The 57,671-nt window shown below is 69.1% G+C and carries 41 protein-coding genes and 3 pseudogenes (2 of these 44 only partly in view); 23 read left to right on the plus strand and 21 right to left on the minus strand.

Translation table 11 applies throughout. The features are described from left to right. A protein-coding gene (locus IPG50_08280) for a protein kinase (protein MBK6692188.1) crosses the window boundary here: on the minus strand, positions 1-1,057 show its 5' portion. 410 nt of this gene lie to the left of the window's left edge; the window shows 1,057 of its 1,467 coding nt (coding positions 1-1,057); it begins with the start codon at positions 1,055-1,057; its stop codon lies beyond the left edge, outside the window. A 79-nt stretch (positions 1,058-1,136) separates the two neighbouring features. Here IPG50_08280 and IPG50_08285 point away from each other — a divergent pair, with 79 nt between their 5' ends. From IPG50_08285 to IPG50_08300, 4 genes are all read left to right on the plus strand, one after another. Beyond that, the gene (locus tag IPG50_08285; protein MBK6692189.1) at positions 1,137-2,078 is read left to right on the plus strand and encodes a hypothetical protein; all 942 of its coding nucleotides are present in this window, start codon (positions 1,137-1,139) and stop codon (positions 2,076-2,078) included. Then, positions 2,075-2,782, plus strand: coding sequence for a hypothetical protein (locus IPG50_08290; GenBank protein ID MBK6692190.1), 708 nt, complete (start codon positions 2,075-2,077; stop codon positions 2,780-2,782). The genes IPG50_08285 and IPG50_08290 overlap by 4 nt, the downstream gene beginning before the upstream one ends. A 192-nt stretch (positions 2,783-2,974) precedes the next feature. Next, entirely contained in the window at positions 2,975-4,615 is a 1,641-nt protein-coding gene (locus IPG50_08295) for a DUF1592 domain-containing protein (protein ID MBK6692191.1), read from the plus strand. Between the two features lie 13 nt (positions 4,616-4,628). After that, positions 4,629-5,975 carry a DUF1552 domain-containing protein gene (locus IPG50_08300; protein MBK6692192.1) on the plus strand — a complete coding sequence of 449 codons (1,347 nt, stop codon included), beginning with the start codon at positions 4,629-4,631 and terminating at the stop codon, positions 5,973-5,975. 55 nt (positions 5,976-6,030) lie between these two features. Here IPG50_08300 and IPG50_08305 read toward each other — a convergent pair whose 3' ends face one another. Continuing rightward, the gene (locus IPG50_08305) at positions 6,031-7,425 is read right to left on the minus strand and encodes a sel1 repeat family protein (GenBank protein MBK6692193.1); all 1,395 of its coding nucleotides are present in this window, start codon (positions 7,423-7,425) and stop codon (positions 6,031-6,033) included. A gap of 39 nt (positions 7,426-7,464) precedes the next feature. Continuing rightward, positions 7,465-7,779, minus strand: coding sequence for a hypothetical protein (locus IPG50_08310; GenBank protein ID MBK6692194.1), 315 nt, complete (start codon positions 7,777-7,779; stop codon positions 7,465-7,467). Between the two features lie 257 nt (positions 7,780-8,036). On the opposite strand from IPG50_08310, the gene IPG50_08315 reads away from it, so the two are divergent. The 6 genes from IPG50_08315 (at position 8,037) to IPG50_08340 (ending at position 17,090) form a co-directional block, all read left to right on the plus strand. Then, entirely contained in the window at positions 8,037-8,735 is a 699-nt protein-coding gene (locus IPG50_08315) for a TetR/AcrR family transcriptional regulator (GenBank protein ID MBK6692195.1), read from the plus strand. Between the two features lie 38 nt (positions 8,736-8,773). Continuing rightward, positions 8,774-10,081 (plus strand): TolC family protein, encoded by a 1,308-nt coding sequence (locus IPG50_08320; GenBank protein MBK6692196.1) that lies wholly within the window; start codon positions 8,774-8,776, stop codon positions 10,079-10,081. Beyond that, positions 10,078-11,166: an efflux RND transporter periplasmic adaptor subunit gene (locus IPG50_08325; protein MBK6692197.1), complete on the plus strand. Its 1,089-nt coding sequence runs from the start codon at positions 10,078-10,080 to the stop codon at positions 11,164-11,166. Before IPG50_08320 ends, IPG50_08325 begins: the two co-directional genes overlap by 4 nt. Before the next feature lie 53 nt (positions 11,167-11,219). Continuing rightward, positions 11,220-14,369, plus strand: coding sequence for an efflux RND transporter permease subunit (locus IPG50_08330; protein MBK6692198.1), 3,150 nt, complete (start codon positions 11,220-11,222; stop codon positions 14,367-14,369). A gap of 68 nt (positions 14,370-14,437) precedes the next feature. Next, positions 14,438-16,030 carry a hypothetical protein gene (locus tag IPG50_08335; GenBank protein MBK6692199.1) on the plus strand — a complete coding sequence of 531 codons (1,593 nt, stop codon included), beginning with the start codon at positions 14,438-14,440 and terminating at the stop codon, positions 16,028-16,030. Positions 16,031-16,130: 100 nt separating this feature from the next. After that, positions 16,131-17,090, plus strand: coding sequence for a LamG domain-containing protein (locus IPG50_08340; protein MBK6692200.1), 960 nt, complete (start codon positions 16,131-16,133; stop codon positions 17,088-17,090). Between the two features lie 50 nt (positions 17,091-17,140). Here IPG50_08340 and IPG50_08345 read toward each other — a convergent pair whose 3' ends face one another. Continuing rightward, positions 17,141-17,833 carry a hypothetical protein gene (locus tag IPG50_08345; protein MBK6692201.1) on the minus strand — a complete coding sequence of 231 codons (693 nt, stop codon included), beginning with the start codon at positions 17,831-17,833 and terminating at the stop codon, positions 17,141-17,143. A 192-nt stretch (positions 17,834-18,025) separates the two neighbouring features. Between IPG50_08345 and IPG50_08350 the strand changes: the two genes are divergently transcribed. After that, positions 18,026-18,532, plus strand: a complete 507-nt coding sequence (locus IPG50_08350) for a hypothetical protein (protein ID MBK6692202.1) — start codon at positions 18,026-18,028, stop codon at positions 18,530-18,532. 66 nt (positions 18,533-18,598) lie between these two features. Next, a complete protein-coding gene (locus tag IPG50_08355) occupies positions 18,599-19,195 on the plus strand; it encodes a hypothetical protein (GenBank protein ID MBK6692203.1) in 597 nt (198 codons plus the stop codon). 45 nt (positions 19,196-19,240) lie between these two features. Here the strand turns inward: IPG50_08355 and IPG50_08360 are convergent, their stop codons facing one another. The 5 genes from IPG50_08360 to IPG50_08380 all read right to left on the minus strand — a co-directional run bounded on the left by IPG50_08360 (position 19,241) and on the right by IPG50_08380 (position 26,930). Further along, complete coding sequence (locus IPG50_08360) at positions 19,241-21,496, minus strand: TonB-dependent receptor (GenBank protein ID MBK6692204.1); 2,256 nt, start codon at positions 21,494-21,496, stop codon at positions 19,241-19,243. 59 nt (positions 21,497-21,555) lie between these two features. Continuing rightward, positions 21,556-23,019, minus strand: a complete 1,464-nt coding sequence (locus IPG50_08365) for an HTTM domain-containing protein (protein ID MBK6692205.1) — start codon at positions 23,017-23,019, stop codon at positions 21,556-21,558. Between the two features lie 21 nt (positions 23,020-23,040). After that, entirely contained in the window at positions 23,041-24,327 is a 1,287-nt protein-coding gene (locus IPG50_08370; GenBank protein ID MBK6692206.1) for an imelysin family protein, read from the minus strand. Continuing rightward, entirely contained in the window at positions 24,327-25,889 is a 1,563-nt protein-coding gene (locus IPG50_08375) for a hypothetical protein (GenBank protein MBK6692207.1), read from the minus strand. The genes IPG50_08370 and IPG50_08375 overlap by 1 nt, the downstream gene beginning before the upstream one ends. A gap of 81 nt (positions 25,890-25,970) precedes the next feature. Beyond that, positions 25,971-26,930, minus strand: a complete 960-nt coding sequence (locus tag IPG50_08380; protein MBK6692208.1) for a hypothetical protein — start codon at positions 26,928-26,930, stop codon at positions 25,971-25,973. Between the two features lie 529 nt (positions 26,931-27,459). On the opposite strand from IPG50_08380, the gene IPG50_08385 reads away from it, so the two are divergent. Then, the gene (locus IPG50_08385) at positions 27,460-27,900 is read left to right on the plus strand and encodes a hypothetical protein (protein MBK6692209.1); all 441 of its coding nucleotides are present in this window, start codon (positions 27,460-27,462) and stop codon (positions 27,898-27,900) included. Positions 27,901-28,102: 202 nt separating this feature from the next. On the opposite strand, the gene IPG50_08390 is transcribed toward IPG50_08385, so the two are convergent. The 7 genes from IPG50_08390 to IPG50_08420 form a co-directional block, all read right to left on the minus strand. Further along, the gene (locus tag IPG50_08390) at positions 28,103-29,068 is read right to left on the minus strand and encodes a hypothetical protein (protein MBK6692210.1); all 966 of its coding nucleotides are present in this window, start codon (positions 29,066-29,068) and stop codon (positions 28,103-28,105) included. 31 nt (positions 29,069-29,099) lie between these two features. Then, on the minus strand, positions 29,100-31,850 hold the full coding sequence (locus IPG50_08395) for a DUF4339 domain-containing protein (protein MBK6692211.1): 2,751 nt from the start codon (positions 31,848-31,850) through the stop codon (positions 29,100-29,102). Positions 31,851-31,880: 30 nt separating this feature from the next. Further along, positions 31,881-32,549 carry a ComF family protein gene (locus IPG50_08400; protein ID MBK6692212.1) on the minus strand — a complete coding sequence of 223 codons (669 nt, stop codon included), beginning with the start codon at positions 32,547-32,549 and terminating at the stop codon, positions 31,881-31,883. A 60-nt stretch (positions 32,550-32,609) separates the two neighbouring features. After that, positions 32,610-33,212, minus strand: a complete 603-nt coding sequence (locus IPG50_08405) for a GNAT family N-acetyltransferase (protein ID MBK6692213.1) — start codon at positions 33,210-33,212, stop codon at positions 32,610-32,612. Between the two features lie 77 nt (positions 33,213-33,289). Then, positions 33,290-35,551, minus strand: coding sequence for a primosomal protein N' (priA, locus tag IPG50_08410; GenBank protein ID MBK6692214.1), 2,262 nt, complete (start codon positions 35,549-35,551; stop codon positions 33,290-33,292). A 3-nt stretch (positions 35,552-35,554) separates the two neighbouring features. Continuing rightward, positions 35,555-36,913: a serine/threonine protein kinase gene (locus IPG50_08415; protein MBK6692215.1), complete on the minus strand. Its 1,359-nt coding sequence runs from the start codon at positions 36,911-36,913 to the stop codon at positions 35,555-35,557. 33 nt (positions 36,914-36,946) lie between these two features. Beyond that, positions 36,947-37,426 (minus strand): hypothetical protein, encoded by a 480-nt coding sequence (locus IPG50_08420; GenBank protein ID MBK6692216.1) that lies wholly within the window; start codon positions 37,424-37,426, stop codon positions 36,947-36,949. Positions 37,427-37,548: 122 nt separating this feature from the next. Here IPG50_08420 and IPG50_08425 point away from each other — a divergent pair, with 122 nt between their 5' ends. The 4 genes and pseudogenes from IPG50_08425 to IPG50_08440 all read left to right on the plus strand — a co-directional run bounded on the left by IPG50_08425 (position 37,549) and on the right by IPG50_08440 (position 40,337). Further along, positions 37,549-38,997, plus strand: a complete 1,449-nt coding sequence (locus IPG50_08425; protein ID MBK6692217.1) for an AarF/ABC1/UbiB kinase family protein — start codon at positions 37,549-37,551, stop codon at positions 38,995-38,997. A gap of 65 nt (positions 38,998-39,062) precedes the next feature. Then, positions 39,063-39,308 (plus strand): hypothetical protein, encoded by a 246-nt coding sequence (locus tag IPG50_08430; protein ID MBK6692218.1) that lies wholly within the window; start codon positions 39,063-39,065, stop codon positions 39,306-39,308. Continuing rightward, on the plus strand, positions 39,292-39,702 hold the full coding sequence (locus tag IPG50_08435) for a type II toxin-antitoxin system PemK/MazF family toxin (protein ID MBK6692219.1): 411 nt from the start codon (positions 39,292-39,294) through the stop codon (positions 39,700-39,702). The genes IPG50_08430 and IPG50_08435 overlap by 17 nt, the downstream gene beginning before the upstream one ends. Before the next feature lie 181 nt (positions 39,703-39,883). Further along, positions 39,884-40,337 (plus strand): annotated as a pseudogene (locus tag IPG50_08440) (PaaI family thioesterase). 71 nt (positions 40,338-40,408) lie between these two features. Here the strand turns inward: IPG50_08440 and IPG50_08445 are convergent. Then, positions 40,409-42,166, minus strand: coding sequence for a serine/threonine protein kinase (locus IPG50_08445; GenBank protein ID MBK6692220.1), 1,758 nt, complete (start codon positions 42,164-42,166; stop codon positions 40,409-40,411). Between the two features lie 217 nt (positions 42,167-42,383). Beyond that, the gene (locus IPG50_08450; GenBank protein MBK6692221.1) at positions 42,384-44,324 is read right to left on the minus strand and encodes a hypothetical protein; all 1,941 of its coding nucleotides are present in this window, start codon (positions 44,322-44,324) and stop codon (positions 42,384-42,386) included. 49 nt (positions 44,325-44,373) lie between these two features. On the opposite strand from IPG50_08450, the gene IPG50_08455 reads away from it, so the two are divergent. The 6 genes and pseudogenes from IPG50_08455 to IPG50_08480 all read left to right on the plus strand — a co-directional run bounded on the left by IPG50_08455 (position 44,374) and on the right by IPG50_08480 (position 56,057). Then, positions 44,374-45,621 carry a site-specific DNA-methyltransferase gene (locus IPG50_08455; GenBank protein MBK6692222.1) on the plus strand — a complete coding sequence of 416 codons (1,248 nt, stop codon included), beginning with the start codon at positions 44,374-44,376 and terminating at the stop codon, positions 45,619-45,621. Continuing rightward, positions 45,614-47,827, plus strand: a complete 2,214-nt coding sequence (locus IPG50_08460) for a transglycosylase SLT domain-containing protein (GenBank protein ID MBK6692223.1) — start codon at positions 45,614-45,616, stop codon at positions 47,825-47,827. The genes IPG50_08455 and IPG50_08460 overlap by 8 nt, the downstream gene beginning before the upstream one ends. Before the next feature lie 70 nt (positions 47,828-47,897). Then, the gene (locus tag IPG50_08465; GenBank protein MBK6692224.1) at positions 47,898-49,202 is read left to right on the plus strand and encodes an HlyC/CorC family transporter; all 1,305 of its coding nucleotides are present in this window, start codon (positions 47,898-47,900) and stop codon (positions 49,200-49,202) included. 137 nt (positions 49,203-49,339) lie between these two features. Beyond that, the gene (locus IPG50_08470) at positions 49,340-51,670 is read left to right on the plus strand and encodes an MMPL family transporter (protein MBK6692225.1); all 2,331 of its coding nucleotides are present in this window, start codon (positions 49,340-49,342) and stop codon (positions 51,668-51,670) included. Between the two features lie 92 nt (positions 51,671-51,762). Then, positions 51,763-55,411, plus strand: a pseudogene (gene mfd / locus IPG50_08475) (transcription-repair coupling factor). Positions 55,412-55,430: 19 nt separating this feature from the next. Then, positions 55,431-56,057 carry a hypothetical protein gene (locus IPG50_08480; protein ID MBK6692226.1) on the plus strand — a complete coding sequence of 209 codons (627 nt, stop codon included), beginning with the start codon at positions 55,431-55,433 and terminating at the stop codon, positions 56,055-56,057. 8 nt (positions 56,058-56,065) lie between these two features. On the opposite strand, the gene IPG50_08485 is transcribed toward IPG50_08480, so the two are convergent. From IPG50_08485 to IPG50_08495, 3 genes and pseudogenes are all read right to left on the minus strand, one after another. Further along, positions 56,066-56,455, minus strand: a complete 390-nt coding sequence (locus tag IPG50_08485) for a hypothetical protein (GenBank protein ID MBK6692227.1) — start codon at positions 56,453-56,455, stop codon at positions 56,066-56,068. Next, on the minus strand, positions 56,452-56,853 hold the full coding sequence (locus tag IPG50_08490) for a hypothetical protein (GenBank protein MBK6692228.1): 402 nt from the start codon (positions 56,851-56,853) through the stop codon (positions 56,452-56,454). The genes IPG50_08485 and IPG50_08490 overlap by 4 nt, the downstream gene beginning before the upstream one ends. Positions 56,854-57,644: 791 nt before the next feature. Beyond that, a pseudogene (locus IPG50_08495) lies at positions 57,645-57,671 on the minus strand (serine/threonine protein kinase) (it continues 885 nt past the right edge of the window).

Consider the following 57,671-nt stretch of genomic DNA (forward strand, 5'->3'; position numbering starts at 1 on the left):
GGCTCCCGGTGCCAACGTCGAACGGTTCGGTGGCCGAGTAGGCGGGAATGGGCGCGACGATCGACTCGAGCGCATCCTGCGGGAGCTCCACCGGGCACGACGCGCTCTCGACATCGCGCAACATCGCCGCGCGACGCGAGAGCTCGGCGGCCCCCACGACTTGAACGAATGAGCCCACGATGCGCGGCGGCGCCACTGGCCCCGCGGCTTCGAGCGCCGCTTCCATCTCGGCGGCGGTCGCGTAGCGTTGCGCCGGATCGCGCGCGAGCGCCTTCAGCACCACCGCGTCGAGCGCTGGCGAAACGGCGGGCGCGAGATCGCTCGGTGGCGGGACCGTTCGCTCCATGACCTGACGAACGATGTCCGCCGGTGAGTCGCCGGCGAAGAGTCGCTTGCGCGTCAGCGCCTCCCAGAGGACCGCACCAGCGGCGAAGACGTCCGTGCGGCGGTCGATGGGTTCGCCGGAGACCTGCTCCGGCGACATGTACGGGAGCTTGCCCTTGACGTGACCGGTCTCCGTCGTGGCGCCATAGCCGACAGCCTTCGCGACACCGAAGTCGATCACGCGCGCGACGCCATCGATGCCGACGAGAACGTTGTGCGGGGACATGTCACGATGAACGATGCCGAGCGGTACCCCATGATCGGAACAGGCCTCGTGGGCGGCATGCAAACCGCGGAGGACGCCCATGGCGATCGCGACCGCAACGGCGACTGACAAGGGTTCGCTCGAGGCACGGACGAGATAGGCGAGCGAGAGACCCTCCACGTATTCCATAACGAGGCAGAGCTCGTTGCCAGAGCGAATGACGTCCAGCGTGGGAACAACGTTGGGGTGGCGAATGCGCGAACAAAGGCGCGCCTCGTCGATGAAGCTCGCGGCGAACTCTGGATCCTCCAGCAGGTGCGCGTGGAGTCGCTTGACGGCAACGACACGCGCGAAGCCCGCCTCGCCCTCGAGACGGCCTAAATGCACGCTGGCCATGCCGCCACGGCCAAAGGCCTGGTGAACCGCGTAGCGGCCTACGCGAAGCAACGGCAACGCCCCCTCACCCATGGCCGCTTGACAGGGTATCATCGCCCCGATGGGCGGCGGGCGATCGCGTGGCTTTGTCGGTTTTGCCCTGGCTACGGCGGTGCTTGCGCTCGTTCCCCGCGCGGCCCGCGCCACCGACGACAAGCGCGCACAGACGCTCTTCGACGAGGGCCTCAGCGCCATGGAGGCCGGCCGCTTCGAGCAAGGGTGCCCCGCGCTAGAGGAAAGCGTGCGCCTCTCGCCGTTGCCGGGGGCGCTCTTCACACTGGCGGAGTGCGAGGTTCGCTGGGGTCGCTTCGCGATGGCGCTCACGCGCTACGAGACCTACCTCGAGCGCTTCGAGCGGATGACCCCCGGCGAGCGCGCGAAGCAGCGCGGGCGTGAGAAGGTCGCCGCGTCGCAGGCGGCGGCGCTGCGTGGGCGCGTGGCGAAGTTGATCGTGCGCGTTCGAGGAGCCCCGGCGGGCGCGCGTGTGACGAACGGCGACGTCGAGATCCCGCAGAGCGAGTGGGGAGCGGAGCGCAACGCCGATCCCGGCACCGTGACGTTGACGCTTCGCTCTGCAAGTGGGACCGCGCTCGCGAGCGAGAGCGTCACGTTGTTGCCCGGTGCCCGACGTGAGCTCCTGCTCACGGCCGCGGCAACGCCGCCCGAAGCTCGTGACACCTCCCCAACAGCAACGGGACCGGCGCCCGCGAGTCGAGAGGCCGACGGTCCGCCTGCCTGGCCTTGGGTCCTGGGCGGCGTTAGCGTCGCCGCCCTCGCCGGCGGTGCGGCGACGAGCGTCGTCACGCTGTCGGCCTCAAAGGTCGTCGACGAGCGGTGCCGCGACCGCGTCTGCGACGCCGAGGGCCTCGACGCGGTCGAGCGCGCGAAGACGTGGGGCTGGGTGGCCACGGGGTTCCTCGCCGCAGGTGCCGTTGGCGTCGGCGTCTCTGGATACGTTCTGTTGACGGCGAATCGACGAACCGCCGCCACGGCGGCGCCCACCGCTGCGCTCCGCGTGAGCGGCCCCGGCCTCGAGCTAAGGGGGACCTTTTGAAGTCGCGCATCGCGCTCTTCGGCATCGTCGCGACGTCTGCGTTGCTGGGCTGCGGCATACTGCTCGGCGTCGAGGGCGACTACACGCTCCGCGCGGACGACGCGGCGACCTCGAGCGGTGACGTCACGACGGAGACGAGCGGTTTGAGCGACGCGAGCGGAGACGCCACCGCCGACGGCGGTGTGCTCCCCGATGCGGCGAGCGACGGGCCAATGCTCACGCCCGACGTCGCTGACGTCGCCGAGGGCGGTCGCCCGACCGCCGATGCGTTGGCCGACGTAGCCCCAGAGGCGGCCGCCGACGCGGGACCGCCTTTGGCTTTCGGCCCGACTCCCGGACACGTCAACCCATGCGGCTTCGCCGCAAGCGCGGGGTCGTGCACCACGCCGTCGAACCGCTGCTGTTATGGCTCCGATGGCGGCTACTGCCAACTCTCGACGGAGGCCTGCAACCTACCTCGCTCCGCCATCGTCGAGTGCGACGAGGCCGCGGACTGCTCCGGCACCGGCAGCGACATCTGTTGCCTCGATGTGCAGTCGGGCGATCGCCCCTTCGCACGCTGCAAAGCGTCATGCCCGGTGCGCATCTGCCGCGCCGACGCCGAGTGCCCCAACAGCGAGAAGTGCCTGCCATGGCCGTGCCCGAACGGGCCTGTGCGCTCGTCGTGCAACGGCGAGGGGTACAACCCCGCGCTCTGTTTCTGAGCAACGGTATCGCCGGCTACGCGCAACCGGGCGCGCGTCAGCCGCGCCCAAGCCGGTCGCCCAACCGATGCCTCCATGCGTCGTTCCGTCGCCTTCTGTCCTCACTTCCGAGTCCGGCAGCGCTGGCGGACCGGATAAGTCACGATTTTCCGCAGACGCGCCCTCGGCACACCGCGTGCTGAATGCTCCGTCATGCGGACAACGGCCTCGCTCAGCGGGTTGACGCTCGCCCTCGCGCTCTCCGCGGCCGCCTGCACCGGCGTCATTTCGGGGGATGACACCGTGCTCGGCGCGGGAGGTGGCGCCGCTGAAGGCACCGTTCGCCCTCGCGGCGCCTGCGCTCCCGTTCGCAAGACCGCCTACCGCCGGATGAACGCCCGGGAGTTCCAAGCCGCGGTACGCGACCTCTTTGAGGTACCCGCCCTGGAACTGGGCGAATATCCGCAAGACTTCTTCAGCACCCGCGGCTTCGACAACGACGACATCAACACGCGCACGAGCCCCGTCGACGCGGAGAAGGTGTTCACGGCAGCCGAGCGAGTGGCGGGCCAGGTCGCCTCCGCCCCCGGGTCGAAGTTCGGCGCCTGCAAGACGGCGACCGACCTTCGCGCCTGCCTCACCCCACTCCTGACGTCCACGCTCCGACGCGCCTACCGGGCTCCCGTCGACCCGACGGTCTTGGGCGCGCTCCTCGACGTCGCGGCGGCGGCGCCTGACAAGGGCGAGGGCATCGCCGACGCGATCGCCGCGATGCTTGCGTCGCCTCGCTTCGTTATGCACCTCGTCGACTACGAGCGAAACCTCGACAAGGACGGCACGCACGAGCTTTCACCCCACGAGCTCGCCTCGCGGCTGTCGTTCTTCTTGTGGTCCAGCGTCCCCGACGACCAGCTCCTCGACCTCGCCGACAGCACCAAGCTCCGCGATCCCGCGGTCCTCGCTTCGGAGGTTCGGCGCATGCTCGCGGATGCGCGTGCCTCACGCTTTCTCGCAACGTTCCCGAGTCAGTGGCTTGGCTACCACCGCGTTGCGACGTCGACGCGAGACGCCAAGACCTACCCGGAATTCGACGACACGCTCAAGCGCTCGATGGTGACCGAGTCGAACATGCTCTTCGACGACGTGCTCAAGAGCGGGGCGCCGGCCGACACGCTCGTCACGGCGACCCACTCGTTCGTGGACCGTTCCCTCGCGAGCCTCTACGGCGTTCCCTTTCCCGGCGACGCGAAAGATCCCTTCGCGCGCGTGAGCCTGGAAGGCACACGGCGCCGAGGCCTCATGATGCAGGCGGCGACCATGACGGCGACGGCCACTGGCAACCTCGCCATTCACCGCGGGGTCTTCGTCCTTTCGCGCGTTCTGTGCGAGCCGCTCGGTCTGCCTCCGCAAGCGGTCTCCCTGAAGCCCGGGCCAGCAGCCCGCACGGAGCGCGAGAAGCTGGCGGCTCACGCGAGCGATCCGGTGTGCAACGGATGCCACGCCCGCATCGATCCGATCGGCCTCTCCTATTCGAACTTCGATGCCATCGGGCGCTTCCGAAGGGCCGACGAAGCGGGGCCCATCGACGCCTCTGGGAAGCTCCCGGACGGCCGCGCGTTTGGCGACGCGGCCGACCTCGCGTCGTTCGTGGCCTCGGGCGACACCTTCGAGATCTGCCTCGCGAACCACCTCGCCTCCTTCGCAACAGCACGCATCGTCGAGGGCGATGAGATGTGCCTGCTCAAGGAGGTCGTCGGGCGAGGCACCGCCGATGGGACCACGTCAATCCCGCGGCTCATCAGCGAGCTGGTCGCGAGCGATCTCTTCTCTCTGAGCCGCATGGTCGAGCGCTGAACCCGGAGCATCGATGAAGAAGATCTGGCAAATCGATCGGCGTACCTTCCTGCGAGGCTTCGGCGCCGCCGTGGGGCTGCCCATGCTCGACATCATGGCGCCCTCGTTGGCCCATGCGCAGATCGCGACCCCGAAGACCCGGCGTCTCGTCTGGATCTACATCCCGCACGGGTACATCGCCTCGGCTGCGAAGCCCGACTACCTGATGAACCTCCTCGGGGACATGCGCCCCAACGTGAGCGTGGTTCACGGCCTAAGAAACGAGTACCCGGCCGTCAGCCAGAACGGGCACTTCTCCATCTGGGCACCATTTCTGAACGGCGTCCCGACCAAGAATCCCGCGGCCGTGCAGACCACTTTCGACCAGCGCATAGCCGGCGCACAACCCGCTGGCTCGAAGGTCGCGACCTTGAGCATCAACGTGGAGCCTGCCGATCAGGTTCATGACTTCAACGTCCAACAGGCGAACAACCCTTCGTTCAAGGGCCCCAACCAGCCCGTGCCCGCTTTGTCGAACCCGCTCGACGCCTACAACCGCCTCTTCGCCGGCGGCGCGCCGGTGCAGGCCGACCAACGCATGGCCGAACAACTCAAACGGCGACGCGGCATCCTCCACTACACGCTCGAAGACTCGAAGAAGCTCATGAGCAAGGGGAGCGCGAGTGATCGCATTCGCCTCGAGGAGTACTTCCAGGGTCTGTCGGAGCTCGATCAGCGGCTTCTGACTCAGCTGGGCGGCGGCGGCGGCGCAACCTGTACGCCGCCGGCGGGGGTGACGAACTCGGCCAATTACGGGACGAGGCTCCAGATGTTCTACGACATCGCGTTTTTCGCGAACCTCTGCGATCTCACGCGCGTCACCACCTTCATGCACGCGCCGGAGAACAACGCCATCGTCAACCAGGCCTTCGTGCCCGGCGTCCAGGTCGGCGCCGGGTGGCACGCTCACTCGCACTACGGACCGGAGAATGCTGGCATGAACGGCGGCGGCGGACCGGCCAACTCGACCGACGCGAACGTGAACCGGAGCGATCTCCAGAAGATCATCGTGTGGCACTACGGAAAGGCGCTCGAGTTCGCCCGGCGCCTCCGCGGCGTAAAGCTGCCGACCGGCGCCACGCTCCTCGATGAGAGCCTCGTCGCGTGGGGCTCGAGCTTCGCCGACTCGAACTCGCACGCGACCAACGGCTTACTCTGGCACCTCGCCGGCACTGGCAACGGCTCGTTCAAAGCCGGAGTCGACGTCGACGCCGGCGGCTCGAAAATCTCGAACCTGTGGTTGACGCTGATGCAGGGCTTCGGGGTAAGCGCCTCGTCACTCGGCGACGGGACGCAGCCGATCGTTGCGCTCCGTGCGTGAGGGAGCGCGAGAGCCCAAGCCTCCTTCTCCTAAGCTCGATGCGACGGTCGCCTGCTTACTTCTTCTTCTTGGGCCCCTTGCCGCCGCTCTTCTTCCCCGCTGCCGGGGGCGGCGGGGCGGCGGTGTCGCCAGACGAGGTCGGCGCGGGCTTCTTTCCTAGCCGCGCGCACGCGTCTTCGTTGCCGTCTTTGCAGTTCTTCTCCCACAGCTCTTTCGCGCGCGCCGCATCGGCCTTGGTGCCGACTCCCTTCGCGTAGAAGTCGCCGAGCTTGAGGCACATGTCGATGTCGGTCGCATCGGCGCAGCCGCGGGTCGCCATGGCGAAGGCGTCGGCGTCACTCTTCTGAGCCACAGCGATGTCGAGGGCGCCGGAGCAGACGGAGCCGTCGGCTTCGCAAGCCTTCTTCGCCAGCGCGATGGCCCGCGCCGGATCTTTCGGCACGCCGTTGTCCCCCGAGGACAACATCTCCGCCAGGTCGACGCAGATGGCGGCGCGCCAGTCGGGCGGACCGCCTTGGCACGTGCGCGCCATCAGCTCGAGGCCGCGCGCGATGTCCTTCTTGGTCCCCGCGCCCTCGATGAGGGCCAGGCTGGCGTCCTTGCACGCCAAGGCCTCGCCGAGGGCGCAGGCGCGCTCGTTGGCTCGGAAGGCGCCCTTCGCGTCGTTCTTGTTGTCGTAGGCGATCGCCATCATCGAGCACGAGAAGCCGCTTCCGAGATCGCAGCCCATTTTGGCGAAGCGAATCGCCTCCTGGGGATCGTCGCCAACGAGAAAGCCACATGCGTCGCCGACGCCGCCTTCGCAGGCCTTCTTGTGGAAGGGAACGGCCGCCTTGTCCTTCTTCAGGCCGAGCGCGAAGTTGTAGCAGGACTCGGCGTTCCCCTTTTCGCATTGGGCCTTGCACTCGTCGCGATCTTTCGGATTGCACAAGAACGCCTGCGAAGGCGTCTTGGTGCAGATGCCATCGGCGAATTGAAAGCCGGCGGGGCACGGGTTCTCAACGGCCTTCGCCTCACGCGCGGCCTCGGCCTTCTTGGTGCCCGAGGCGGGCGCCGCTGCGTCTGCCTCGATGGGCAAGAGCTCAACGCGGAGCGGCGCTCGACACTCGGCCGGTGGGGATGGCGCGTCCGGATCCGACTTACGACACGCGTCGAGAGAGCCATCGGTCGTGACGGCCTTGCGGGACGCCTCGCTCTTGGCCGACGCGCCCACGGAGAAGAGCTCGCCGACCACCGCCGCCTTCCCGGCCGAGCCGGTGGCCATGGAGAAGGCGCCGACGGATGCACTGTGCACAAAGTGCGTCGCGCCCTCGCAGTTGCCGGTAAGCGCCTTCCTTTCGACGCTCCCGACGAGCGTCGAGCGGCGCCCGACAAGGACGAGCGCGAGGTCGATGCTCCGTCCGCTCTGCACCTCGGTGCCAAGCTTTCCGCTGCTGAGCGGGAGGTTCACCGCCAGATCATCCTGGCTCTTCAGCTGGCCGACCTGCTCCTACCGACTCACGCCGGCGTAGTCGTAGGCGGTCTCGGGCATCTTGCAGGTCGAGAGGACGCGAAGGGTCTTGCAGTCGTAGCTGACCACCACGAGGCCCTTCTTCATCGTGGCTTCGAGATCCACGCGGGAATCGGGCTCGAGATCGATGATGAGGGGCTTCACGGCGCGTGGGGAACCCGTGCACGTGGGACCGGCCGCCCCCAGCGCGCCTTGGCCCGTGTAGTCGGCCGGGCGCACGGCATCGCCGACGGCTCCACCACAGCCGGACAAGCACGCGACGACGAGAGCGGAACCGAGGACACGACTGTTCATGGTGGGGGATCCTAGAGTGAAACGTTGAGGCCGCGCAAAATGGCCGCCGGCGGGGCCGCTGGGGTCGGTACGCAATGGCCATGCCCCCACCGCCACGGGGAAAGCCGCGGAACCAAAGCCCACGGGGACCGTGACCGAGGCCGCATGGTGCGTGACCGGCCGTGACCGCGAGCGTGACCGCGCAGCAAGACACTTCTTTACCCAACAGATCTTGTCCTCGGCGGCGCGTGTCTCTATTGATGAGCCGGCACTCAATAATGACCCGCCCGTCGAAAAAGCTCGCGCCCCAGTCGGTCGGCCCCGCCGCGACGCCGACCGCGACGCCTCGGAGGCGCCCCGGACGACCGCCTGTCATCTCAAGTGATGCGCTGCTGGCTTTTGCCCGCGAGGTCTTCCTTGAGAAGGGTATCCGCGCCACGACGGGCGATGTGGCCGCGCGGGCCGGCGTTGCGGAGGGCACGCTCTTTCATCGCTTTGGCTCCAAAGACGCGCTGTTTCGCGCGGCGATGCAATTCGACCCGGCGCGAACGCCGGTTGCCCTCGCGAACATCGCGGAGCGCGCCGGCAAGGGCGAGCTCCGCGCCACGTTGATCGAGGTCGGCACGGGCATGTTGGCCATCGGCCGCGTCGCGCTGCCGGTCATGATGATGTCGTGGTCGAACCCCGCGGGCGACTACTCGCTCGACAAGCTGGGCGCGCGACCCAGCGGCTACAAGCGCGCGGTCTTGAACCTCCGAGGCTTCTTCGCCCGCGAAATCGAGCTCGGCCGCCTCACGTCGCACCACGCTCCGGAGGCGCTCGCGCGCATCTTCATCGGCAGCCTCCATCACTTCTGCATGACCGAGCTCTTCTTGCCGGGCGTCTCTGGCTTCGCGCTGACCCCCGACCAGTTCGTCACGGAGCTCGTCGACGTCCTCCTGCACGGGGCCGCGCCCCGCACTTCTTCCTCTTTGTGATCGTGTCCTCGCAATTTCCACCGATTGGACTGTGGCCCATGCGGAAAGGTTTTCCTCTCTTCCTCCTCACCTTCGGCCTGATCGGCCCTCTCCGCGCAGGGCGAGCCGAGGCGCTTCAGCCGCTCGACGAGTTCCTCGCGCGCGCGCCTTCGCACGCGTTCGACACGCGCGAGGCGGCGCTCTTGGCGCAGCAACGCGAAGCGGAGGCCGACGTCGCCCTCGGTCGGCTCCTTCCGGCGCTCTCGGCGCGCGGCGTCTACACGCGCAACCAATACGAGATCGCCACGCCCACGGGGCCTGCGAGCCGGGCGCTCATCCAGCCAGAGAATCAGCTCGACGCCATCTTCGCGCTCGACGTTCCCATCGTCGATCTCCCCAACTACTACAGGCACCGCGCGACGCGGGCTCTGGCGCGCGCCGCTTCCGAGCAGAGCGAGGCGAGTCAGCTCGACGTGAACCGCGCCGTCTGTCGGGCCTATTATCAGCATCTCGGCGCTGCGGGCCTCCTGCGCTCGGCCGTGCAGAGCACCGACACGGCCCAGAGCAACCTCAAGAACGTCTCCGTCCGCCGCGGCGCCGGCGTCGCGACCGAGCTGGATCTGGAGCGGGCCCGCGCCAACGTTGAGCGCTCGAAGCAGGACGTTGCCGACGCGCAGCTCCTCGTCAACCTGTCAGCGCGCAGCCTCGAGACGCTCTCCGGCGTGACACCGACACCGGCCGTCGCCACCGACATCCCGGGCGACGACCTCGCCGAGGAGAGGCCGCTCGCCGAGTGGTTGGGCCGCGCCAGCGAGACGCCACAAGAGCGAGCGTTGCGCGAGGCTACGGCGGCGGCGGCGGAGCAAAACAAGTCGGCGAACACGACGCTCGTGCCGACGCTCTCGGGCGCGGCGCAAGAGCGCATCACCAACGCCACGGGCTTTCTCGGAAAGAACTCGACGTACGCGCTCTCGCTCACGCTCGGCTGGCGCCTCGACTACGTGGGGCTCAAGAACTCTGACGCCCAGAGCGTCGCCCGCGAGCTCGCGCGCGTCCGCGAAGAGCGCGCAAAGCGCGGCACCAAGGACGCGATCTTCGAGGCGCATCAGCGCGTCACGGCGGGCATCGCCAAGAGCCGCGCGGCCCGCGCCCAGGCCGTCGCAGCCGGCCGGGCGTCGGAGTTGGCGTCGGACCGCTACTCCGCCGGCGCCGCCACGCAGCTCGACGTCACGCAGGCGCAGCGCGACGCGTTCCTCGCGGACGCGGGGCGCGTCCAGGCGGACGCCGATCTCATGTTTGCGCGAGCGTCCCTGCGGCTCGCCGCAGGTCTCCATCCGAAGGGCTCCGCCGAGGGAAAAGGTCGATGAACTCCACGCTCCAGAAGGCGCTCGTTTGCGCCACCATCGCGGCGCTGCCGCTAACGATGTTGACGGCCGCCGGCTGCAAGAAGGCCGCGCCGCAATCGATCGCTGAAGCGGGCCCCGCGCCCATCAGCGTCGAGAGCGTCGCCGCGAGCATGGTCGACGTTCCCGCCACGCTGCGCGTCACCGGGAGCCTTCGCGGCTTCCGCGAGACCGACCTCGCGGCCAACGCCGCCGGCCGCGTCACGCAGACCGTCGTCGAGCGCGGCTCCCACGTCATCGCCGGACAGATCCTCGTGCAGCTCGACACGCGCGCCGCGTCGCTCACGGCCAGCGAGGCGCGCGCGCAAGCCGACAGCGTGAGGGCCCAAGAGACGCAGGCCAAGTCCGAGTGCGATCGCTACGAGAAGCTGCGCGCCAAGGGTGCGATCACTGACTTGGAGTTCGATCGCGTCGCGACCCAATGCCGCACGCTGCCGCTCTCGGCGGAAGCCGCCACGGCGCGCGCGCGCCTCGCCGCGCAAAACGTCGGCGACGGCGCGATTCGCGCGCCCTTCGCCGGCGTCATCACCGAGCGCACCGTGGATGTCGGCGAATACGTTCGTCAGGACACGCGCATCGCCACGCTCGTGGCGCTCGACCAGATTCGCCTCGAAATGGCCGTCCCCGAGGCCTACGTCGCGAAGCTCAAGGAGAACAGCGTCGTCGGCTTCCGCGTGGCGGCGCACCCGGAGCGACTCTTCAAAGGCACGGTCCGCTTCGTGTCCGGCGCCGTGCGGCCAACGTCTCGCGATCTCGTGGCCGAAGCGGTCGTCGACAACGCCGACAAGGCGCTGTTGCCCGGCATGTTCGCCGACGTGGAGCTCGAGGTTGGCCGTCGCCAATTGCCGGGCGTGCCGCGGGCCGCGCTCACCACGAAGGACGGGCAGAAGCACGCGTTCGTCGTCACCGGAGGGCGCATCGAGGAGCGCATCCTCGCCACGGGCCCTGAGGCCGGCGAGCTCGTCAGCGTCACCCGCGGCATCACGGCCGGTGAGCGGGTCGTCATCAAGAACATCGACACGTTGTCCAACGGGCAACCGGTCCTCTGACGAAGTAACCGGGTGCGCACCGAGACCCAGCCGACCTCACGGAGATTCCCGAGATGCAGTGGTTAGCCCGCGTTTGCGTTCAACGCCCCGTTTTTGCCAGCGTGCTGATGCTCGTCATCGTCGTCTTGGGCGTCGTGGGCTACACACGGCTCGGCGTCGACCAGTTCCCGAACGTCGACTTGCCCTTCATCATCGTCACGACGCGCCTCGACGGCGCCTCGCCCGACGAGGTCGAGACCGACATCACCGACAAGATCGAAGGAGCCATCAACACCATCGACGGCGTCGACGAGCTTCGTTCGACGTCGGCGGAAGGATTTTCGCAGGTCGCCGTCGCCTTCAAGTTGGAGAAGAACACCGACGTCGCAGCGCAAGACGTACGCGACAAGATCAACAACGTGCTTCGCGATCTCCCCAAAGGCATCGACCCGCCCATCGTGAGCAAGGTTGATCCGCAGTCGGCGCCGATCATGCTCATCGCGCTCCGGTCCCCTCGCCCCGTCCGCGAGGTGACGGAGGTCGCCGACAAGCGGGTGCGCCGCCAGATCGAGACCATCTCGGGTGTCGGCCAGGTCACCCTCGTCGGCGGGCGTTCGCGGCAAATACACATTTGGCTCGACCCGGTGGCGCTCCGCGCGCGCAACCTCTCCGCCGTCGACGTGCAGCGGGCGCTCGCGTCGCAGAACCTCTCCACCCCCGGCGGCAGCATCGAGACGGGCCCACAGACCATCACCCTTCGCATCGAAGGCCGCGTCGATTCCGTCGACGCCATCGGCCGCATCGTTGTGCGCGAGCAGCGCGGCGAATTCGTCCGCGTCAGCGACGTGGCCAGGGTGGAAGACGGTCAAGAGGAGCTTACGAGCGTCGCGTCGTACGACGGCGAGCGCACCGTCGTCTTGCAGGTCCGCAAGCAGTCGGGCACCAACACCGTCGCCACCGTCGACGCCGTCACGAAGCGACTCGACGAGGTGCGCCGAACGCTGCCGGCGGGCATGAAGCTCGAGGTCATCCGCGACAACTCGGCGAGCATCCGCACGGGCCTCGCTGCCGTCGAAGAACACTTGGTCCTTGGCGCCCTCTTGGCGGCGATGGTCGTCCTGTTCTTTCTCGGAAACGCGCGGAGCACGCTCATCGCCGCCGTGGCCATCCCGATCTCGATCATCGGGACCTTCGCGTTCATGTGGCCCCTCGGCTACTCGCTCAACATGCTGACGCTGCTGGCGCTGGCGCTCGCCGTCGGCATCGTCATCGACGACGCCATCGTCGTGCTCGAGAACATCGTTCGCTTCATCGAAGAGAAGAAGATGAAGCCCTTTCCGGCGGCGGTCCTGGCGACGCGCGAGATCGGCCTCGCCGTTTTGGCGACGACGCTCTCGCTCATGGCCGTGTTTATCCCCGTCGCCTTCGTCGGCGGCGTGCCGGGCCGCTTCCTGAAGAACTTCGGCTTCACCATGGCCATCGCCGTCGGCGTCTCGCTCGTGGTCAGCTTCTCGTTGACGCCGATGCTCAGCGCTCGCTTCCTCGGCGGAGAAGGTCACGGGACCGGCTTCTTGGCGAAGATCGTCGACTTCGGCTACCGCCCCATCGAGCGCGTCTACATGGCCATCTTGCGCTGGTCCATGAGGCATCGCTGGGTCATCGTCGCCGCGTCGGTTCTGACGCTCGGTTCGTGCGTACCGCTCGCGAAGAAGGTCCCCAAAGGCTTCTTGCCGACCGACGACCAGGCGCAGTTCGAGGTGAGCCTGCGCGCGCCGGAGGGCACCAGCGCAGAGGAGACGGCCCTCATCGCGGAGCGCGTCGCGCAAGACGTTCGAAGCCTGCCCGGCGTGGCGCACACCGTCGTGACGGTCGCCGGCGGCGATCAGAAGACCGTAAACCTCGCGACCATCTACGCAGCCATGGTGGACCCTAAGGCGAGAACGGTGACCCAGCTCCAAGTCATGGACATGGCGCGCAAGCAGGTCCTCGCGAAGCTTCCCCCAACGCTCCGCGTGAGCGTCGGTGAGGTCGCGGCCTTCTCCACGGGCGCGTCGAGCGCGGCGGTCCAATACGTGCTCGCGGGGCCTGATCTGCGGAAGCTCGAGGAGATGGCGACGCGCATGAGCGAGGCCATCAAGAAGAACCCCGCCGTCGTCGACTTCGACACGAACCTCATCGTCGGCAACCCCGAGGTTCGCGTCTCCATCGACCGCGACCGCGCCGCCGACCTCGGCGTGAACGTGGCCGACGTGGCCGAGAGCTTGCGCATGCTGGTGGCCGGCATGAAGGTCTCGACCTTCCCCGAACACGGCGAGGAGTACGACATTCGTCTTCGCGCCGACCAAGCGTTTCGCCGCGACACCGGCACGCTGACGCAAATGACGGTTCCTTCGCGCAAGTACGGCACCGTACCGCTCGCTTCCGTCGTGCGCGCGCAGGAAGGAAGCGGACCGTCCCAGATCAACCGCCTCGGTCGACAGAGGCAGGTGACCTTCATGGCCAACGTGGCGCCCGGCTCCGGCGAGAGTGACGTCGTGACGGCGATGCAGAAGGCCTTCGACGAGGCCGGCGCGGGTATCGAATACCGCCTGGTGCCAACGGGGCGCTCGAAGTCCTCGTCGGAGCTCGGCCGGGGCTTCGCTTTGGCTTTCTCGCTCTCCTTCGTCTTCATGTTCTTGATCCTCGCGGCGCAGTTCGAGTCCTGGTCGCAGCCGCTGATCATCCTCCTCTCGCTACCGCTCACGGTCCCCTTCGCGCTGATGTCACTCGTGCTCTTCGGCCAGGGATTGAACCTCTTCTCGGCGCTCGGCGTGCTGGTGCTCTTCGGCGTCGTGAAGAAGAACTCGATCTTGCAGATCGATCACACCAACCACTTGCGGTCGCTCGGCAAGCCGCGCCTCGAGGCGATCCTCGAAGCGAACCGCGACCGCTTGCGCCCCATCTTGATGACGACCATCGCCTTCGTGGCGGGCATGTTGCCGCTGGCGACGTCGCGCGGGATCGGCTCCGGCAACAACCGCAACATCGCCGGCATCGTCATCGGCGGGCAGACGTTCTCGCTCCTCTTGACGCTGCTCGCGGTGCCGGTCGCGTATTCGCTCTTCGACGACGTGGTCGCCTGGGGCCGTCGCCACCGGGCGCGCCGCGAAGTGGACCGCGGCGAAGCGGAGCTCGCGCGCATTCTCGGCCCAGCGACCCCGGAAGGAGCGACGGCCGAGGAGTAGGGGCGAGTGGGGGGCGACGACGCGAGGAATCCTTAGCGTTGGCGCATGACGCGCCGTAGCCTCGGGCGATGCGCACTCGTCGAATCGCCCTCCTGGGCGCGGTCCTCGGTCTCGGTACCTTCGCAGCATGTGGCTCCGAGTCGGGCGGAGGAACGACCGAGGACGCTGGGCTTACGATTCCTGCAGCGGACGCCAAGGCGGACTCGACCTCGGCGAGCGACGCCGGCCGCGAGGCCGCTTCCTCAAGTGACGCGTCTTCCGACGTCGCCCTCGCCGACACCTCAGTGCCCGATGCCGCCGATGCCTCGCTCGACGCAGGGCCCGCGTGCGACGCGGGGGCGACGTGTTTCGGAAACGCGGGCGCGCCGTGCCGCGTGGGCGTCACCTCCTGCGCCGACGGAGGCGCCACATGCGTCGACGGCCCGCCCGTCGACGACGGCACCGTGTGCGCAGGGCCCGACGGCGGCGCGCGACTCTGCACCGCTGGCGCATGCCTCGCACCGACCGTCGTTTCAGGAAACGTCAACCTGTCGACGGCCACGCTGACGCCGGGGCGCACGTGCGTGTCCGAAGCTCCTGCCTTCGACGTGACGGGCCTCACCGCCACCACCGCAACCGTTGCCGCGGCCCCCACCGGCGACTGCCTGGTGACCGGCGACGAGGTCCTCTTGGTGAACCTGCAGGGAGCTGGCGCGGCGCCGAACACGGGGAATTGGGAGCTGCTCAAGGTCGCAGGGGTGTCGGGCTCGACGGTGACCTTCACGGCGCCCAAGACGCGCGACTACGGCGGCGCGAGCGATGGCGGCACCGGCGACACCAACATCGGCGGTGGTGCGACGGAGCAGAAGGTCGCGCTCGTACGTCTCCCGCAGCTCGGACACCTCACGGTCAACGCGGGAACGACGCTGACGGCGGCGCCATGGAACGGAAAGACCGGCGGCATCGTCGCCCTGCGCGCCGCGAAGCTTACCGTGAATGGCACGATCAGCGCGGCCGGCCTCGGCTATCGCTCCGGTCGTTGGAGCCGGGACGACACGAACTGCTCTGACAACGTTGCAACGGAGGCGGGCGAGTCGGTGGTGGGGCCGGCGCTCGTGAGCACGGCGAACAACGGCGGCGGCGCCGGCGGCATCTCCGCGCTCAATGGTGTGTCGTTCAACGGCGACACGCCGATGTGCGCGGGCTCGAGCCACGCCACGGCGGGCCAGGCCGGGAAGAACCCTAAGGGCCGAACGCTGGGAGGGCCCGGCGCGACCTACGGCGTGAACGACGGCACGAAGCTCACGATGGGCTCGGGCAACGCGGGCAACCTCACCTGCGACGTGACCGGCGCCGGGCCCTCGCTGGTACCAGCCTTCACCACGACGGCCGGCGGCATCGTGCTCTTGCTCGTCGGTCAGCTCGACGTCGGCGCGAGCGGCGTGGTCTCGGCGAAGGCCAACGACGAGAGCCGCGACACGGCGGCCTCCGGTGGCTACATCTTCATTCGCGGCGGCGCGCTGAACCTGGGCACCAATCGGCTCACCGCGGTCGGCGCCACGGCTACGTCGGTCAACGGTCCGTTCCTCGGCCAGACCGTCAAAGCTGGCGACGGGTACATCGTTCTCAAGGGTTCTACGGTCACTGGGACCACGACCCCGACGGCGAACGTCCTGCCCTGACAAATCACGAAGGGCGCGTGCGCTCGACCCCGCCATTCGGGCGCGACGCCCTGGTCACTGTCCGATTGACACGAGGACGCGCTCCCCAGAGCATGCGGGCATGCGTCGCGCGCGTCTCACACTTCTTTGCGTTCATGTTGTTTTGGGCCTGGGTCTCGCCGCCGCTTGCGGCGACACGGACGAGCCTCCCGCCCCCCCCGGCGTGGATGCCGGCACCCTCGACGTCAACGTTCCGAAGACCGAGGGTGGCGCCGGGGATGCGACGGCCGCCTTGGACAGCGCGACGGGTAATGACGCCACGGCAAACGACGCCGCAGCGGACGCAAAGAACGACGGCACGGTGGCGGACGCGGGCAGCGACGTCACCACCGATGCGGCGACCGATGCTCTCGTGAGCGACGCTGGCGACGCGGGCTGTGCCCTACCGCCCTCGGGCATCGTCGGCTGGTGGACTGGCGACGATACGACCAACGATCGCACCGGCAACCACAACATGACGGTCGTTGGCTCCGTGCCCTACGTGGCCGGCATGGTCGGCAACGGCTTCAGCCTCACGCCGGGCAACTACCTGACGCGCCCCCATGTGGCGGCCATTGCCTTGACCTCGGCGTACACCATCGAAGCGTGGGTCAAGGTGACGGCGACCGGCGGCCGCATCGTCGACCACATCACCGCCAGCATTCCCAACGGGTACCTGCTCGACACCTACCCGCAAAACGTACGCGCGTACGCCGGGACGGTCTTCGCGGGCGGAACCACGACGCTAGCGCTCAACACGTGGCACCACCTCGCCGCAGTCTTCGACGGCGACGCCATCGATGGCGGCCCCGACGGTGGCGTGGGGACTTTGAAGGTCTACCGAAACGGCATCCTCGAAGGCACGGTCACCGCCACGAGCCCCGCCGTGACGAACACCAAGCCACTCCGCATCGGCGCAGACTCGAACGGCGCCAATTCGCTCAACGGAATCGCCGACGAAGTCACGATCTATGATCGCCCTCTGTCCGAGGCAGAGCTCAAGGCCATCTTCAACGCGGGAGCCTTGGGCAAGTGCAAGTAGACGCCCTGCGCCCGGACGTGTCGCCGCTGCTACTCCTCTTGCGGCCGCGCCTACAAGAGCGGGACATCGTCGGCATCGTCGACGAGGACGTATTGAAACTCCGGACCGACGAGCGCTGCGAAGGCGCGCATCTGGTCGGCGGGTAACACCTGGCACCCGACGGCGGGTGGAGCGTCCTCGCCCTGATGAAACAAGATCGCCGTCTGATAGTCGCCACGCGCCTCCGAGGCGGCGCGCTCCGCGGATGAATACTCTTCGTCTTGGTTCGTGTTCCGCCAAGCGGGAATCCGTTCGCCGGCCCCGGAAGCCGGCAGGAGGTGAAAGGTCGGCGCGCCCCCGATGTTGCGCGACGCCTCGCGGAGCACCGCACGGTACACGCCAGGCCGGATCATCCCGATGTCACGGCGCCCGTCGCGATCAACGTCGGGGACGCTCGCCGAGCGCTGCTCCCAGGGGTGCGTCGACGCACGAAAGGGCGTAGCGACGCCACGAGCGAGGACAACCACCACGTCGTCGTAGGCCCGCGTCGCGCGCGTGGCGTGACGGGCGCCCTCGGCGTCGCGCCCGCGGACGCCGATGACAACGACGCCGCGCCCGGGCTGTGCGCCGCGCGACTCGGCGAGCCGGCTCCAGGGTGCGAGCTCGAGCGTGGCGCCGTCCTCAGGCTCGGGACGCTCGCCGCCGCACGCCGCGACGGTGAACGAAATGACGAAGGCCAAGGCCGCTCTTACGCTCGGGCTCATGCCTGAACCGGAGCAAGCGCCGGACCACGCTGGCGCTCGGGCGGAAACGCTCGCGGAGCCGCGAGGCGGCCCGCGGTGACTGGTGCACGGGGCCAGGAGCCTTTACGCATTTCGGGACTCGCGCCCCCTTGCCGCCGCGGGCGAAAAATTGGGCGCTCGGCCTTGCGTCGCCGCAAAAGCCGACTAGTCCTCGTGCTCGCAAAGCGAATGCAGCCGGTCGACTTTTTTGCCCCTCCAGCGCCCCCTCTCCAAGGTCAGGCGCCCCTCGAGCCCCGGCTCCATGAGAAGGTCTGGCTCGTGTGCCTTCCTGGCGAAGAGCCCATCGGGCCTGTCTCCGCCGATCAGCTCGCCCGCGGTGTGCGCGCAGGCAAGGTGCCGAGCGACGCGCGCGCCAAGCACGTCGGAGACACCTTCTGGAGCGATCTTCTCGATTTGCCTGACTTCATCTTGGCTCTCAAGGCCGTGAGTGCCGAGAGCGCTCCGCCTCCCCCGCCGCCATCGCTCGCCATTTCAACGCGGCAGTTCATGGTGTGGGTCGAAGGCGCCGAGCCCGTGGGTCCCGTTTCGGCCGATCAGATCGCTCGCGGCATTCGCGCCGGCAAGGTTCCGCCGGATGCCGCCCTACAGCGCGTCGACGACCTTTTCGCCTGCGACGTGCTCGACGAGCCGGACGTCATCGCAGCGCTCAAGGCTCTTTAGGAGCGCCGCGGGGCAGACGCGCATTCTGCCCTTCGACGCGGAGACGCGGGGGCCTAAGCTTCCCTGATGGCCCTCCAAGAACGGCCCCACGCTCCCGCTCCCAAGAAGGGGAGCGCGCTGAAGGTCATCCTCGTGCTCGCAGCCGCGTTGGTCGCCATCGGGGCGGTTCTCGCGGGGGCCATCGTCTTCGGGCTCAGTCGCGGTCAGGGTGGCGACGACGTGGGCGATCTGGACGCGCTCCAAGCGGTGCAGGCGCAGCTCCGGCCCCTCGACGCGTGCGATCTGCAATACAACACGCACGCGAGCAGGCACCAGTACCTCAACAACATGATCGCGGTGCAGCCCTGCAGCGGGAACTCGTTCCTGAAGCCGCGCGTGCTCATCCCGGTTCCCGCCAACTGGCCCTACAAGAAGCTTCGCTTCGGAGGGCGCCGCTTCTCGCAACACTTTCGCTGGACCATCGAAGTCGACCGCGCGTCGGTGCCGTTCCAGGATCTCGTCGCCGCCCTCGAGAGCATGGCGCCGACGATCGTGGCCACCTACCCCGGCGAGCTCGCGCGAAAGCTCGCGGAGGAAGCCAACGCCAAGCAGAAGTACGAAGCGGATCTCGAAGAGCGGCGTCGCGCGGGAGAGAAGGCGAAGGAGACGTACCCTTCGAAGTGAGGATGGCGGCCGTCGGAGGACGCGAGCGTCACCGCGCCTCGCACCTCAGAACGTCAGCTTCGCGCCTGCGAGCACCCAGCGTGGCGCGTTGGGACGTGCGCCGAAAGGCCGCCGCGACGTAATGACCTGCTCGTCCAAGAGGTTTCGCACGTTGCCGTAAACCGAGAGCCGCTCGGTGATGTGAAAGCGCGCTCCCAAGTCGACCATGAACGAGGCGTCGGTGTGGAGGCGCTCCTCGATGGGACCTTTGCCAGCCTCTTCACGCATCTTGCCGCCGTACGTGAAGGCCACGTTGCCGGCGGCGCGAGCGTGTTCGACGCCGGCGCGCAGCGCGAGCTGATGGCGCGGCACGTAAGGCACCTCGTCGCCTGCTTGAACGCGTCCGTAGATCGGGTCCTCCGACGTAAACGTCTCCAAAAATTCGGAGCGCGTGAGCGTGTAGGACCCCGTCACGGGAAACTTCAACGGACCCACCGGCAGCTCGTGCTCCACGAACGCCTCGAGACCGTAGACGCGGGCCGCTCCCGCGTTGAACTGCGCGTCCAGGTTGGCGGCACGGCACCCGCTCGCGAGCGTGCAGACATCGGTCAGGTTCGAGTAGTCGTTGAGAAAGCCGATGACCTCCGCGCGCGCGGCGCCGCGCACGAAACGCGCCCCGCCTTCGTAGTTCACGCTGAGTTCGGGCTTTGGATCACCGCCCGGCGCCGCAGGACTGAAGCCGCGGTACGCGCCGGCGAGGAGCCCGAAGTCCCGCGTGAGCGACACGAACGCGCCGGCGCCGGGAAGGAAGACGCTCGTCAGTCGTTTGGTGGTCACCTGGGTGATCTTGTCGATGAGCGTGGGGCGCATCACCTCGAAACGAACCCCCGGCGTCAACGTGAGCGGGCCCCACGTCACGGCGTCGGCGGCGTGAACCGCGAGCACCTCCGTCGAGGCTTCATTGAAGGCGGTCACCACGGTGGCCGAGCCTTCGGGGATGAGGTCGCCGCGCACGATGCGGAACGCGTCTTCGCTATGGCGACGCTCGATGCGATCTTGATGGAGGCGAAGGCCGTACTCGAAGCGATGGGCCAAGGGGCCGCTCTTTCCTTCCCAACGCAGCACCGTCTGCACGCCTTGGCTCACGTAGTCGCGCGCGTTGGGTCCGACGAGGAGTGCCTCGCCGGGGCTCGAGCCTTCGCCTACACCTCGCAAGAGGCCCGCGTAGACGGCGTTTTGGCCCGCGTCCGGTGCGCGGAGCACGGAGAAGAGATCGGCGCCGCGGAAGCCGTTGACCTTGCGCCACGTCCTCGCGATGTCGTTCCGGTAGGCCGTCGTCGTCAAGACGAGCTTGCGCGGGATCACCGATGCCACGTGGCTTACGGCCAGCGCCGTGCGGAAGCTCCGCATGCGATCGAGCTCGCTCACCGAATAGCGCGCGTTGGGGTTGTTCCGAAAGTCCGCGTCGCTGAGGCCCAGGTAGCTCTCGTTCGAGATCTCGTCCGAGTAGGTGAACTTGACCTTGATCTCTTGGGGCGAGCGCGCCGCCGGATCCACGACGTAGTAACCCTTCGCCATCACCTCGTTCCGCGCGAAGCCGGTGTCGGCTCCGCTCGGCAGCGCCTTGAACCCCGACGAACCGAGGTGCGCGCCTTCGAGCATGAGCCCCATCTTCTCGTCGCCGGTGCCTGCGTAGGCGTGGAGCTTGTTGTACCCGTAGGCACCGGCTGCGCCGTCCAGTGAGCCTGAAGGCGTGGCGGGCACAGCTCGCGTAACAAGATCGATGGCGCCGGCGACGGTCTGCGGACCGTGCACGATCGCTGCCGGCCCCTTGACGACGCGGATGGCGGTCATGCGCATCACCAAAGGAAAGTAGTACGCGGCAGGCGCCGAATAGGGCGCGGGAGCAAAGGGCACGCCGTCTTCCAAGAGCGCGACCTTCTTGCTGCGATCGGGGTTCACGCCGCGAATGCCGATGTTGGGGCGCAGGCCCACGCCGTCCTCGCCACGCGAGTAGACGCCGGGGACCTCTGCGAGGACCGCGTGCGCGTCGTCGTAGCTTTGTCTCGCGAGCTTCTTCTCGCCGAGCACATGCGCGGAGCCGGCGGTGCGCGCCACGCGCGTGCCGACGACGGTTACCTCCTGCTCGGCTCCCTTGTCGTCGCTCGACGCTGCGGCGGGCGGACCAACGGGTGCTGCAGCGGGCGCCTTGGCAGGGCCCGGGGCCGTCGACGCGGGGGTCACCGGCTCCGTGGGCAGGACCTCTCGCGCTGCCGAGCCGGGCTCGTCGCCATGGTCGGCTCGGGCGACGCTCACCACCATCAGCGCACTCACGATGCCAAGCGAACAGAGCGCCTTCGGTGCACGGTTCTCCGAGGCCTTCACAGCGGCCTCACGTGCGGCGGCCTTTGTGCGGGCGCCGGAAGAATCCACGAAGCGATGGCGAGACCGTCATCGACCTCGCTCAAGTCGACCTCGGGGTCGACGAGGCGCGCCAAGGGCCGGCCGTTCAGCGACGCTAACGCGTCGACGTGCACGGCGACGGGCCCCACGCCGCGCGCTTCGAAGTCACGCTTGATGTGACGAGCAAGCTGGGCGATGAGATCCGGCTGCCCTGCCATCTCGCGCTCCTGGAGCGGCGTCAGGTAGCGCCCGGGGCTCACGTGCCAGATCTTGCCGGCGGGCTTGCCAGCGGCCTTGCCGTCAGCCTGGCCGTCGTCCTTGCTCGCTGCCTTCTGTTGAACGACGAACGTCACGCTACCGTTCTTTTCGCGCACCATCACGCGCCACGAGAAGCGCATGCCCTGCTCGTGCCAGCGAACGTTGCCGCCGTAGGCCAAGAAGCGGAGCGGGAGGACGAGCTGGCAGAGCGCGTACGCGGCGAGGACGGCCCATGCAGCCACGCGCCATCGCGCGCCGAGGGCGACCGGCGCCAGCCCGGCGATGGCACCATGCGCGGGCGCGAGGCATCGACGAGGCCGCGCCGCGCCGAAGCGGCGCACCCACGCGACCACGTGCCGCGGCCAATCGGGCGGGAAGAACACCAGCGCCGCGAGCACCATGATGACGGGGAACATGCCAATGGGAAACAGCGTGCGCGTGACAACGTGAAACACGACGACGACGGCGTAGGCGAACGGTCGCACGCGCTTCAAAAGGAGGAGCCAGGCGATGCTGGTGTCGAAGAGAAACCCGGCCCAGCTCATGAGGTAAGGCGCGGCGGCGTGGGAAAACAGCGGCCCCAAGAGCGGCAGGTCGGTGCGCGACGAGAGCCAGATGCGGAGCGGCTGCGCATCGAGGAGCCAATCGGCGTGCAGCTTCGCGATGCCGGCGAACGTGTACACCACGGCCACTTGAAACCGGAAGACGTAGAGCCACACGACGCGGACTCCGTCCACCGCCGTGCCCCGGGCCTCTTCCGGGGCGTGGCCACGGCGGCGCCGCGCGAGCCACGCATCCACCGAGTAGGCACGGTGCGCCGGCGACACCGCCAAGAGGAGCGCGAGCAGCGCCGCGAGGTAGTAGTGATTCAGGTACGTCGCGACGTCGAGGAGCTGCACGTAGGTGAACAGCACGACGAAGGCGAAGGCGGCGGCGCGATAGAAGAGCCCCACCGCCATCGCGAGGGCGAGGACCGCGAGGGTCCAGAAGGCGGCGTGCATGCCCCAAGGCCCGAGGGGCTTCACCCACTCGAAGCCCAGGTACGAGAAGTGGAACGTGGGCTTGACCCAGAAGTCGTCGATCCATCCGTACGCCAAGAAGCGGATTGCGCTTACGGCCATCACGACGCCAAAGAGCGCGCGAAAGGCCGCAAGCCACGCGATGTCGACGCGCTTGTCGAACATGGGCTCGAAGGAGAGACGCACTTAGTCGTTGTCCCCTTCCGAGCTCTTCGGAAGCTCGAGGTTGAGCACCGTCACGAACTCGGTCTTCAGCAGATCGGTGAGCGCTTTGATGTCGGTGTGGAGCTGCACCACGCGCTTCGCGTCGGCGCCGAGCACGTCTTCCATCGACGGCTCGAGGCTCGCCGCGGTGGCCTCGGCGGTGGCGAGGGCCACGAACATTCGATCGGCAACGCCGCCGGCGCCGGCGGCCCTGAGCCAGTCGTCGAAGCCGAAGCCGGAGCCGTCGTCGGCGCAGCCTTGAAACACCTTGCGGAAGCCGAGGAGGTTCTGCCTAAGGTGTGAGAGCGAGGCCCGCGCGTAGGGCGCTTCCAGCGCTTCGGGGCAGGTGGCCGTGAAGCAATCGACGAGGCCCACGGGCCTGCCCACTTTGAGATCCTTCACCTCGACGTCGAGGTAGAAGAGCGCGTTGCTGACGGCGTTGAGGCCGTCTTGCTCTCTCGCGTAGACGGCGCTGCCGTTGCCCGCGAGGGAGAGCTCCCGATGAAAGTTTCCGCGCGCCGGGTCCCAGGCCGTGAGCAACTCGACGGCGCGGTCGGCGATCACGTCGGCGGAAGCGGCCGCGTAGGCGACGCGGCGACCGGCGAGGACGGAAGGTGAGAGCGCGGCCCAGCTCCCCGACGCGTTGATGGTGGAGACGCTGGTGCACGCGTTGCCCGTCCCCGCCGCGAACAAGAGGTATTCGACGACGCCGACGCCGCGCGCGCTCACCACCGACGAGGAGAACGTGGGCGCCAGGTAGCTCGTGGCGACGAGCTGCTCGTCCACCATGCAGCGGTTGACGAGCGGCCAAGCGGAGAGCTCGTCGCGCAGGCCCTTGCCGCCGGGTTCGGCGGCGCGCGCCAAGGGTCCCAGCCGGTGAAGCTCGAGGAGCTGGAACGAAGCCGCCGCCTCGCGCCACGCGTCCTTGGTCTGTGCGGACTGGGCGGGGCTCGCGTCGGCGACGTGGGCGCGCGCCGCGACCTTTAGCGCTTGCGCCTTGGCCTCGAAGTCCTTCACGTGGCGGAGCGCGCAGTCGGCCGAGGCGCGCAAGAGGTTCGCCTTGCTAAACGCCTCCGCCGGCGGCGGCGGCTCGGGAGGCAATTGCGATGGTGGCGGTGACACCGTCGGGATCGTCGTCGCGACGGGCTTCGCCTGGCCCGTGAAGACGTTCTCCCGCGGCGGGGGCTTGCGACAAGAGGCGAGCCCTGACACCAGCAGAAGCGCGAGCATCGCGCGCGTGGCGCCGGCTCCGTGCTGTGGACGGAACATCAGAGGCCCGTGGGGAGGACGAGCAGCACAGCGTCGTCGTCACCGCTCACGGGGGCTCCGGCGACGCCCACCGACGCGAAGCGTTTGCCATCGGGTGCCACGGCGGTGGCCCAGAAGAAGTCCGCCGTACCGCCGAGGTCATAGAGGCGGTACCCACCGGGGCCGAAGGTTGTGTCGGGGAGCCCCGCCGGCGTGAGCATCGCGATCATGCCGTCGCTGTTGGCGGCCGTCGGGCGGCCCCCGCCAACGATCACGATTCGCCCGTCGGGAAGCACGGTGACGGCGCGCGCGTTGTCGGTCTCTCCCGCGACGTCGATGCGCGCGTGCCCCCCGTCGGCTCCGTAGGTCAGATCGCGACCACCATCGCCGAGGATGCGAAGCGAGACCCAATCCGTCGACTCCGAGGAGCCGTTGCGGCCGTACCCCGCGGTCACGAAATTGTTGCCCTGAGGCGCCGTACCGTAGACCTCCGTCACCGACTGCAACACCACCTCGTTGTAGATTCCGCCGACGCCGAAGGTGGTGTCGAGGACCCCCGCGGCCGTGAGCTTGAAGACGACGGGACTCACGATGCTGTTCGCGTCGCGCATGTAGCCGCTCATCACCACGCTGCCGTCGCCGAGCACCGTCACCGAGCGCGGACTCGCGCTCAAGTTGCCGATGTCGAGCGTTGCCACGCCGTCACCGTCGAAGGTGTTGTCGCGAGCGCCGTTGGCTTCGAGGCGCACGACGGCGAAGTCCGTGTCGGCTCGCACGCCCCCATCGACGCTGGGTCCGGTGCCGCGAACCGCGCCGCTGACGACGAGTTTGTCACCGGCGCCAAGGGCCAAGCCCCACTGGGTGTCGGCGAGGTAAGTCGACCCCGCCACTTCGCCGTCGGAGAGGTCCAAGATCACGACGCCCGTCGCCGCCGTCCCGAAGGTCGTGTCGGGCGTGCCGTTGGCGTTGAATCGCACGAGCGCGACGTCGCGATCGCGCGCGTCAGGGGCGGCGCCGTCGGCTTGCGGCGCCGTGTGTTCCACGGTGCCCGCCACGACGATCTTGCCGGTCGATTGCACGACGATGCCGCGCATGACCTCGCCGCCGCCGCCTGGCGCGACGTTGAGCACGGCGTAGCCGGAGTTTCCGAAGGTCGTGTCGAGGACGCCGGCGCCCGAGAACTTGGCGACCACGGTGCGCAGATCGTCGGCCGCGTCGGTCCCCGACGACAGGACGCCCACCGCGAAGATGTTCCCTTGCGGATCGTAGGTCACGCCGAAGAAGCGGTCGTGGGCTGTCGCGGACACGGCGACGACGGTCGGCGCGATCGCAGCCGCGTCGCCAGACGCATCCGCCGTCGCGCCCGCGTCCGAGGCGTCAGAGGACGCGTCCGTTCCGACGGAGCCGCCGTCGGCGTTGGCGCCGGCGTCCTGTGTCGGTTGGGCGGTTGAGTCGCCGACCGACGCGTCCGCGATGGCCGCGTCGCCTCCCGGCGTGGTGGTGGCCTCCTCGCTTTCGCAGGCAAAAACGAGTGAAAGGGAGAGCGTGAGGGACGTCGCGACGCGAGGCAGGAACGAGCGCATGCCGAACTTGATAATGAAAGTGACTTTCAATTGCAAGCCCTATCGTGGCGTCCTCGCGCGCCGCTTCAGGGCAGAGGCGCGTCAGAACTTCAGCGCGAGCGGCGCGGAGATGTGCGGCCCCGCGAGCACGTACGCCTGCCATGCTCCCGCGGGCTTTTCGGGCATGACGTCACGAACGTCGATGGAGAAGGTGGCGTCGACGAGGTCGCCGGGCCGCGGCGACGCTGCACCGGGCGATGACCACGGGAGCTCGATCGGCACCGAGACGGGCCTCGAGTGGTTCTTCGCAAAGAGCAGAACCTTCGCCTTCAGGGTCCCGCGGCCCGGCCCAACCATGTAGGGAGCGAGCGCAACGCGGACGTCGCCGTGGAGGACCAATCGACGCGCCTGCTGCTCGCCGAGCGAAAGAGCAGCGCCCGGGCCGCGCAGCGAAGAGACCCGACGTGCGCCGGTGAGGAGCGCATGGACGCGCTCGGCCGGCGGCGCGTCGCTGGAGCCCTTTTGCGTCGACGTCTCGACGACCACGTCGTTGGAGCGTTCATCGAACGAGAGGAGGCGAAGCACCCACCGACCGGACCGCTTCGGAATCGCCTGGCCGCGTCGGTAGTCGAGCCAGACGAGGCCCGCGCTCGCCCCTTCACCCGGCGGAGGAGGAACACTGCCCGGCGGACGCGGCGGCGGACGCGGCGCGGGAGCCGGCATCGGCTCGGACTCCACATCCCCCTCGCCGTGTTTCGACGAATCCGGCTCAAGGGCTCGCGCCACGAAGACGTCGCCGCGTTCGAGATCGGTGGCCACGAGGGTCGCGTTGCGGATGAACGGCGCGTCTTCGCGCGGGACGCCGGCGCGCACGACGAAGGCGTGGAGCGCGTCGGCGGCATCGAGGTCCACGCGCCGCGGGGCGGCGAGCATGAGCCCGCTAAAGTCGAGCTCCATGGCGGCGGCCGGCAGCGACTCGATGCGCGGATCTTCACGGCGGCGGGCGCCGAGGAAAGCTTCGTCGGGGATCGCGGCGACTCTTCGTGCAAACGGGTGGCTCATGTCGACTCGGACCTCTGGCGCGCTGCGCGGGGGAACGCTAAGGGGAGCGCTAGGGGAAAGAGGCCCAGCGCCCGCGTCGCTCGGAGACGCGGCGGACGGCGTGAGGCTCTCATGTTGAGCAGGCCCCCGAGCGCAGCCCAGCGCGCCACCCAGAACGCAGACGGCCGTCGTCAGCACGGCAGACCAGGTGCTCTGCGCGAACGAGCTCGCGTGAACGCGTGAAGGGTTCATCGGCGCGAAGGGTATCAGGTCGCGTTCGAAGCGCGCGCCAGCGGCCGATCCAGGCGACGCGCTGCGACGCCATCGCGTCACGACACCCGACGACGCGGAGGGCAGCGGTTCTGAAAACCGCCGTGGATGCAAGTCCACCGGGAGCTCGAGGCTCCGAGCTCTGGCTCGCGCAGCGAGACAGCAAGCGTAGGAGGCGGGGAGCGAAGCGGACCGCACATCTCTCCTCCTCCGCCGATCTGTTGAAGGCGTCCGAGTTTTAAGGAAGGGCCGCGGATCACTCGGCGTATGCCGGAGGACGATGAGCGACTACCAGAAGGTTACGGTCAAGGCGATCGACGCCGCGAGCAAGACGGTCACGATCGAAGTAGAAGAGAGTGGCGAGAGCCGCGCGCTCTCGAGTCTCTTCGACGAAGGTGCACGTCGTGGCATCGACGACGACAAAGAACGCGCTTCCCCGGGGGACTGGCGGAAGATCGCCGCGATGCTGCTTCTCGACGAGAAGGCGCGTGAAGGAGAGATCGAGGAGCCCGAAGACGGCCCCGATCCCGACGCCTTCGTCCAGAAGGTGGAGAAGATCGAGGCGACTCCCCTCGGGGAAGGGAGCTCGAACAACCCCATCTACCGTGCGACCCTCCGGGTGACGGTGAAGAAGGCGTCACTCGCAAAGAAGTTCAAGGTGGGAGAGTCGTTCGGCGCGGTCGCCGATCCTGGCGGCGACTTCGACGAGCTCTTCGCGTGACCTCACGCACAGCTCGTTCGCGGCGCGCAAGGCTCTCGAGCGCGACTTGCGCCCCATCGACTCGCTCCCAGTTTTAGATCGCGTTTGCGCTTGCCGAGAAGCAGGCATCACCCTCGGCAACGATCCTTCCGTGACACGGCTCTGATCCGCGAAGCGCACGCAACCCGAGTCGAGCATCACGAGCCGCTCTTCTCGACGACCCCTACGGGTTGAACTCTTCCTTCGCGGGCTTCGGCGGCTCGGGCGTCTTCGGCGCTTCGGGCTTCACTTCCGGCTTGTCCGGCGGCTTGGGCGCCTCCGCAGGTTTGACGACCTCCGGTGGCTTCACCTTCGCGGGTTCCGGCGGCTTCGTCGGCTCCGGCGGCTTGGGTTTCGCCTCGCCTCCCTTGCTCGAAGGCTCGGCGGGCTTCGCACCGGGCTTTCCTCCCTTGGGCGCCTTCGCCGACGGTCGTGCCGCCGCCTCCGCGAGGTCCGTTCCGACGGCGCGACGGAGATCCGCCACGAAGTCCTCCGCTTCCCGCGAGAGGAGACGCGCTGACTTGGCGATCTCGCCCAACGACTCGTACGACGCGGCGAGCTCCGCTTCGACCTCCTTTGAGAAGCGCGACCCGCGACGCGAGAGGTCTTCGCGCACCTGCGGCTTGAGGGCGCGCCCATCTTTCAAGAGCAGCTCTACGCGCGCGGGGACGTCGCGGAGCGCCTTGCCGCGGTCGAGCTCGGCACGCGCGCAGGTCTCGAGGGTGCCGAAGAGGTTGCGCGACGCTTCGTCGACCTTGGATGGATTCTGAGCGACGACGCGCGCCTGCCCGTCGGTGACATCCATGCGGATGGTTCCGGCTTCCCGCGCCACGCCGAGCAGTCGCTCGTGCGTCGACTGGACCAAGGTCACGTCGGCGACGTCGGGGTCGAGCTTGAGCGTGTCGACGAGAGGCCTGCGCACCTCGGCTCGTTTTGCATCCCAGCCGCCGGCCGCTTGCTGCAGCGCATAGACCTCTTTGAAATACGGATCGTACTTCGCGTGCTCCGTCTCGAAGAGCTCGCCCGCGCGCACCTTCGACTCGGGCGGAATCAAGAAGGCGCAGCCGGCGTTGGCGCCGAGGCCAAGCAGGGCGGCGCCAACCAAGACGGCGGCACGCGCTCGTGTGAGCCAAGTTCGCGACGTCGTCATTGCGCCCATCTTTGTGGCCCTCACGCTCGCGTCACTTCTCGCAGGTGAGCGCGATGGCGGCAAGCTCGAAGCCACGCGCACCGCTCGCCAAGAAGGCCGCCACGCCGCGCCCTTCGCCCGAGAACGCGACCTGCGCCTGACCGGCGTTCATGCCCGACGGCGAGATCGCGAAGGGTGCACCTTGTTGCCCATTTTCGTCGACGACAAGGCCTCGCACTTGGTGGCTCTGGCCTGCGCCTTCCGTCCAAACCACGAAGAATCGGCCGCCGCCGAGGGAGGCTACGCTGGGAGCAATGAACGGCGCGCCAGGGCCACCTTGCGGAGCGAAGGCCTCGGGCGCGCCAAGGGCAGCGCTCGGCGCCGCGCGCCGCATGCGAATGCCCCACGATTGCTCGGGTGTCGCGCGATCGGCCCACATGAGGAGCAGCGCGCCGCCGCTCGTGGCGATGGCCGGCGACCCAACTTGCGGCCCGAGCCCGCGCGTCTCCTGAAGGCCACCGAGCGGCTTCATGCCATTGCCAATGAGGCCGTGAAAGATCATGCCCGACTTGCGAAAGGCCACGACGAAGCCCGCGCCGTCGGGGACCACGCGCACCGCGTCGAGCGTGTCGCCGTCGTAAGGCCACAACGACGTCGCCGCGCCGCCGGCTCGCGGCGCCCACGCGATCTGGCCGGCGCGTACGCCGATCTTGAAGGGATTCGCCGCCGCCACGGTGCGTGTTCCGGCGAGCGCGTCGCCGGCCCGATCGACATCGGCCGCGGCCGCGAGGCGCGTGCGATCCCAGATCGGTGTCACGCGTTTGATGTCGGTCCCGCGGGCCTTGGCGGTCGCGAGGACCGCGAGCGATTGCGCATCGAGCTCGAGGGCGACGCCTTCCTTGGGGCCCGTCGCGAAGCCGACGCCCACGCCGCGGCCAAGGGCGACGGCCTCAACCCCTGCGCCGACGATGGCTTTTGGCGAGAGCGTCTTGGCGGCGCCAACGCTGCGACAAGAGAGCGCCTGCGCCTCGGCGACCTTCGGCGGAGCATCAACCGCGGGCACGGGCGGCGCAGCGGTCGACGCGCTCGGAACAGGTCCCGTCGCGACCGTCGTCGCGCTCGGTGCGCCCCTGACCTTCGCGCGCTTGTCGTCCTTGTCCGACGACACGAGGTTCACGCAGCCGCGGACGAGGAGCCCCAACACCAAGAAGCCCACGAGCGCGGCGAGACCTCCGGTCACGGGCAAGAAGAAGATGGGCTTGCCCTTCTGGATCGGCCGAAGCTGAGGGAAGCGCTCCAAGACCTTCACGAGCCAAGGCGGATGGGGCCGCGCGAAGGCGTCGTCGGGGTGGCTCGTGGCGCTCTCGCTTCGCGGCCGTGCCGCGATGTCGCCGCCGGCCTCCTGCACCTGACGGAGCAAGTCCGCCGGCGGCGGCCCCGGCGACGGAATGGGACTCATGCCGAAGAGCGCCGGATCCATCTCCGGCTCCCGCGACGATTGCGGAGCCGACGCGGCGGCGCGTTTCGGTGCCGTCAGCGGCAAAGGCGGCGTCGACGAGACGCTCGGCACGCGGAGCGGCGTGCCGATGAGCGTGCCAGACGCCGGCCCCGACGTGGCGGTCGCCGCCGAAGGGAGCGGCGGCGGGCGAGAGCTGCCCGTGACGATGGCCTTGAGGCCTGGCGGCGGCGGCTTCGACGGGCGCGCCTTCGAGGACGGGGCCCGCGACGAGGGCGGAAGAACGCGCGGGTCGGTCTCGTCGGAGATGACCATCGAGTCGCTCAGATCTTCGGAGGACTCTTCCTTCTTGCGCGCCACGCCGCCGGCTATTTGCACAGTACCCGTATCGACGGGAGGCGGCCGCGTGACCGCGTTCTTCTCGATGGGGCCGACGCCGGGAGCGACCAGCGGCGGCGCTGCCCCGGAGGCGCGCGGCGGGCGACTCGGCGCGCCCGGCGCGGAGCCGTCGAAGAGGAGCGTCGCGCGCGTAGGGTCGGTCTTCGTGCGATCGGCGGCCGTGGGCATCGGCGGCGTGTGCGCGATGTTGGTGGGGCCCGGCGCCTTCGGCTGCTCACCGATGCGCGGAACACCGAGCATCGTTGGCACCGTGAGGCCCTTGGCCGCGGCCGCGGAGACGGCCTGCGGCTTCGGCGGGGCCGACGCGCCGGCGGCGTCGCGTTGCGTATCGGGCGGCGTCGGGACGGGCGCCTTGGGGAGCTTCGGACTCGAAGGCACAGCGCGCTTCAAGGCCTCCGAGCCGGACATGCGTTGCGAGATCGGCCCGCGCGAGGCGCTCGGTGGGTGGCTCGCGCCCGAAGGCCTCGCGCCGATGGGAGGCAACGGCGGCGTGACGCCGGGACGCGGGGTCAGCGAGCGAGGCGTGGGCGAGCGCGGCGCCGTTGACGTGCCGCTCCCAGCGGCCGCCGGAGGACGCGCCGACGGTGGCGGACCGATGGGGCCTGGCGTCGCTACGCGCACCGGCGCGGGGACGTATTTGGGCGGGGGCGGCGGCTCGGTCCCCTTCCGAAGGGACGACGAAGCGGGCCCTTCAAACGCGCTCTGCGCGGCGACGACGAAGAGCGGCGGCGGCGGAATGTTGGGGACGATGCCGGAGGAGGCGGCGATGGCGCTCGTGGAGAGCTCGGGCACGTCGTGGGCGGGCTTCCAATCGATCCACCCGCTGCGCCACACCGGCGCGTTGGGGGCAATGATCCCGTTCGCGAGCGCTGCCAAGAGCTCGTCGCCTCGGATCGTGCGTTGCTGGCCCTGCGGGTCGGCCCAGCGCCATTCGGTGTCGCCGCTCACTCCGGCGGAGCATATCAACAAATGGGAAAACTAAGGCGTTTGCGCCACCGTCGCGAAACTGACTCGTGCGGCGCCCGCCTCCATGAGCGTCCGCCGCACCTCGTCGAGCGTGGTTCCCGTCGTCCGGACGTCGTCGACGAGCAAGATCGACGCGCCCGCGAGGGCTCGACGAGCGCGAGGTGAGCCGTTTGCGGTGAACACGCCGCGGAGGTTCTCGCGCCGCGCGGCGGCGTCGAGGGAGGCCTGCGTCTCCGTCGCCCGTCTCTTGGCGACCAGCCCCGGCGCGTAGCGCTTGCCAAGGCCCGCCGCCACGACCCGCGCCAGGAGCGCCGCCTGGTTGTAGCCGCGCGAGATGAGACGAGCCGGGTGCAGCGGCACGGGGACGACGAGCTCCGCCGATGCCGCCACGCTCGCCGCGAGGCTCGTCGAACGGAGGCGCGCGAGGACGAGGTGCCCCAGCGGCCTCGCGAGATCCACGCGGCCCCCGAACTTGAGCCGCTGAATGGCGAGGCTCAGCGGCCCGCCGTAGTAGCCAGCTGAAACGCCTGCGCCCATGCCCTCGTCGCCCGCGGGACACGGCTCGACACCGCCAGCGCAGACCCCACAAAAGACCGCCTGACGCGCGAGCGGCGCGTCGCACGCGGCGCAGGCCGGCGGCGCGAGCACCGACAAGGCCCACTCGATCGCGAGATGGAGCATGGAGGTCTCATCGACCAACAGGCTCCGCAAGTTGCGTGGCGCGGAGCGGAATCGACCGCCTCAGCGGCGCACGGTGAGGTCGGCCCAGTCCTCCGACGTCATGGCGAAGGTCACGTGGTCTTCCCAGGTCCCTGCGATCTGCAGATACCTCGCGCTGAGCCCCTCTTCGCGAAACCCCAACTTCTTCACCACGGCGATGCTGGCCGCGTTTCTTGGCATAACGCCCGCTTGCACGCGGTGGAGGCCGAGGGGGCCGAAGGCGAAGCGCAAGACGGCGCCGACGGCCTCCGTCACGAGCCCCTCCCCTTGCCGTTCGACGTCAATCCAGTAGCCCAAGAAGGCGTTCTGAAACGGCCCGCGGATCACCTTGCCCAGCGTGACGCGGCCGACGACGCGGGGCGCCTTCAGGCCCGCCTCGAAGGCGAAGAACGTGTAGCCGTCGTCGCGACGCCAGGAGCGCCGGGCCGCGGCCACGTCTCTCGCGACGAACGCCAACGTGGGCCTCCGGTCCGCGCCGGCCCGGAGCGGCGACCACGGCCTGAGGTGCGCGTCGTTGCGGCGAAGCGACGCCAAGAGCGCGCCGACATCGCTCGTCCGGGGAGGTCGCATCACGAGACGCGCGCTCGTGAGGCTTGTGGCGAGAGACACGACGGGCGCGGGCACGCGAGCGAGCGTACGAGCGGTGGGCCGACGCAAGCAACGAATTCCCGTGCGCCGTTCGCGGCTCAACGCGCTCCAAGCTAGAGCAGCTGCACCGGGTCGACGTCGACGACGGCGCGCACGTCCTTTGAGAGCGTGGAGCGCGCGGCGTCGACGGCGACGAGGACGCGCCGCAAGGCCGCGCGATCGGCGGCGCGCACCATGAGCCGAAACCGAAAGCGCAGGCGTAGGCGCGGGAGCGGCGCCGGCGCGGGCCCCAGAACGTCGACGCCCTTTTCGCCGCTCGCGACGTCGCGGGCGACCGTGGCGAGCGTCTCCGTCGCAGCGAGCGCCAGCGCTTCGTCTTCCGCGTCGACGCGCACCAGCGCGAGCCGCGAATAGGGCGGGTACCGGAGCTCGCGGCGATCGGCGAGCTCGCGTTCGACGAAGCCCTTGGTGTCGTGACGCGCCGCGAACTCGATGGCCGGATGCTCCGGCGCGTACGTTTGCACGAGCACGCGCCCCGGCTTGTCGCCGCGCCCGGCGCGGCCGGCCACTTGCACGAGCAAGTGAAAGGCGCGCTCCGCCGCGCGAAAGTCCGGGATCGACAGCGCCGCGTCGGCGTTGATCGCGCCCACCAGGGTCACGTGCGGAAGATCATGCCCTTTGGTGACCATCTGCGTGCCCACGAGGATGTCGACCTCGCGGCTCCGAACGCGCTCCAAGATGGTGTCGACCGTTCGCCCCGTGGCCACGTCGCGGTCGAGGCGCGCGATGCGCGCCGTGGGGAACGCCAGGCCCAGCGACTCCTCGAGCTTCTCCGTACCGATACCTTCGAGCGACAGGTCCTTCGCGGCGCACTTCTCGCACTGCGACGGGACAGCGCACTCGTAGTCGCAATAGTGGCAGCGGAGCCGCTCACCGCGCTTCTTGTGGAACGTGAGCGCGACCGAGCACGACGGACAAGCCGCCAGGTGACCGCACGCCGTGCAGCGCACGCTCGGGGCAAAGCCGCGCCGGTTGAGGAACAAGATGATCTGCTCGCCTTGCTCGAGGGCCTTCTCGATGGCGCGGTGCAGCGGCAAGCTGATGCGCTTGTCGCCGGTCGGCCCCGCGCCCATCCGGCGGAGATCGACGATCTCGACGGTCGGCATCGCCTGGGCCCGCGCGCGAGCCGGCAAGAGGAGCCGGCGCGCGCGCCCGCCGCGAACGAGGTGTTCGCTCTCGAGCGAAGGCGTCGCGCTCCCGAGGACGCACACGCCACCGGCGCGGTGTGCGCGCAAGATGGCCATGTCGCGCGCGTGGTAGCGAACCCCCTCTTCTTGCTTGAACGACGGATCGTGCTCTTCGTCGACGACCACGAGGCCCAAGTTGCCGACGGGCGCGAAGAGCGCGCTGCGAGCGCCGATGGCGACGTCGACTTCACCGCTCCTCAAGCGACGCCACATGTCGTGGCGCTCGCGCGGCGTGAGCGCCGAGTGCAACACGGCGACGTCATCGCCGAAGCGACCGCGAAAGCGCGCCACGAGCTGCGGCGTCAGCGCGATTTCGGGGACGAGGACGACGGTGCCGAGCTTCCGCTCACGGGCCGCGCGGATGGCTCGGAGGTAGACCTCGGTCTTTCCCGAGCCGGTGACGCCGTCGAGGAGGAAGGTCCTCGTCCCGGACGACGCGGCACCGAGCGCTTCTTCAAGCGCCTGGCCCGCATCCGCTTGCGGCGGCGTGAGCTCGGGCACCGGCTCGGGCCGCGCCTCTTCCGAGAAGAACGGATCCGACGGTGCGTCGCGGGCGTCGAGCCGCACGAGTCCAAGCTCTTCGAGCCGCTTGCACGCGGCGCGGGCGTTCGACCAAGTCTCTTCCAAGCGCGCGATGGATGATTCGCCGGCAGCGCGCAGGTGCGCGAGGATCGCCTTGCCCTGCCCTCGCGTGGCCGCGTCGCTCCCCTCACCTCCGCCGGCCGTGGGCACGACCCACAGGATCTTGCGCGAGGAGAGCCCCTTCTTGTCGGCGAAGAGCATGGGCTCGCGCAGCGCATCGGCGGTTTTTCGGTCGAGCGGTGGGAGGGCGAGCTTGAGCACCTCGCCGAGCGGCGCGAGGTAATAGCTGGCGACCTCTCGCATGAAGCTGAGGAGCTCCGGCGGAACCGTCGGCTGCGCTTTGTCGTCGAGCGTCTCGGCGACGGCGCGAACGCCGGGCGGAGGCTCCCCTTCGCGGAGTCCCAAGGCGACGCCGACGAGACGACGCGAGCCGAAGGGGCAGACGACGCGCATGCCCGAGACGATGCGCTCGGCGAGGGCGGGCGGCACCGAATAGGAGAAGATGCGCGCCAGCGGCACGGGGAGTGCGACGTCGACGAGCAGCACGAGTCAGGGCCCGCGCATGAGGGCGATGACAACGACGACCACGACGATGACGACGAGCGCGACGACGGTGCGAGAAACGCCGGGCTGCTGCTCCCTGGGCTCCGTCGGCAAGAGGCGCGAACTCGAGGTGGCCTCCGGCGGCACCGAGACGCTGGTCCCAGCGATGGATGGCGGTGCGGCGACGGCGACGGGGGCCGGCGGCGGACGGGGCAACTCGACGGGCGGCGGAGGGCGATCTTCCGCGGGCGCGGCGAGGGGCGGCGGCGCAGGGGTCGGTGCCGGTTGCGGAACTACCACCGCGGGCGCCGGCGCCGGCGTCCGCTCGATGGGCCGGAGCTCGACGAGGGGTCCGCGCTGAATGGCGGCGGCGGCGCGCTCGCGCACGCGGCGGTGCTCGAGGGCCTCCTCGCCGAAGGTTGTCGTGAGCCAATCGCCCAACTTGATGGAGCTCGCGAGCTGGCCCGTCTCGATGGCGTAGGCCTCGAGGTCCATGAGCAACGCCTGCGCCGAGGACGGTCGCTGCGCAGGATCTTTGGAGAGTGCACGCTTGCAGATGCTGTGGAGCTTGGCCTCCTCGGGGAGCCCCTTCTTCGGCAGATCGGGGATCTCGGCGCGGCGCGCTTGAGCCAAGAGATCGGCTCGGCCCCCCTCTTCGGCGCGGTACAGCTTGTGCCCTGAGAGCAGCTCCCAAAGGAGGATCCCCGCGGCGAAGACGTCGGCGCGCGCGTCGATGGGCGCGCCTTCCGCCTGCTCCGGGCTCATGTAGCCAGCCTTGCCCTTGATGGCGGCTTCGTCGAGCGATGGCGTCGACGCGAGCACGGCATCGTTGGCGTGGGCGATGCCAAAGTCGCAGACCTTGACGTCGCCGCCGAAGGACACGAGCACGTTCGACGGCGACACGTCGCGATGCACGATGCCGAGTGGCCGACCGTCGTCGTCGGTTCGTCGGTGCGCGTAGTCGAGGCCGCGCAAGGTTCCGCACACGATGGTCAGCGCGAGGTCGAGCGGCAGAGGGATCTTGCGCTTCGTGCAGCGGCGGAGGAGCGCGCCGATGTCAAAGCCCTCCACGTACTCCATCGTGATGAAGAGCCGCCCGTTCTCGCGGCCCAAGTCGAAGACCGTGACGATGTTCGCGTGCGTCAGCCGCGCGGCGAGCTTCGCCTCGTGGATGAGCATCTCGGCGAAGCGCGCGTTCTCGGAGAACTCCGGGAGGATCTCCTTGACGACGAAGAGGCGCGCCGTCCCGAGATCGTTCGTCACGCGCGCAAGGAACAGCTCGGCCATGCCGCCCTTGCCGACGAAGTCGAAGAGCGTGTAGCGGCCGAAGGTGCGCGGGAGGCGACTCAACTCGTCGGATTGCACGGCCACGTCTCGTTCAGCGCTCCGGTTGGGTCGCTACTTTTTCGCCGACGGGGCCGCACCCGGGATCGGGATCGTCGGGAAGCCGCTCGGCAAAGCCGTCGGCAGCACGGTCGGAAGCGTCGTCGGGAAGCCGCTCGGGAGCGCCGTCGGGAAGCCGCTGGGCAGCGCCGTTGGAATCGCGAAGGTCGGCGCTGTCGTGGGGGCAACGCCCGCGTCGCTAACCGCAACCACCGCAACGCCGCCGTCGGCCGTCTTCACGGTGGTTGTCGTCGGACGGACCGGCACCGGAGGCGCACCCGTCAGCGTGGGCACCGGCGTCGGCGCGACCGTGGGCGCGACCGTCACCGCGGTAGCCGGCGTCGCCGTGGTCGCGACGGCGGTGGGCTGAAGGCCCGCCGCGTCGGGCTCGCCGCCGCGCTTATCGCACGCCGGTAGCGCCGCCAGCGCGAGGCCAAAGGTCAGCGAAACACCGAGTGACCCAGAAAACCGTGCACGCGGGGGGGTAGCGCTCATGGGGCCCTACCTTATCGCAAAGACACTCCGAAGGGCTTGCCCATGAACCGCACCGCCGATGAGCGCCGAGGCGCGCCACCCGTGTTATGCCCTCTCGCGAAACGCGGGCGAGGTACGAAGCGATGAGCGGCCACGACAAGGGCAAAGGCAAGGGCGGCGCGCCCGACGTCGGGTCCGACGGCGGGTCCGGCGCCGCCCCGGCAGCTTCGCCGAAGCGCCCCGACGCTCCCCCAACATCGCGCTTCGGGCGCCTCGCGCGCCTCGGCGCACTGGCCCCGCGCGCGCTGCCGCTCGCCACGGTGGCCGTCAAGCGTGCCCTCGGCCGCGCGCCTTCGCCGGAAGAAGAAGCGCGCGATCAGGAGCGCATCCTCCGCACGGCGAAGCAGACGGCGAGCGCCATGCTCAAGACGCTCGGAGAGATGAAGGGGTTGCCGCTCAAGCTGGGCCAGATGGCCTCGTACATCGACGGGCTCGCGCCACCCGGCTACGAGGCTCGCTTCCAGGAAATCTTGTCGGAGCTTCAGTCCAAGGCGCCGCCGCTCTCGAGCGAGGCCGCGCGGCGCGTGATCACAGCCGAGCTCGACGGTTCACCGGAGGAGCTCTTCCAGTCGTTCGAAAGCGAGCCCTTCGCCGCCGCGAGCATTGGGCAGGTGCACCGCGCCAAAACGCGCGGAGGCGAGGCCGTCGCCGTCAAGGTTCAATACCCGGGCATCGACAAGGCCATCGAGAACGACCTCAAGAGTCTGTCCACGCTCGAGAGCATGGTCGCGCCCATCGGCCGCCGCTACGGCACCAAAGAGACGACGCGCGAGATCGCCAGCGTCTTTCTCTCGGAGCTCGACTACGGCCACGAAGCGGAGATGACCGATGCGTTTCGACGCATCCACGAGCGCGACGCCGACATCGTCATTCCTCGGGTTCACCATGGCCTCACGACGCGCCGCGTCCTCACCACGGATCTGATGGGCGGGACCGACTACGCGACCTTCGTCGACGAAGCGAGCCGCGCTGACAAAGACGCTGCCGGCGCGACCATCTGGCGGTTCATGTTCCGGTCTCTTTTTGGCCACGGCGTGCTCTACGCCGATCCGCACCCCGGCAACTACCGCTTCCTCGGCGGCGGGCGCGTCGCGTTCCTCGACTTCGGTTGCACCAAGCGCGTGCCCGACGAGCTCGTGCGCGGCATGAAACGCTACGTCCGCGCCGCGCAGCTCGAGGATTGGCCGGCTTTCGACAAGGCGTGTGTCGAGGTCCTCGGTTACGACCCCGATGACGCGGAGGGCTGGGCGCTCTACCGCGCGTACACGTTGCTCGTGCTTACGCCGTTTACGACCAAGGGACCGTTTCGTTTTACGAAGCCCTTCGCCCGCGAGTCGGTGGCGTTCTTGGTGAGGAACACGAAGAAGCTCGTCCACAAGGAGGGCGCGTCCTTGCCGCAGTTGCCCAAGCCGATCCACATGCCCACGGATTTCACCTTCGTGAATCGGCTCCAATGGGGCCTCTCAAGCGTGCTCGCGGGCCTCGAAGCCGAGGCCGACTACCGCGCCATCACGGATGAGTGGATGGACTGAGGGCGGTCCGGGCGACGCTTGGGACCCGGCGTGCCGCCCTAGAACGGCGTGCTACGTTACGTGTCATGGCTCGGGTCAATCTGACACTCGACGATGACACGAAGTCGTGGCTCGATAGGCACGCGAAGCCGGACCGCCGTGCCGCCCTCGCACGCACGTTGATCCGGGAGGCCATCGACCGGAGAGAAGCGCTCGCGCGGCGCAAGAAGTTGGCAGCCGACTACGCGGCAGGCCGGGCCGACAGCCGGGGGCTGCTCGAGGACTTCGAGGCTGGTTCGTTGGAGGTTCTGGGCCTTGAAGAAGACGACTAGTCGGCGTCACGAGGGCGCGCGCCCGGCGGCGATAAGGCGCGGCGACGTCATTTGGGTCGACTGCGATCCGTCCGTCGGCGTCGAGCCGAAGAAGGTGCGGACGTGTGTGGTGGTCTCGAACGACATCGCCAACGAACACGGCGCTGCGGTTACCGTCGTGCCGACCCAGCAATACACCGCGGAGCGGGCCGCGCGGGCGTACATGGTCGATCTACGCGCGCCCCGCTCCACGCTGACGGAGCCGCGCGTGGCGAACGCGTCGATGGTCATGACGTTCGATCGTCGTCGAATCGTGCGGCGCGCTGGGCGCATTGGGGTCGACGCAGCGCGGGCCCTCGATGGAGCGCTCGCGATGCATCTCGGCCTGGACGGGGCAGGAGTCGTGAAGCGGTGATGGTCTCTTCGAGCCAAGCCTTGTCGATGGTCCGTCTCCGTGCTGCGCCCGAGTGCACGTACGTCCGTTCCTCCGATCCTGGCGCGCGGGATTCGGTTTCTGGCACGCGAAGCGCCGGCCGCGTTTCGTCCCCCTGCGTCGATTCATCGGACGGATGCCTTGGCTCGCCTAGACTTCACACGTGGCCACGAGCATCCAAGAGCGGCTCTATCCGCAGCTGACCTGCTTTGGCTGTGGGCACGCGAACCCGCGCGGGTTCCACCTTCGTTCCTTCAAGGGCGAAGGAGACGTCGTCGGAGCCTTTCGACCGTGGCCCGAGCACGACAACGGCTTCGGCTTCTTGAACGGCGGCATCATCACCACCGTGCTCGATTGCCATACCGCAGCCGCTGTGTTGCTCGAGTCGCACGAACGCGGCATGCGTGACCCGGATGGCGCGCCGGCCATCTTCCTCACCGCCGGCTTCGAAGTCCGCTTTCTCAGGCCGACGCCGCGCGATGGTGAGGTCACGCTCGCCGCGCGCTTGGTCGAGGCAGGGCTACGACGCGATGACGTGCGACGCCGAGCTCTCCGCCGACGGCAAGGTTCGCGCGACGATGCGCGCGAGCTGGAAGCGGTTTCGCCGCCGCAGTTGACCCACGCTACTTCCTGGAGTGGGAAATGTGGCCGGACGCGCTCGAGCGCGACGGAGACGACGCCGTCGCCTCTATCGGCTCTGAGCGAGGCGGCGCAGGTCGGCGGCGCATAGGCCGTCCAACCCCGCGCGCTTTTCTACGGGTTGCTTCCTGCGGAAGGCGAGATCCTGAGTGGCCGTGAAGCATCCGTGCTTGGCGGCTTCAACCTGAGGCATGCACATGTAGCTCCTGAGAGCTTCGCAATTCGCAAGCGACGCGCTCACGATGGTCGGCGGTGGCGGCGTGGGCAGAGGCGTCGGCGCCGGAGGATTGGTCCCCTTCGCTTCCGTCGCCTTCGCTTCCGACGCCGCGAGGCCGCCACCTGCCCCGCCCTGCGTACTGTTCTTCTTGTGCTCCGCCTCGTCTTTCTTGTGCTCCGCCTCGTTCGTCTTGGGGTCTTGGTTCGCTTCGACGCTCTCGTTGGGGGCGACGACCACAACCTTCGTGTCCTTCTCCGCGCGCGTCGTGGTTTTCGCCGCTAGCGGCGTAGCGGCCCGGGCGGCAGGGCGCGTCTGTTTTTGCGCCATGGGGTCCGCGACGGGCAAGGGGACCGCAGGCGAAGGCTGCGTCGCCGCCGCGGTCGCGGTCGCGACGGCAGGACTCTGCTGCGGCGTGGATTGCACGGCGACGGGCGCCTCGAGGTTGGCACCGGAGCGCACGAACAGCACGAGGGCGAGGCCGCCGCTCGCGAGGAGCGTGGCGCCCGTCATGGCGCCGATGAGCATCGCCGGAAGGCGCTTTCGCTCGGTCGGCGGCGCTGGCTGAGGCGTCGCCGGAGCTGCCGAATACGGCGGGGGCTGCATCGGCGGGCCATAGCTGGGAGCGCCCGACTGCGCGTGATTCACCATCGTCGTCGGCGCGTAGGCCACGTGCGAATGCGACGGTACTGGCTCCGGCGTGACGACGTTGCGCGTCCCCGACGCGTGCACGTAGCTGGTCGCTTGGTTCGCGATGAGCTGGGCCGACTCTGGCGACATCGCCTCGATGACCGCGTGCGCAAACTCCGCGGCCGACTGCGGCCGCTCGCCGGGGCTCACCGCCAGCGCGCGCATCAGCGTAGACGAGAGCCGCGCTGGCAGAACGACGCCGCGAGCCGACGGAGGCGCCGGCTTCATGCGCTCGGTGGGATCGTCAAAGCGCAGCCAGGGCAGCGCGCCCACGAGCGTCACGTAGAGCACGACGCCAAGCTCGTAGATGTCGGTTGCGGCCGTAGCGGGGGCCCCGAAGAAGCGCTCTGGCGCCATGTACGCGGGCGTTCCTCGGATGAGGCCCGCGTGCGTCGTCGTCGAGGGCGACGCGTTCGCGTCGCGCGCGATGCCCAGGTCGAGCAGGAGGGCCTGCCGATCGCCCTCCGTCACGAAGATGTTCTCGGGCTTCACGTCGCGATGCACGAGGCCCTCGCGATGGAGCGCCTGGAGCGCCTCGGCGAGCTGCTCGAACAGATGAAGCGCGACGTCGAAGCGCATGGGCGCGCGACGGAGCCTTTCGGCCAGCGACTCGCCGCCGTAGCAAGGCATCGCGATGAAAGGGAGGCCGTTCGGAAGGACGCCCGAGTCGACCACCTCGACGAGCGCCGGGTGCCGAACGCGGCGAAGGCGGACCGCCTCCTCAAGGAAGCGACCGCGCTCCCGATCGCTGAGTGAAAGCTCGGGCCGGAGCACCTTGAGCGCCAACATGCGCCCGTGTGCGTCTTGCACCCTGTAGACAATCCCGGTGGCGCCTTCGTCGAGGCCGCCCAGCACCTGATAGGGCCCGATCATGTCGGGCAGTGGGTTGGCCGCCTGCACCACGCCGCGGATGCTACCAGCGTTTGCATTGAACGGGACCGATGCCATTGGATTGTTTGACGAACGTCCGGAACAAAGGGTTCCTTGCACTTGGCCCTTTTTCTACCCAACTCCTGACTTGGCCGTGCGACCGGGACTGCCCACGCACCACACTCCACGACGGTCGCCTGCGCTCCCCGTAAACGTGCCCGTGCCCGTGGACGACGTCCTTCTTCGCCTCTCACAGGGCCGGATGACCGTCGACGCGCAGTTGGAAGAGAAAATACGGCGGCATGCACGCGCCGCGTCCTTTGCCTCCGAACACCGACGGCGCGCCCGCGCAGATGTAGTCCTCGCGGCAGGGGTTCGCGGCGTCGCAGCCACGGACCCCGGAGGGGTTCGTGTTGGCCGCGATGCACGCCTCAAAGGGCTCGCTGCGCGCCAGACACGCGTTGAACGAAGTCAGAATGGGAATGCCCGCGCAGACTCCGTTCGGATCGCTCGCGAGCGACGAGCAGGCGACGGCGCACAGTCCACCGGGGAAACCGACGAGGTTTGACCCGCAGCCCGCACCAGGGCCACACGCCTTCCGCTCCATGGTGCCGCGATCACGCATTCCGTCGGCGTTCGGCTCCACGATCATCGACTCGCAGGGATCGCCTGCGGCCGACGTGCTTGGGAGGCACGTTCCCAAGAGGGTGTCCTCACCGCGCGCGCGATCGCCGCGCTGGCAGGTGAGGCCGTCGTCGCAGGTCCACCGCGCAAAGCCGCGATCACCGAGGCCACACCTCGCACCGTAGTGGCCCCTCTCGGCGAGACCACGCTCCGGTGAGGGATGGGCGCCAAAAGCGCGCCCCTCGGCCACTGCCTCCATCCCAGCCGCGCGGCGACCCCGCTCCGCGAGCAAGTGCGGCGATAGTGGGACCGCGATGGAGTTGGCGCCGGCCACGCGATCTTCGCCGAGCAAGTGAAAGCCAGCGACGCTCCTCGATTGGTGGCAACCGGCGCACGTGAGCTGGTCGAGGCGCCGGACGAGCGCCTCGGGTGATGCGATGTTGGCGCGGCCCGCGAGGTCGAGATCGCTCAGCCGCTTCGGGTCGAGCACCTGCCGGAAGGGGCGGTTGACCAGCCGCGCGAGGCCGCGCGGACTCACCGAAACGCTCTTCTTGGCGGCCCAAAGGTCGGGAAAGCGGACGGTTCCGAAATCAATGGCATCGAGGTTCCCCCGCACGAAGCGCTCGAGCTCGGCGACCTTCGCCGGCGTCTTGAAGAGCGAGACGTCCAGCGTGTTCTCGAGCGGGACGGGCACTAGCGCGTCGCCTTTCGTCTCAAAAACGCGCATCGCGTATTCGGCATGACCGGCCAGGTCGGGACGCGTCGTCGAAGGCCAACGCACGATCTGCACGTTTGCCTCAACGGCCTTGAATCGCGTTCGAAGGTCCGGAAGGCCGCCGAAGGGCCCTCGCTCCGACAGGAGCCACGCGGCCGTCACACCGTCGCTCGGAACACGCGCAAGCGCGGCCACCTTCGCGCAGTCGGTGGCTGTGGCTTCGATCTTCGTCGTCGCCGGCGGCCTCAGCCAATACGTCACGGCGAGCGTGGCCGGCAGGCGCGATGCGATGTCAATGGCGCCGTCCTTGGTCGCTTGCTTGGTCGCGTACGCGAGGCGGTAGATGAAGCGCGCTTCGCCGCACGTTCCCGGACGCACGTGGCCTCGGTCCAAGCGGTGCGTCACGCCCACGAGCTCGAAGCGCGCGCGCTTGGATCGAAGCGCGGCGACGTCGAGGAGGCGATGCGCCTTGGCCATGCCCACGCCCGCCGCTGGATCGCGCCGCGCGACATCACGCACATCTTCGTCAAAGACGCGCAACATCGAGGCGTAGCGAGGCTTGGCGGCGAGCTCGTCGTTGGCAAGAGCCGACGGCGCCCCCTCCAAGAGCGCCGCGAACGACGCGCCCCTCGCCTCGAGGTCGGCCATCAGCGCGGCGTCGGTGGCGAGGACGAACATCGGGCCCGGCGACGGAGCGACGACGCCGGCGTCTTTGGCCACGGCCGCGGCAGCGTTCTCGTGTGCCACGGCCTTGGAAGGCGCCGGGGGCGTCGAGGGCCCCACTCTTGGCTCTTGCGCTCCACACTGGGAAGCGAGCGATACGAGGAGCGAGGACAGGGCGAGGAGTCGCATGGCGAGGATCCTACGATCACGCGCCCGAAGTTCGTCGTACCATTCCGCCGTGTCTGCACACCCGGTCGCCCGGCTCACCCCGCTCCGTCGCGTCGCCCAGCGCGGCAATCGGAACGCGGAGAGCGCGCTCGTCTGCGGCGACAACCTCGACGTCATGGCGCGCCTCGGCCTATCGCACCGGGGTCGCTTTCGCCTCGCTTACGTCGATCCGCCTTACAACACGGGGCGCACCTTCAAGGAGTACAAGGACGCGCGGGCGCCCGAAGAGTGGCGCGCGATGATGCGCGTCCGCCTCGAGCTCCTCTCGCCGCTCATGGCGGAGGCCGGCACCGTCGTCGCTGAGATCGACGACACCGAGCTCGGGGCGCTGATCGCCCTTTTCGACGACGTCTTCGGCCGCGACAACCGCGTCAGCATCGTGACCGTCGTAAGGAGCGCCGCCACCGGCCACAAGGCCATCAATCGCGGCCCGGTGAACGTCGCCGACTACCTGCTCGTTTACGCGAAGGACAAGCGGCGCTTTCGCCCCAACGCTGGATACCGTCGCCGCGATCGCGATCCGGCCTACGGCACCGTCATCGCCGACCGCGCGGCGCCGCCCGAAACCTACACGTTTCAGCCGCTCGGCCGCGCCGTCGCCGAGGCCATGGGCTACCCCTCTCGCCTCGCGGCGACGCGGGCCCTTGGACGCGACGTCTTCGCCGCGCGCGTCGACCGGTTTTGCCTCGACGAGCCAGAGCGCGTCGTGCGATTCGCGCAGCCTCGCTACGAAGCCGTAAGCCAGGAGGCACGCGCGCTCATCGATCGTTCGCGCCTCGAGCCGAGCCGCGTCTTCGTGCTCCAGCGCGAAGGGTTCCGGCCGCTCATCTTGCGCGGAGGCAACCGGCTGCTCTTCCTCTCCGACAAGGTCAAAGACCACGAGGGCGAACGCTGCTTCGTCGAGCCGCTCACCAACGTATGGGACGACATCCCCTTCCAGGGTCTCGCGCGCGAAGGCGGCGTCACCTTCTCACGCAACAAGAAGCCAGAGCGACTCTTGGCGCGCATCGTTCAGCTCTTTAGCGATGTCGGCGACTGGGTCTTGGACCCCTTCCTTGGAAGCGGCACGACGGCTGCCGTCGCAGAGAAGCTCGGCCGCAAGTACGTGGGCATCGAGGGGTCACAAGCCGTCTTCGACGAGCTTTGCGTGCCCCGCCTGGAGCGCGTCATCGCGGGCAAGGACGCGGCCGGCATTCGAAAGGTCGTCGGCCAGGGCGAGGCCAAAAGCGCGAGAGGAGGCTTCGGCATCTATGCTTGACCGCGCGCGCCGCCGCCCTTCCGCCGGCCTATCCCTCAGCCTCGCGATCGCCCTGACCTTCGTCGCTTGCGAACAGCGTCCCGCGGCGACACCCGGCGCGGTCGACGCTCAGGTGGCCATCGCCAGCGGGCCGCTCGACGCCAGCGCGCCCCCCGCGTGGGCCGAGCTCGTGCGCCAAGAGCGCTACGCCGAGGCCGCCAAGGCCATCGATGCGTTGACAGAGGCGGCGCGACAGCAGCCGGAGCTTCGGTACCTCCGCGCGCGCGTCGCGCTCGAGCTCGGCGACGGTACGTTGGCCCATCGTCTGTTGGACGGCCTCGAGGCAGCCCTGCCTCTTCTCGCGGAAGACGTGCTCGATCGACGCGCCGATGCGGCCATGGCGAAGGGACGCTTCGCAGAGGCCGGCGAACGGTACGCGTCGAAGGCGAGCTTGTCGCAACAACTGAAGGCCTCGCGCGCCTTTGAGCGCGCGCTCGACGCGGCGCGCGCCCGCAGCGCCGCGGACCGCGTCGTCGCAGGAAAGACACCGCGACGCGACGAGGCAGAAGCGCGCGCGAGGCGCCTCCGGCTCGGCGGTCGCTCGGTCCGCGAAGACATCGACGACGCACGTTGGCTCGCCGTTGAAGGCGCCGACCTCCCGGAGGCCGAAGGCGCCTTGGCGCGCCTCGCGGCCCTTGAGCCGACCAAGCCCCTCGACATCACCGAGCAGACGCGCCGCGCCCGGGTCCTCGGCGACGCGGGGCGCGTCGACGACGCCATCAAGGCCGTGGAAGAGATGCCGCAGGCCGCGGGCCCGCTGGCGCAACTGGAACGCCTCAAGCTCCGCGCCGAGATCTTCTACAAATCGCGAAGCCACGCGCGCGAGGCCGCTCGGGCCTACGACGAGTGTGTGAAGTTCGCCGGCCCGCGGGCCGTGGAAGAGTCCTTCAAGGCGGCGCGCGCCCTCTCGCGCGCGGACCGCGACGACGAAGCCATCGAGCGCTTCCTTCATTTGGCGCGGCGGGCGCCGACGTCTCCTTGGGGAGAAGAGGCGCTCTTTCTCGCCGCGCGACTCGAGCTTCTCCATGGTCGTTCACCAAAGGCGGCGCGCCTCTTCGACGAGCACAAGAAGGCGCACGGCGACAAGCGCAAGGAGGCGACGAGACTGCGCGCGCTCTCGTACCTGTTGGCCGGGTACCACAGCCAAGCGATCCAACTGTTCGAGCAGCTCAGCGACGACGACCGCGAACCGCTTGCGGCGGCGCGTGCCCGAACGATGGCGGCGCTGGCGGCGCAACGCGCCGGCGACCGAACGCTCGCGGTCGCGCGTTGGACCGACGTGGCGCGCTCACGCCCACTCTCGTGGCCGGCCCTCGTGGCGCGGGCGCGGCTCGCCGAAATGAAGGCGGCGGTGCCCGCGTCCTTCGAGCCGGCCCCCACCGTTGACACGGCGCCTGCGGATCCGATTCGCGTCAATCTCCCGCCCCCCGTCGATCTCTTGCATCGCCTCGGGCTCGACGACGACGCGGAAGCGGCGCTGCGTGAGCGCGAGTCGGCGGTCACGGCCGCCGCGCCGGGCCGTTCGACGGAGGCGCTGTGCGCCGCGTACGGCGCGCTCGGTCGCGGGCGACGTCGCTACCAGGTGGCGCAGCAGATCCCTCAAAGCGCCCTCTTCGCAGCCCCCACGCCGCGCGCCCGCTGGACTTGGCAATGCGCGTATCCAGCGCCGTGGCTCGACGATGTGAGCGCAAACGAAGCGACCTTCAAATTGCCCGAGGGGCTCGTTCACGCCGTGATGCGGCAAGAGAGCGGGTTTGACCCCGACGCCGTCTCGCCCGCTCGCGCCGTCGGGCTCATGCAGCTCATGCCGGACACGGCACGCAGCGTTGCCGCCGCGGAGACCAACCTGTCCTTCGAAGAAAGCCAGCTCACGCAGCCGAGCCTGAACGTCAAGCTCGGGGCCCGCTACATGAAGACGTTGCTCGAACGGTTCCACGACAACGTGCCGCTCGCGGTGGCGGGATACAACGGCGGCCCCGACAACGTGGCCAAGTGGGCCGCGCGGCTTCCGACGGTACCGCTCGATGTCTTCGTGGAGCAGATCCCGTACGCCGAGACGCGAGGCTACGTGGTCCGCGTCCTCGGAAATCTCGCGCGCTATGCCTACTTGCGCGGCGGGGACGACGCGCTGCCGAAGCTCGTCCTGGCCCCCCTCGAGCCCAAGTAGGGCACTCGAAAAGGCCGTCGTCTCGCGCGCTGCGCGCCGGTCGCCCCCGTGGTAGGACCGACGGGATCTCGTGTTGGGCCTTCTTCTCGCCGCGCTCTTTATTCTGCTGAACGGATTCTTCGTCGCGGCGGAGTTTGCCTTCGTCAAGCTCCACGCGACGCAGTCGATCCTCGAAGCGCGCATCAAGCGCAAGGAGCGCTCGGCGATCCACGCCAAGATGGTCCTCGAGCGGCTCGACAGCTTCCTCTCCGTCACGCAATTCGGCATCACCCTCGCCAGCCTCGGCCTCGGCTGGGTCGGTGAGCCGGCCGTCGAGGCTTTCATTCGAAGCATCATCGGCACCCCGGCGACCGAGAGCAAAGCTCGTCACGCGATCATCGCCGTCGTGTCCTTCGGCATTCTCACCTTGGGTCACGTGCTCATCGGCGAGCTCGTCCCCAAGCTCGTCGCCATCCAGCGCTCGGAGGCGACGGCGCTCGTCTCCGCCACGCCGCTCCGCATTCTCCACATCAGCTTTCGGCCGCTCCTGTGGGTCCTTGAGACCTTGGGACGCGTGATCCTCAAATCGTTGGGGCTCCGCTCTGACGTGAGCGAAGGGGCGCTGACGGAGGAAGAGATCCTCGGGGTCCTCGCCGCGAGCACGCAGCGAACGCCCAAGGGCAAAGAGAAGGCCGAGCTCTTGGCGCGCGTCGTACGGTTCGGCCAGCGCACGGCGCGCCACGCTATGGTGCCCCGCGTCGACGTGATCTCCCTGCCCGTCGACACGACGCCCGCCGACGCGCTCCGCGTCGTCCAGAGCCAGGGCTATTCGCGCATTCCGCTGACGAAGAAGCGCGCGCTCGACGAGGTCGTGGGCTACCTGTACGCCAAAGACTTGGCCGGCAACGGCGCCGCGGCACGAGGTACGTCCCTCGAAGCGTTGCGCCGCGACGTGCTCTTTGTGCCGGAGACGCAGGGGCTCCTCGACGTGCTCCGCGCGATGCAGACGGGCCAAACGCACATCGCGGTGGTCGTCGACGAATACGGCGGCACGAGTGGCATCCTCACGCTGGAGGATCTGCTCGAAGAGATCGTCGGCGAGATTCGCGACGAGTCCGACGAAGAGCAGGCCACGGTCGTCAAGATCGACGCGGGAGTCTTTGAGATCGACCCGCGCGCCACCTTCGATGAGCTGGGACGGTTGGCGGGCCTCACCTACGAGTCTGGCGAAGGCGCCGAGCCAACGGGCGCGGCGGTGTTGGCGACCCTCGGCCGCATGCCCAAGGTCGGCGACACGGTGCCCGTCGGCCAAAACGGTCGCGCGACGATCCTGACGATGAACCGGCGGCGCGTGACGCGCCTCAAGGTCGAGATCCTTCCCGACGAGCCGGCATGAGCGACGCGCTTCGCGATGCCCCGCGAGGTAAACGAGGCGGTAAAGGAGGAGGCAACGGAGGCTCCGGGGGGCGCCGCACGCCCCCGCGCCGCGCGGGAATCCTTCATCTCGCGCTCGTTGTCGTCACGCTTTTGTCCGTGTGGTCGAGCGGCCGGCTCCGCCTGTCGAACGACCTGACCGACCTGTTCCCAACGGGCGGCGAGGCGGCGATGCTCACGCGGTTCTTGCGCGCCTTCGGCGGCGGCGACCTGGCGGTCTTTCTCGTGGAAGGGTCGCCCGAGAGCGCCGAGACCGCGGCCCGAGCCCTCGCGAGCGAGCTGGGCCACAAGGCCTCCATCGCGCGGGTGCTCGACGAGACGCCAACGATGCGCGCGCCCGATCCGACGCTCGCCTGGGCCTTCGCCGACAAGGACGCGCGAGAGCGACTCGCGAAGGCCGTCACCCAAGACGGGATGCGCGAGCGGCTGCGCGGCACCCGCGAGCTCTTGCTCGCGCCGGGCGCCACCGACGACGGCGCGCTCGCGCTCGACCCGCTCCGCCTCGCCGCCATTCCCTTCGAAGCTCGCATGGAGCTGGCGGCCGGCGTGAAGGGCTTCGCCGGGGGCGCCTTCGTCAACGAAGCGGGCACGGCGCGGCTCGTCATCGCCGAACCGAAGGGCAGCGCCTTCGAGGGCGACAACGCCGAGCGGTTCTTGCGCGACGCGGACCAGGCCATGGCCAAAGCCGCCACACCGGGCACGCGCCTCCGCGTCACGGGAGGTCACGCCATCGCCGCGGCGACGGCCAACATGCTCCGGCGCGACATGATCCTGTCGAGCGCGTTGTCATCGGTGCTTGCGGCGGCGTTTTTCCTTCTCACCTTCGGTCGATTGCGTGCCCTCGTCGCCGTTCTCCCGCCGCTCTTCTTGGGCACCGCTTGGACCATGGGCCTCGCGGCCTTCTTTCCCGGCGGCATCAGCGCCATCGCCACAGCCTTCGCCGCCGTCGTCGTCGGCGTCGGCGTCGACACCGGCGTGCACCTGTACGCGGCGCTGCTCGATGCGCGGCGCGAGGGGCTCCACGGCGCCGACGCCAAGGCCTACGCGCGCGCCGCGACGATGCGACCGACGCTCCTCGCGGCAACGGCCGCGGCCTTCGCCTTCGCCTCCTTGGCCTTGAGCGATCTGTCGGCCGTTCGTCAGCTTGGCCTTATGTGCGCGGCCGGCGAGCTGCTGACGGCCGTCGCGATCCTCGCCTTGCTACCGGAGATCGGCGTGCTCCTCGAGCGCGGCGCTCCCCCTTCGCCGAGACGTCACCGGGTCCTCGAAGGCATCGCATGGCTCACGGGTTCGCGGCGCCGGGCGGCTCTGTCGCTCCTCTTGACGCTCTCACCGCTTCCGCTGCTCGCGATGTTTGGCCTCCCGTCGGCCAACGACGTCCTCGTGGCGATCCGGCCGGCGGCCCTCGAACCGCTCGTCACGCAGCGCGACATCTACCGCCACTTCGGGAGCCGCGAGGGGCAATGGCTCGTGGTGTCGACGGGCAAGGACGTCGGCGAAGCGGCGGCGCGCAGCGACCTTGTGACCGAGCGCCTCGAAGAGCTCGTCAAGGCGGGCACGCTCGACGGCTTCGACGCCCTTGGCACCATGCTCCCAGCGGAGGCCACGCAGCGCCGCCGCCTCGACGTGCGAGACAAGCTCGACCTGCCGAGCCGGCGTGGCGCTCTCGAAGCCGCGCTTCGGGAGACGGGCTTCGACGCCGAAGCCTTCGCGCCAGCGCTAAGAGCGTGGGAGTCGCCGTCGCGCGCCGTCGTGGCGCCGGACGCGCACGGTCCCTTCGCGTGGCTCGTCACGCGGCACCTCGCCACCGATGGCGGCGGGGCGCTCGCCGTCAGCTATGTGCGTCCCCTCGGAGAACGCGCCGCCGACGAGCAAGCGCTCCGCGCGATCCAATCCGTGGGCCCTCACACGGTGGTGACCGGCTATCACCACCTCGAGAAGGCGCTAAAAGACACGCTCGTCCGCGATCTCCCGCGCGTGGCGCTGGTGGCGCTGGTGCTCGTCATCGTGGCGTTGCGCGCGCTCTTGCGTCGCTCCGTCGATGTGGGCATCGCGCTCTTGGCCATCACGCTCGAGCTCGCGTGGGTGGCGCTGGCGATGCGGTTTCTCCACGTCCGCTGGCACGTCTACGACGCGCTCGTTCTCCCGGTGCTCGTCGGCATCACGATGGACGAGTCGATGTTCCTCTTGTTTGCGGCGCGCCGCGCCGGCGCGCGCCTCGAGGACGCGATCTTGGAGCAGGGGCCCCTCGTCGCATCGACGGCCGTGACCACGGCGGCCGGCTTCGGGGCGCTGCTCGTCTGCCGCTTCGAGGGGCTGCGCGATCTCGGCACCGTCGGCGCCCTCGGCAGCGCGCTCGGGCTCGTCGTCGCGCTCATCGTCGTGCCCGCGGCGCTGCGACTCTTGGCAAAAGAAGAGGCGTCGTCGTGACCACGGACCAAGACGCGCTCGCGCTCGCGGAGCCGATCCTGCCGCCGGAAGGCGTTTCGGCGAAGACGCTCGCGGAGGCCACGCGCGAGATCATGCGCGCGCCGCGAGGCCACGTCGACGTCTCGGGCGTGACGGGCTCTGCCGGTCCGCTCCTCGCGGCACGGCTCGCGAACCGCGGGGAACAGGTCGTGTTCGTCACCGCCGACGTGGACGCGGCGCGACGCGCCGCCGCGGATCTGACGTTCCTCTTGTCCCACGCCAGCCTGTCCCGTGTGACGGGAGGAGACACCTCCCAAGGCGACGAAGCGAATGAACTCGCCGACGACGCCGACGTCGCCGAAGAGACCGGCAACGCCGAGGTTCTGTTGCTCGTGCCCAACGAGTCGTCGCCCTACGCGGACGTGAGCCCCGATCGGCGCGCGGCGATGGCGCGCCTCGCGACGTTGTTTCACCTGGCGAAGGAGCGCTGGCGCGTCCTCGTCGTGCCCGCGGCGGCGCTCGTGCGGCGGTTCGTTCCCCAAAACGTGCTCACGGCCGCCGCGGCGCGGGTCGTTGCGGAGGAGGAGGTCGACCGGGATTCGCTGGTCCGCGCACTCGCCGACGCCGGTTACCTGCGCGTACCCTTGGTGGAGGATCCGGGCTCGTTCGCCGTCCGCGGGGGCCTCATCGATGTGTGGCCTGCGTCGTCCGACGATCCCGTGCGCATCGAGCTCTACGGCGACATCGTCGTCACCATCAAACCGTTCGACGCCGTCGACCAGAAGACGAAGAAGAAGCCCAAGGACGCGGGCGGTGGAGACGTGACGCTTCCGCACATCGTCTTGCCACCGGTGCGGGAGGCCATCCTGTCGCTCGATGTTCAGGCGGCGGCAAAGAAGCGCATCGTGGACCTCTGCGACGCCATCGATTTCCCCACCACCAAGACGCGCGCCCTCACCGACGACGTCCTCTCGGGCCGCACCTTCTTCGGCGCCGACGGCTACTTGCCCGCCTACTACGGCGAGCTGGCGACGCTCTTCGACTACGTGGGCGGCGCTCGCTACGTGATCCTCGACGCCCCTTCCACCATCGCCACCGAGGCGACCGCCGAGCGCGAACGTGCCGTCGCCGACGCGGCAGCGAAAGAGGGGCACCCGCACTACGAGCCCGACGCCTTCTACCTGGCACCAGAAGACGCGGCGCAGGCCCTTTTGCAGCGGCGCGTCGTGTCGCTCCACACCACGCCCATTCGCGGCGACGGCGGCACCGGGCTCGGTCAATTTGCCACGTCAACGGGCGAGCTCGATCTCGCGTCGCGGAGCCATGACGCGCTCACACGCGCCGTTCGGGCCGCGCGAACGGGGCGCGGTCGCACGGCCACGCTCGAGCCCCTCGCGGTGCGCATTCGGGCCTTTCGCGAGCATGGTCTTCGCGTGGTCATCGCGGCGCGAGCGGCGACGCAAGCGGAGCGGCTTCGCCTCCTGCTCTCGCACCAAGGGATCACATGCCACGTGCACGGGGCGCGAGCCACCGAAGAAGCCGTCGCCGCTCCGCCGGAGGCGCAGGCGGAGATCATCGTCGGCGCGCTCGCCCACGGCGTGCTGCTACCGGCTGACGGCCTCGCGCTCATCACGGAGGAAGAGATCTTTGGTCAGCGGGCGCATCGAGCCCGCGAGCGCCGCAAGGACGATCCGTCGAAGGCGTTCCTCGAGGACCTCCGCTCGCTCGCGATGGGCGACTTCGTGGTGCACGTGGACCACGGCATCGGGCGCTACCTGGGCCTCGTCCACAAGGACGTCGGCGGCATGGCCGTCGACCTCTTGGCCATCGAATACGGCGGCGGCGACAAGCTCTACCTGCCGGTCTACCGGCTCAATCAGGTCCAAAAATACAAGGGCGGCGAGAACGCAGCGCCGAAGCTCGATCGCCTCGGCGGCTCGACCTTCGAGAAGACCAAGGCCCGCGTCCGCGTGGCCGTGCGCCAGATGGCCGACGAGCTCTTGCGCCTCTACGCGGAGCGCAAGGCCCAGCTAAGGCCGCCGCTCTCCCCCGTCGACGACGATCTCCGAACCTTCGAAGCGACGTTCCCCTTCGACGAAACGCCGGATCAGGCCCGCGCCATCGCCGCGGTCAACGCGGACCTCGAAGGGCCCGCGCCCATGGACCGACTCGTCTGCGGCGACGTGGGCTTCGGCAAGACGGAGGTGGCCATGCGCGCCGCGTTCCGTGTCGCCATGGCCGGCAAACAGGTGGCGATTATGTGCCCCACGACGGTGCTCGCGCAGCAGCACTTTCGCACCTTCGAGGCGCGCATGGAGGGCCACCCGCTCGTCATTCCGAGCCATGAGCCGCTTTCAGACGAAGCGCGAACAAGACGAGACCATGCTGATGCTCAAGGAGGGGCGTTGCGACATCGTCGTGGGCACGCACCGCCTCCTCTCCAAAGACATCCGCTTCAAAGACCTGGGGCTCCTCGTGGTCGACGAAGAGCAGCGCTTCGGCGTCGCCCACAAGGAGCGAATGAAGCAGCTCCGCGCCGTCGTCGACGTGTTGACGCTGACGGCAACGCCGATTCCACGCACCTTGCAGATGGCCGTTGGCGGCATGCGCGATCTCTCGCTCATCACGACGCCGCCCGCGGATCGTCGCGCCGTGCGCACCATCGTGACGCGGTACGACGAGCTGGTCATCAAGGAGGCCGTCGAGCGTGAGCTCGCGCGCGGCGGCCAGATCTTCTACGTCTACAACCGCGTCGAGGGCCTCTACGAGCGTGCCGCGAAGCTTCAGAGCCTCGTCCCGTCGGCGCGCATCGCGGTGGGGCACGGGCAAATGGCCCGTGGCAGGCGCAAGACCGAGGGCGGCGGGCCCGACAAGACCGAGAGCGCGCTCGAGAAGACGATGCTCGATTTCGTCGAGGGCCGCTACGACGTGCTGGCGGCGACGGCCATCATCGAGAGCGGCCTCGACATCCCGCGCGCGAACACGATCATCATTGATCGCGCCGACCTCTTCGGCCTGGCGCAGCTCTACCAGCTCCGCGGCCGCGTCGGCCGCTCCAAGGAGCGGGCCTATTGTTACCTGGTCGTTCCGCCCGAGGGCTCCATGACCGACGAGTCGCGGGCGCGCATCGAGGCGCTAGAGCGCCACACGGAGCTCGGCAGCGGCTTTCACATCGCGTCGCTCGACCTCGAGCTCCGCGGCGCCGGCGATCTCCTCGGCGCGGAGCAGTCGGGCAACGTCGCCAGCGTCGGCTTCGAGCTCTTCTGCGCGATGCTCGACGAGGCGGTCCACGAGCTGCGCGGCGAGCCCGTCGTCCACGACATCGACCCCGAGCTTTCGGTAGACGTAGAAGCGCTCTTGCCGGAGGACTACGTCGCCGAGGTCGGCGTACGGCTGTCGCTCTACAAGCGCTTCGCGAGCGCCATTGACGAGGCGCAGGTCGGTGAGCTGGCGGAAGAGATGGAGAACCGCTTCGGTCCCCCGCCCGAGGTCGCGCGTCGCCTTGTCCAGCTCATGACCATCAAGACGGAGCTCCGAAAGATGCGTGCCGTGGGCTGCGACGCCAACGCGAAGAGCGTCACGTTGCACTTGCGCGACGACACGCCGCTCGACTCGGGCAAGATCCTCGAGCTCGTCCGCGCGCCGAAGAGCCCCTACCGGCTCACGCCCGACATGAGGCTCGTGAGGCGCTTCGACGGCGTTCGGAACGGCCTCGCCAACGTCGAAGCGACGCTCGGCGAACTGGCGCGCTGCTGGAAATGAAGCCATAAGAATGACGTCGATGTTCCCCCCCGCGAGTGATGGCGCCAGCGACGGCGCTCGTGAGCGCGCTGCCGGTGGCGACGGGCCGAGAGCCCCGCTTCTTTCGCGGCTCGCGGCCCTCGCGCTCTCGCTGATGGCGTCCTGCACGTTCCTCGTTCGTTTCGAGGAGCACGAGCCGTCCGAAGACGAGGACGCCGGCGGCGAGCCGGATGCCAGAGCGCCCTTGGTCCCGACGCCCGTCGCCGACGCGACGGCACCGTCCAACGACGCACCGGCGACCACCGCGTGTGGGCCCGGTCAGCCCAACGCCCTGCTCACCGGCGGCCAGATCTGCTGCAACGGCACGACCCAGCGCATCGATGATCCGAAACACTGCGGCGGCTGCGGCATCGTCTGCGCTTCCGGGCAGACGTGCAGCAAACAGGCGAACGAGCGCTTCTACTGCTCGAACTGCGCCGCGACGGGCGGGCGCCCGTCGTGTTGGTCGGGCTGCTGCTCCGCGTCCTTCGGGCCCGCCGGCGTCTGTGCCGCCAACGACTGCGACACCGGCGATTGCATCCCCCAGGCGTGCACCGCACGCTCGATGGTTTGTGTACCAAGGACCGCGGCGGCGGCGGCGTATTGCCGCTTCCCGAACGAGCCCTAAACGTCGCTCTACAGCGCGCCGCCCTTGGCCTTGCACTCGGCCGTGAAGGCCTCGCACAAGCGCTTGGTCTTCGCGTCCGTCGTGACCTTGGGGCTCCCGCAGAACGTCCGCGCGTTCGAGCAATCGGGAAGGTCGGTGCGCGGCGCGGCGGCCGAAGGCGCGACCTTGGGGGCCACCTTCTTCACGACCGGCGGCGCCGAGGCCAAGGCGGCAACGGAAGCGTCGTCCGCGGCGACGGGGGCCGAAGGCACGGCAGCGGCGACGACCGGCTCGGCCGGTGCGCCCGCATCGAACGCCGCGGGGTCGACCTTCTTGCCGCACGCGAGCGAGAAGACCGCCAGCGTCGAGGCGACGCCGAGACCGATGAAGCGGGCGTGAACCGATTGCTTGAGGCTCAAAGTGTTCCTCCCTTTGCGAAACACGACTGCTTGTTGGTGGTGCACAGGTTCTGAATGGCCTTGTCGGTCGCGGCGGCCGGGTGATTGCAAAACTTCCGCGCCGTCTCGCACTCGGGCAGCGCCTTGTTGGGCTTCTTGGGCGCGGCCTTGTCGGCAGCCACGGGCGGGGCTTTGCCAGCAGGAGCCAGCGACGCGAGGGCGGCAGGCGCCTCCTCGACGGGCGCCGACGCGGCTGCCGAGGGCGCGAGGACCGGCGCCGCGGCGGGCGAGGCGGCGGCGCTGCCGGCGTCGAAGGCCGCGGGGTCGACCTTTTTGCTGCAACCTACAAACAATGCGGCAGGGGCAATGGCCAGGAGCAACGTGACCGGCAAGCGACGTCGACTGCGACGCTGATTCACAGGGTTCCTCCCTTGGCAAAACACGCCTGCTTGTTGGTCACGCAGAGGTTCTGGATGCTCTTGTCGGTGCCGGCGGCCGGGTGGTTGCAGAACTTTCGCGCGACATCGCACTCGGCGATCTTCGGCTTCGGCGGCGGCGGCGGCGGTGGCGTCACGGTCGTTGGTGGCGGCGGCGGTGGCGGCGTCACGGTTGTCGGCGGCGGCGGCGGCGTGGGAGGCGTCGGCGTCGACGGCGTCGTGGCCGTCGACGTCGCCGGCTTCGTGGTCTTCCCGACGGGCGTCGGCGTCTTGACCGGATCGAGCGGCTTGACGGCGGTGGTGGCCGCCGTCGGGGTCGTCTCGGTTGGCGCCGTTGGCGTCGTGGGGATCACGGTGGGCGGAGGAGCCGCGGTGGTTGTGCCACCGAAGACGTTCGGATCACCGGTCGGGGTGTTCGACTTGAAGACGCCGAGGCCCGCGAGCACGGCCACAATGGACCCGATGCCCAAGACCGCGATGGCGCCGAAGATGAGACCTCGCGGCAGCCCCTTGCTCTCGGTGCTCGCCGCCGCAAAGGCCTGGTGTCCGCTCGCGGGCGTTCCATAACCGGGAGCGGCCATCGCGGGGCCCGGCGCCGGGCCCATCGGCGTCGGCGCATGCATGGGCGCGGGCGCGTAGACGCCCGGCGGCGCTTGCATAGGCGTCGCCATCTCGGTCTTTTGACGCCCATCGGCCGGCGCCGGTGCGGGGGTCGCCGCGCCGGCCGCGACATCGGCGTCGAAGGCGTCGATGAAGCCCGTGACGTCATCGAAGCGTTCTTCCGGTTGCTTCGAGAGGGC

This window comes from Myxococcales bacterium (assembly GCA_016703425.1).
GTDB lineage: Bacteria > Myxococcota_A > Polyangia > Polyangiales > Polyangiaceae > JADJCA01.

Bases quoted from the DNA above. Each gene is read 5' to 3' on its own strand.
- IPG50_08295 (MBK6692191.1), top strand. From the start codon at position 2,975: ATGCGGACAACGGCCTCGCTCAGCGGGTTGACGCTCGCCCTCGCGCTC.
- IPG50_08300 (MBK6692192.1), top strand. From the start codon at position 4,629: ATGAAGAAGATCTGGCAAATCGATCGGCGTACCTTCCTGCGAGGCTTC.
- IPG50_08310 (MBK6692194.1), bottom strand. From the start codon at position 7,779: ATGAACAGTCGTGTCCTCGGTTCCGCTCTCGTCGTCGCGTGCTTGTCC.
- IPG50_08315 (MBK6692195.1), top strand. From the start codon at position 8,037: ATGACCCGCCCGTCGAAAAAGCTCGCGCCCCAGTCGGTCGGCCCCGCC.
- IPG50_08320 (MBK6692196.1), top strand. From the start codon at position 8,774: ATGCGGAAAGGTTTTCCTCTCTTCCTCCTCACCTTCGGCCTGATCGGC.
- IPG50_08325 (MBK6692197.1), top strand. From the start codon at position 10,078: ATGAACTCCACGCTCCAGAAGGCGCTCGTTTGCGCCACCATCGCGGCG.
- IPG50_08330 (MBK6692198.1), top strand. From the start codon at position 11,220: ATGCAGTGGTTAGCCCGCGTTTGCGTTCAACGCCCCGTTTTTGCCAGC.
- IPG50_08335 (MBK6692199.1), top strand. From the start codon at position 14,438: ATGCGCACTCGTCGAATCGCCCTCCTGGGCGCGGTCCTCGGTCTCGGT.
- IPG50_08340 (MBK6692200.1), top strand. From the start codon at position 16,131: ATGCGTCGCGCGCGTCTCACACTTCTTTGCGTTCATGTTGTTTTGGGC.
- IPG50_08345 (MBK6692201.1), bottom strand. From the start codon at position 17,833: ATGAGCCCGAGCGTAAGAGCGGCCTTGGCCTTCGTCATTTCGTTCACC.
- IPG50_08355 (MBK6692203.1), top strand. From the start codon at position 18,599: ATGGCCCTCCAAGAACGGCCCCACGCTCCCGCTCCCAAGAAGGGGAGC.
- IPG50_08360 (MBK6692204.1), bottom strand. From the start codon at position 21,496: ATGGTGGTGAGCGTCGCCCGAGCCGACCATGGCGACGAGCCCGGCTCG.
- IPG50_08365 (MBK6692205.1), bottom strand. From the start codon at position 23,019: ATGTTCGACAAGCGCGTCGACATCGCGTGGCTTGCGGCCTTTCGCGCG.
- IPG50_08370 (MBK6692206.1), bottom strand. From the start codon at position 24,327: ATGTTCCGTCCACAGCACGGAGCCGGCGCCACGCGCGCGATGCTCGCG.
- IPG50_08375 (MBK6692207.1), bottom strand. From the start codon at position 25,889: ATGCGCTCGTTCCTGCCTCGCGTCGCGACGTCCCTCACGCTCTCCCTT.
- IPG50_08380 (MBK6692208.1), bottom strand. From the start codon at position 26,930: ATGAGCCACCCGTTTGCACGAAGAGTCGCCGCGATCCCCGACGAAGCT.
- IPG50_08385 (MBK6692209.1), top strand. From the start codon at position 27,460: ATGAGCGACTACCAGAAGGTTACGGTCAAGGCGATCGACGCCGCGAGC.
- IPG50_08390 (MBK6692210.1), bottom strand. From the start codon at position 29,068: ATGACGACGTCGCGAACTTGGCTCACACGAGCGCGTGCCGCCGTCTTG.
- IPG50_08400 (MBK6692212.1), bottom strand. From the start codon at position 32,549: ATGCTCCATCTCGCGATCGAGTGGGCCTTGTCGGTGCTCGCGCCGCCG.
- IPG50_08420 (MBK6692216.1), bottom strand. From the start codon at position 37,426: ATGAGCGCTACCCCCCCGCGTGCACGGTTTTCTGGGTCACTCGGTGTT.
- IPG50_08425 (MBK6692217.1), top strand. From the start codon at position 37,549: ATGAGCGGCCACGACAAGGGCAAAGGCAAGGGCGGCGCGCCCGACGTC.
- IPG50_08430 (MBK6692218.1), top strand. From the start codon at position 39,063: ATGGCTCGGGTCAATCTGACACTCGACGATGACACGAAGTCGTGGCTC.
- IPG50_08450 (MBK6692221.1), bottom strand. From the start codon at position 44,324: ATGCGACTCCTCGCCCTGTCCTCGCTCCTCGTATCGCTCGCTTCCCAG.
- IPG50_08460 (MBK6692223.1), top strand. From the start codon at position 45,614: ATGCTTGACCGCGCGCGCCGCCGCCCTTCCGCCGGCCTATCCCTCAGC.
- IPG50_08480 (MBK6692226.1), top strand. From the start codon at position 55,431: ATGTTCCCCCCCGCGAGTGATGGCGCCAGCGACGGCGCTCGTGAGCGC.